This window comes from Nonomuraea sp. NPDC026600, assembly GCF_040638335.1.
Taxonomy (GTDB): domain Bacteria; phylum Actinomycetota; class Actinomycetes; order Streptosporangiales; family Streptosporangiaceae; genus Nonomuraea.
The window spans coordinates 167,009-221,949 of sequence record NZ_JBEZYD010000005.1; the positions used below are offsets into that span (position 1 = coordinate 167,009).

55 protein-coding genes and 3 tRNA genes (2 of these 58 running past the window's edge) are annotated in these 54,941 nt (G+C 70.3%); 37 read left to right on the forward strand and 21 right to left on the reverse strand.

The window, feature by feature from the left end; genetic code table 11:
- Window positions 1-219: the 5' portion of a hypothetical protein gene (locus tag AB0F17_RS13770; RefSeq protein ID WP_358021338.1), read on the reverse strand. Its footprint begins 213 nt before the window's first position; 219 of the gene's 432 nt are visible here — the first part of the coding sequence; its start codon is at window positions 217-219; the stop codon falls past the left edge of the window.
- Window positions 216-674 carry an Asp23/Gls24 family envelope stress response protein gene (locus tag AB0F17_RS13775; protein ID WP_358022337.1) on the reverse strand — a complete coding sequence of 153 codons (459 nt, stop codon included), beginning with the start codon at window positions 672-674 and terminating at the stop codon, window positions 216-218. The genes AB0F17_RS13770 and AB0F17_RS13775 overlap by 4 nt, the downstream gene beginning before the upstream one ends.
- 200 nt (window positions 675-874) lie before the next feature.
- Between AB0F17_RS13775 and AB0F17_RS13780 the strand changes: the two genes are divergently transcribed.
- Together AB0F17_RS13780 and gltX are read left to right on the forward strand one after the other, a co-directional pair.
- Complete coding sequence (locus tag AB0F17_RS13780; RefSeq protein ID WP_358021341.1) at window positions 875-1,651, forward strand: fumarylacetoacetate hydrolase family protein; 777 nt, start codon at window positions 875-877, stop codon at window positions 1,649-1,651.
- Complete coding sequence (gene gltX, locus AB0F17_RS13785) at window positions 1,644-3,017, forward strand: glutamate--tRNA ligase (RefSeq protein WP_358021344.1); 1,374 nt, start codon at window positions 1,644-1,646, stop codon at window positions 3,015-3,017. Before AB0F17_RS13780 ends, gltX begins: the two co-directional genes overlap by 8 nt.
- On the opposite strand, the gene AB0F17_RS13790 is transcribed toward gltX, so the two are convergent.
- Window positions 2,911-4,377 carry an MATE family efflux transporter gene (locus AB0F17_RS13790; protein ID WP_358021347.1) on the reverse strand — a complete coding sequence of 489 codons (1,467 nt, stop codon included), beginning with the start codon at window positions 4,375-4,377 and terminating at the stop codon, window positions 2,911-2,913. The genes gltX and AB0F17_RS13790 overlap by 107 nt on opposite strands.
- Before the next feature lie 57 nt (window positions 4,378-4,434).
- Between AB0F17_RS13790 and AB0F17_RS13795 the strand changes: the two genes are divergently transcribed.
- The gene (locus AB0F17_RS13795; protein ID WP_358021350.1) at window positions 4,435-5,001 is read left to right on the forward strand and encodes a PadR family transcriptional regulator; all 567 of its coding nucleotides are present in this window, start codon (window positions 4,435-4,437) and stop codon (window positions 4,999-5,001) included.
- Between the two features lie 173 nt (window positions 5,002-5,174).
- On the opposite strand, the gene AB0F17_RS13800 is transcribed toward AB0F17_RS13795, so the two are convergent.
- A complete protein-coding gene (locus tag AB0F17_RS13800) occupies window positions 5,175-7,142 on the reverse strand; it encodes a M3 family metallopeptidase (protein WP_358021352.1) in 1,968 nt (655 codons plus the stop codon).
- A 164-nt stretch (window positions 7,143-7,306) separates the two neighbouring features.
- Between AB0F17_RS13800 and AB0F17_RS13805 the strand changes: the two genes are divergently transcribed.
- The 4 genes from AB0F17_RS13805 to AB0F17_RS13820 all read left to right on the forward strand — a co-directional run bounded on the left by AB0F17_RS13805 (window position 7,307) and on the right by AB0F17_RS13820 (window position 8,244).
- Window positions 7,307-7,378: transfer RNA gene (locus AB0F17_RS13805), tRNA-Gln, on the forward strand.
- A gap of 40 nt (window positions 7,379-7,418) precedes the next feature.
- Entirely contained in the window at window positions 7,419-7,997 is a 579-nt protein-coding gene (locus AB0F17_RS13810) for a hypothetical protein (RefSeq protein WP_358021355.1), read from the forward strand.
- 80 nt (window positions 7,998-8,077) lie between these two features.
- Window positions 8,078-8,153 (forward strand) — tRNA-Glu (locus AB0F17_RS13815).
- An 18-nt stretch (window positions 8,154-8,171) separates the two neighbouring features.
- Window positions 8,172-8,244, forward strand: a tRNA-Glu gene (locus AB0F17_RS13820).
- Between the two features lie 133 nt (window positions 8,245-8,377).
- Here AB0F17_RS13820 and AB0F17_RS13825 read toward each other — a convergent pair.
- Window positions 8,378-10,096, reverse strand: a complete 1,719-nt coding sequence (locus AB0F17_RS13825; RefSeq protein WP_358021358.1) for a hypothetical protein — start codon at window positions 10,094-10,096, stop codon at window positions 8,378-8,380.
- Between the two features lie 58 nt (window positions 10,097-10,154).
- Entirely contained in the window at window positions 10,155-10,871 is a 717-nt protein-coding gene (locus AB0F17_RS13830) for an IclR family transcriptional regulator (RefSeq protein ID WP_225291990.1), read from the reverse strand.
- A 97-nt stretch (window positions 10,872-10,968) separates the two neighbouring features.
- Here AB0F17_RS13830 and leuC point away from each other — a divergent pair, with 97 nt between their 5' ends.
- The 4 genes from leuC to AB0F17_RS13850 all read left to right on the forward strand — a co-directional run bounded on the left by leuC (window position 10,969) and on the right by AB0F17_RS13850 (window position 13,573).
- Window positions 10,969-12,357: a 3-isopropylmalate dehydratase large subunit gene (gene leuC, locus AB0F17_RS13835; RefSeq protein ID WP_358021361.1), complete on the forward strand. Its 1,389-nt coding sequence runs from the start codon at window positions 10,969-10,971 to the stop codon at window positions 12,355-12,357.
- Window positions 12,358-12,369: 12 nt separating this feature from the next.
- Window positions 12,370-12,957: a 3-isopropylmalate dehydratase small subunit gene (gene leuD, locus AB0F17_RS13840; protein ID WP_358021364.1), complete on the forward strand. Its 588-nt coding sequence runs from the start codon at window positions 12,370-12,372 to the stop codon at window positions 12,955-12,957.
- Window positions 12,936-13,175: a hypothetical protein gene (locus AB0F17_RS13845; RefSeq protein WP_214636942.1), complete on the forward strand. Its 240-nt coding sequence runs from the start codon at window positions 12,936-12,938 to the stop codon at window positions 13,173-13,175. The genes leuD and AB0F17_RS13845 overlap by 22 nt, the downstream gene beginning before the upstream one ends.
- Window positions 13,176-13,273: 98 nt before the next feature.
- A complete protein-coding gene (locus AB0F17_RS13850; RefSeq protein WP_358021367.1) occupies window positions 13,274-13,573 on the forward strand; it encodes an HU family DNA-binding protein in 300 nt (99 codons plus the stop codon).
- A gap of 50 nt (window positions 13,574-13,623) precedes the next feature.
- On the opposite strand, the gene AB0F17_RS13855 is transcribed toward AB0F17_RS13850, so the two are convergent.
- Together AB0F17_RS13855 and cofC are read right to left on the reverse strand one after the other, a co-directional pair.
- On the reverse strand, window positions 13,624-13,827 hold the full coding sequence (locus tag AB0F17_RS13855; protein WP_358021370.1) for a hypothetical protein: 204 nt from the start codon (window positions 13,825-13,827) through the stop codon (window positions 13,624-13,626).
- Between the two features lie 41 nt (window positions 13,828-13,868).
- Window positions 13,869-14,504: a 2-phospho-L-lactate guanylyltransferase gene (gene cofC / locus AB0F17_RS13860; RefSeq protein ID WP_358021373.1), complete on the reverse strand. Its 636-nt coding sequence runs from the start codon at window positions 14,502-14,504 to the stop codon at window positions 13,869-13,871.
- 74 nt (window positions 14,505-14,578) lie between these two features.
- On the opposite strand from cofC, the gene AB0F17_RS13865 reads away from it, so the two are divergent.
- Genes AB0F17_RS13865 through AB0F17_RS13875 form a run of 3 tightly spaced genes read left to right on the forward strand, consistent with a single transcriptional unit; the run spans window position 14,579 to window position 17,457 of the window.
- Window positions 14,579-15,289: a lysophospholipid acyltransferase family protein gene (locus AB0F17_RS13865; protein WP_358021376.1), complete on the forward strand. Its 711-nt coding sequence runs from the start codon at window positions 14,579-14,581 to the stop codon at window positions 15,287-15,289.
- Window positions 15,290-15,293: 4 nt separating this feature from the next.
- Window positions 15,294-16,304, forward strand: a complete 1,011-nt coding sequence (locus AB0F17_RS13870; protein ID WP_358021379.1) for an NAD(P)H-dependent glycerol-3-phosphate dehydrogenase — start codon at window positions 15,294-15,296, stop codon at window positions 16,302-16,304.
- 58 nt (window positions 16,305-16,362) lie between these two features.
- Entirely contained in the window at window positions 16,363-17,457 is a 1,095-nt protein-coding gene (locus tag AB0F17_RS13875) for a D-alanine--D-alanine ligase family protein (protein WP_358021382.1), read from the forward strand.
- On the opposite strand, the gene AB0F17_RS13880 is transcribed toward AB0F17_RS13875, so the two are convergent.
- Both AB0F17_RS13880 and AB0F17_RS13885 read right to left on the reverse strand, forming a co-directional pair.
- Window positions 17,440-17,871 (reverse strand): DUF3515 domain-containing protein, encoded by a 432-nt coding sequence (locus AB0F17_RS13880; RefSeq protein WP_358021384.1) that lies wholly within the window; start codon window positions 17,869-17,871, stop codon window positions 17,440-17,442. The two genes, AB0F17_RS13875 and AB0F17_RS13880, sit on opposite strands and share 18 nt — an antisense overlap.
- 14 nt (window positions 17,872-17,885) lie before the next feature.
- Entirely contained in the window at window positions 17,886-18,119 is a 234-nt protein-coding gene (locus tag AB0F17_RS13885; RefSeq protein WP_358021386.1) for an Lrp/AsnC ligand binding domain-containing protein, read from the reverse strand.
- Window positions 18,120-18,166: 47 nt separating this feature from the next.
- On the opposite strand from AB0F17_RS13885, the gene AB0F17_RS13890 reads away from it, so the two are divergent.
- Entirely contained in the window at window positions 18,167-19,159 is a 993-nt protein-coding gene (locus AB0F17_RS13890; protein WP_358021389.1) for a thiamine-phosphate kinase, read from the forward strand.
- 345 nt (window positions 19,160-19,504) lie between these two features.
- Here AB0F17_RS13890 and AB0F17_RS13895 read toward each other — a convergent pair whose 3' ends face one another.
- Window positions 19,505-19,747, reverse strand: a complete 243-nt coding sequence (locus tag AB0F17_RS13895; RefSeq protein ID WP_358021392.1) for a hypothetical protein — start codon at window positions 19,745-19,747, stop codon at window positions 19,505-19,507.
- Between AB0F17_RS13895 and AB0F17_RS13900 the strand changes: the two genes are divergently transcribed.
- Together AB0F17_RS13900 and thiD are read left to right on the forward strand one after the other, a co-directional pair.
- Complete coding sequence (locus tag AB0F17_RS13900) at window positions 19,746-21,098, forward strand: hypothetical protein (protein ID WP_358021395.1); 1,353 nt, start codon at window positions 19,746-19,748, stop codon at window positions 21,096-21,098. The two genes, AB0F17_RS13895 and AB0F17_RS13900, sit on opposite strands and share 2 nt — an antisense overlap.
- Before the next feature lie 16 nt (window positions 21,099-21,114).
- Window positions 21,115-21,918, forward strand: coding sequence for a bifunctional hydroxymethylpyrimidine kinase/phosphomethylpyrimidine kinase (gene thiD, locus AB0F17_RS13905; protein WP_214636953.1), 804 nt, complete (start codon window positions 21,115-21,117; stop codon window positions 21,916-21,918).
- A gap of 88 nt (window positions 21,919-22,006) precedes the next feature.
- Here the strand turns inward: thiD and rpmB are convergent, their stop codons facing one another.
- Window positions 22,007-22,192, reverse strand: a complete 186-nt coding sequence (gene rpmB, locus AB0F17_RS13910; RefSeq protein ID WP_049556934.1) for a 50S ribosomal protein L28 — start codon at window positions 22,190-22,192, stop codon at window positions 22,007-22,009.
- Between the two features lie 202 nt (window positions 22,193-22,394).
- Here rpmB and AB0F17_RS13915 point away from each other — a divergent pair, with 202 nt between their 5' ends.
- The 13 genes from AB0F17_RS13915 to AB0F17_RS13975 all read left to right on the forward strand — a co-directional run bounded on the left by AB0F17_RS13915 (window position 22,395) and on the right by AB0F17_RS13975 (window position 38,138).
- The gene (locus AB0F17_RS13915) at window positions 22,395-23,939 is read left to right on the forward strand and encodes a DAK2 domain-containing protein (protein WP_358021398.1); all 1,545 of its coding nucleotides are present in this window, start codon (window positions 22,395-22,397) and stop codon (window positions 23,937-23,939) included.
- Between the two features lie 34 nt (window positions 23,940-23,973).
- Window positions 23,974-26,154: an ATP-dependent DNA helicase RecG gene (gene recG, locus AB0F17_RS13920; protein WP_358021401.1), complete on the forward strand. Its 2,181-nt coding sequence runs from the start codon at window positions 23,974-23,976 to the stop codon at window positions 26,152-26,154.
- 422 nt (window positions 26,155-26,576) lie between these two features.
- Window positions 26,577-27,143, forward strand: a complete 567-nt coding sequence (gene rsmD, locus AB0F17_RS13925) for a 16S rRNA (guanine(966)-N(2))-methyltransferase RsmD (protein ID WP_358021404.1) — start codon at window positions 26,577-26,579, stop codon at window positions 27,141-27,143.
- A gap of 15 nt (window positions 27,144-27,158) precedes the next feature.
- Complete coding sequence (gene coaD / locus AB0F17_RS13930; RefSeq protein ID WP_358021407.1) at window positions 27,159-27,635, forward strand: pantetheine-phosphate adenylyltransferase; 477 nt, start codon at window positions 27,159-27,161, stop codon at window positions 27,633-27,635.
- A gap of 151 nt (window positions 27,636-27,786) precedes the next feature.
- On the forward strand, window positions 27,787-28,257 hold the full coding sequence (locus AB0F17_RS13935; RefSeq protein WP_358021410.1) for a YceD family protein: 471 nt from the start codon (window positions 27,787-27,789) through the stop codon (window positions 28,255-28,257).
- Window position 28,258: 1 nt separating this feature from the next.
- Window positions 28,259-28,438 carry a 50S ribosomal protein L32 gene (rpmF, locus tag AB0F17_RS13940; protein WP_033409409.1) on the forward strand — a complete coding sequence of 60 codons (180 nt, stop codon included), beginning with the start codon at window positions 28,259-28,261 and terminating at the stop codon, window positions 28,436-28,438.
- Window positions 28,439-28,678: 240 nt separating this feature from the next.
- Window positions 28,679-29,398, forward strand: coding sequence for a ribonuclease III (gene rnc / locus AB0F17_RS13945; protein ID WP_358022340.1), 720 nt, complete (start codon window positions 28,679-28,681; stop codon window positions 29,396-29,398).
- On the forward strand, window positions 29,399-30,244 hold the full coding sequence (gene mutM / locus AB0F17_RS13950; RefSeq protein ID WP_358021413.1) for a bifunctional DNA-formamidopyrimidine glycosylase/DNA-(apurinic or apyrimidinic site) lyase: 846 nt from the start codon (window positions 29,399-29,401) through the stop codon (window positions 30,242-30,244). It begins immediately after the preceding gene.
- A gap of 119 nt (window positions 30,245-30,363) precedes the next feature.
- Window positions 30,364-30,633, forward strand: coding sequence for an acylphosphatase (locus tag AB0F17_RS13955; protein WP_358021416.1), 270 nt, complete (start codon window positions 30,364-30,366; stop codon window positions 30,631-30,633).
- A 191-nt stretch (window positions 30,634-30,824) separates the two neighbouring features.
- Complete coding sequence (locus AB0F17_RS13960; protein WP_214636962.1) at window positions 30,825-31,019, forward strand: hypothetical protein; 195 nt, start codon at window positions 30,825-30,827, stop codon at window positions 31,017-31,019.
- 180 nt (window positions 31,020-31,199) lie between these two features.
- Window positions 31,200-34,964 carry a chromosome segregation protein SMC gene (gene smc / locus AB0F17_RS13965; protein WP_358022343.1) on the forward strand — a complete coding sequence of 1,255 codons (3,765 nt, stop codon included), beginning with the start codon at window positions 31,200-31,202 and terminating at the stop codon, window positions 34,962-34,964.
- A gap of 79 nt (window positions 34,965-35,043) precedes the next feature.
- Window positions 35,044-36,228: a signal recognition particle-docking protein FtsY gene (gene ftsY / locus AB0F17_RS13970; protein WP_358021420.1), complete on the forward strand. Its 1,185-nt coding sequence runs from the start codon at window positions 35,044-35,046 to the stop codon at window positions 36,226-36,228.
- A gap of 236 nt (window positions 36,229-36,464) precedes the next feature.
- Window positions 36,465-38,138 (forward strand): tetratricopeptide repeat protein, encoded by a 1,674-nt coding sequence (locus tag AB0F17_RS13975; RefSeq protein ID WP_358021422.1) that lies wholly within the window; start codon window positions 36,465-36,467, stop codon window positions 38,136-38,138.
- Between the two features lie 14 nt (window positions 38,139-38,152).
- On the opposite strand, the gene AB0F17_RS13980 is transcribed toward AB0F17_RS13975, so the two are convergent.
- The 3 genes from AB0F17_RS13980 to AB0F17_RS13990 are packed head-to-tail and all read right to left on the reverse strand — an operon-like array spanning window position 38,153 to window position 41,009.
- Window positions 38,153-38,935, reverse strand: coding sequence for an ABC transporter ATP-binding protein (locus tag AB0F17_RS13980; RefSeq protein ID WP_358021425.1), 783 nt, complete (start codon window positions 38,933-38,935; stop codon window positions 38,153-38,155).
- Window positions 38,932-39,975 (reverse strand): iron chelate uptake ABC transporter family permease subunit, encoded by a 1,044-nt coding sequence (locus tag AB0F17_RS13985; RefSeq protein WP_358021428.1) that lies wholly within the window; start codon window positions 39,973-39,975, stop codon window positions 38,932-38,934. The genes AB0F17_RS13980 and AB0F17_RS13985 overlap by 4 nt, the downstream gene beginning before the upstream one ends.
- Complete coding sequence (locus AB0F17_RS13990; RefSeq protein ID WP_358021432.1) at window positions 39,975-41,009, reverse strand: iron ABC transporter permease; 1,035 nt, start codon at window positions 41,007-41,009, stop codon at window positions 39,975-39,977. The genes AB0F17_RS13985 and AB0F17_RS13990 overlap by 1 nt, the downstream gene beginning before the upstream one ends.
- Window positions 41,010-41,108: 99 nt before the next feature.
- Between AB0F17_RS13990 and AB0F17_RS13995 the strand changes: the two genes are divergently transcribed.
- Window positions 41,109-42,077: an iron-siderophore ABC transporter substrate-binding protein gene (locus tag AB0F17_RS13995; RefSeq protein WP_358021435.1), complete on the forward strand. Its 969-nt coding sequence runs from the start codon at window positions 41,109-41,111 to the stop codon at window positions 42,075-42,077.
- A gap of 4 nt (window positions 42,078-42,081) precedes the next feature.
- On the opposite strand, the gene AB0F17_RS14000 is transcribed toward AB0F17_RS13995, so the two are convergent.
- Window positions 42,082-43,158: a PLP-dependent cysteine synthase family protein gene (locus AB0F17_RS14000; protein ID WP_358021438.1), complete on the reverse strand. Its 1,077-nt coding sequence runs from the start codon at window positions 43,156-43,158 to the stop codon at window positions 42,082-42,084.
- Window positions 43,159-43,403: 245 nt separating this feature from the next.
- Here AB0F17_RS14000 and AB0F17_RS14005 point away from each other — a divergent pair, with 245 nt between their 5' ends.
- A complete protein-coding gene (locus AB0F17_RS14005; RefSeq protein WP_214636970.1) occupies window positions 43,404-43,988 on the forward strand; it encodes a sigma-70 family RNA polymerase sigma factor in 585 nt (194 codons plus the stop codon).
- On the opposite strand, the gene AB0F17_RS14010 is transcribed toward AB0F17_RS14005, so the two are convergent.
- On the reverse strand, window positions 43,973-44,929 hold the full coding sequence (locus tag AB0F17_RS14010) for a sensor histidine kinase (RefSeq protein WP_358021442.1): 957 nt from the start codon (window positions 44,927-44,929) through the stop codon (window positions 43,973-43,975). The two genes, AB0F17_RS14005 and AB0F17_RS14010, sit on opposite strands and share 16 nt — an antisense overlap.
- Before the next feature lie 115 nt (window positions 44,930-45,044).
- Entirely contained in the window at window positions 45,045-45,878 is an 834-nt protein-coding gene (locus tag AB0F17_RS14015) for a DMT family transporter (protein ID WP_358021445.1), read from the reverse strand.
- Between the two features lie 88 nt (window positions 45,879-45,966).
- Here AB0F17_RS14015 and AB0F17_RS14020 point away from each other — a divergent pair, with 88 nt between their 5' ends.
- The 5 genes from AB0F17_RS14020 to AB0F17_RS14040 all read left to right on the forward strand — a co-directional run bounded on the left by AB0F17_RS14020 (window position 45,967) and on the right by AB0F17_RS14040 (window position 49,981).
- Window positions 45,967-46,542: an XRE family transcriptional regulator gene (locus tag AB0F17_RS14020; RefSeq protein ID WP_358021448.1), complete on the forward strand. Its 576-nt coding sequence runs from the start codon at window positions 45,967-45,969 to the stop codon at window positions 46,540-46,542.
- Between the two features lie 90 nt (window positions 46,543-46,632).
- Window positions 46,633-46,968, forward strand: coding sequence for a hypothetical protein (locus tag AB0F17_RS14025; RefSeq protein WP_358021451.1), 336 nt, complete (start codon window positions 46,633-46,635; stop codon window positions 46,966-46,968).
- Between the two features lie 27 nt (window positions 46,969-46,995).
- Window positions 46,996-47,769 (forward strand): polysaccharide deacetylase family protein, encoded by a 774-nt coding sequence (locus AB0F17_RS14030; protein WP_358021454.1) that lies wholly within the window; start codon window positions 46,996-46,998, stop codon window positions 47,767-47,769.
- Between the two features lie 57 nt (window positions 47,770-47,826).
- The gene (locus AB0F17_RS14035) at window positions 47,827-48,477 is read left to right on the forward strand and encodes a DUF2461 domain-containing protein (protein WP_358021457.1); all 651 of its coding nucleotides are present in this window, start codon (window positions 47,827-47,829) and stop codon (window positions 48,475-48,477) included.
- Window positions 48,478-48,487: 10 nt separating this feature from the next.
- Window positions 48,488-49,981, forward strand: a complete 1,494-nt coding sequence (locus AB0F17_RS14040; protein ID WP_358021460.1) for a DUF2079 domain-containing protein — start codon at window positions 48,488-48,490, stop codon at window positions 49,979-49,981.
- Here AB0F17_RS14040 and AB0F17_RS14045 read toward each other — a convergent pair.
- The 3 genes from AB0F17_RS14045 to AB0F17_RS14055 form a co-directional block, all read right to left on the reverse strand.
- Window positions 49,944-52,478 (reverse strand): hypothetical protein, encoded by a 2,535-nt coding sequence (locus AB0F17_RS14045; protein WP_358021463.1) that lies wholly within the window; start codon window positions 52,476-52,478, stop codon window positions 49,944-49,946. The two genes, AB0F17_RS14040 and AB0F17_RS14045, sit on opposite strands and share 38 nt — an antisense overlap.
- A gap of 101 nt (window positions 52,479-52,579) precedes the next feature.
- Window positions 52,580-54,430: a translational GTPase TypA gene (typA, locus tag AB0F17_RS14050; RefSeq protein WP_358021466.1), complete on the reverse strand. Its 1,851-nt coding sequence runs from the start codon at window positions 54,428-54,430 to the stop codon at window positions 52,580-52,582.
- Between the two features lie 58 nt (window positions 54,431-54,488).
- On the reverse strand, window positions 54,489-54,941 hold the 3' portion of the coding sequence (locus tag AB0F17_RS14055) for a TetR/AcrR family transcriptional regulator (RefSeq protein WP_358021469.1). It continues 120 nt past the right edge of the window; the window shows 453 of its 573 coding nt (coding positions 121-573); its start codon lies off the right edge, out of view; it ends in the stop codon at window positions 54,489-54,491.

Consider the following 54,941-nt stretch of genomic DNA (forward strand, 5'->3'; position numbering starts at 1 on the left):
GGGCAGATAGGTCGCCACCGCGCCGAAGAGACCGCCTGACAGCCCGGCCACTCCCGCACAGGCGACGGCCCGCTCGCCGATCAGCCGGACCTCGGTCACCTGAGCGCCGGCCGCCTCATCGCCTATTACCGCCGCTTCGGTCCCCTGGGCTCCGGCCACCTGAGCACCGGTCGACTGAGGGTCGGTCGGCGGAGCGCCGCTCGCCCGGGCGCCGGTCATCGGACTCTGGGCTCCCGCTCCGTGCCACCCGTGTCGGCCGTGCCGCTCGTACCGCCGATCTCCCTCGCGGGTGTGTCCCGCATGGGGAGGTGGACGTCGTCGACCCTGATGTTCACCTCGGTGACCTCGAGCCCGCACATGCGCTCGATCGCGTTGATGACGTTCCTGCGCACGGCCGCGGCCAGTTCGGGGATCGCGATGCCGTACTCGGCGACCAGGTCGAGGTCCGCGGCGGCCTGCCGTTCGCCCACCTCTACCGAGACGCCCTGGGCGACACTCTTGTCACCGCCGACCATGCCGCGCATGGTGCCGAACGCCCTCGCGGCGCCGGCGCCCATGTCGTAGACGCCCGGCACCTCGCGTGCCGAGAGCCCGGCGATCTTCGCTACGACCACGTCGTCGATGGTGGTGGTGCCCTTGTCGCTCATCAGTGAGCCGGCCGGGCTGTCCTCCATCGTCCTGGCCCGCGGTACGGTGCCCTGCTGATTGACTACCGTGTCAGCCACGATCCGTCACCTCCCGACACTCGATGTGCTCTTAAAAGTCCCCGTAACCTCCAGTCAACTGACGATGCGTGGCAAAACGGACTTTAGGTGCTTTTGTGACCGATTTATTAGGCGGGCGGAGCGCGGGACGGCGGCGATAGCCTTGTCAGGTGCGTATAGCGAGGTTCTCCACAGGCGAAGGCGTGTCGTTCGGCGTGGTCGAGGGTGGCCCAGGTGAGGAGTTCGTGTCCGCGATCTCCGGCCACCCGTTCGGGGACGTTCAGTTCACCGGCGAGCGCTACCCGCTGTCCCAAGTCCGGCTGCTGGCCCCGATGCTGCCCAGCAAAGTGGTGGCCATCGGCAGAAACTACGCCGAGCACGCCCGCGAGCTGGGCAACGAGGTCCCCGACGAGCCGCTCATCTTCATCAAGCCGTCCACCTCCGTGATCGGCCACAGCGAGCCGATCGCCTACCCGACGACGCTGTCTCACCGCGTCGACTACGAAGGCGAGCTGGCCGTGGTGATCGGCAGGCTCTGCCGCGAGGTGCCGGTCGAGCGGGCCAAGGACGTCATCTTCGGCTACACCTGCGCCAACGACGTCACCGCCCGCGACCTGCAGAAGAAGGACGTCCAGTTCACCAGGGCCAAGGGCTTCGACACCTTCTGCCCGCTCGGGCCGTGGATCCAGACCGACCTCGACCCCTCCGACCTGGCGCTCACGACGACGGTCAACGGAGAAGTGCGGCAGAGCGGCCGCACCAACCAGCTCATCCACGACATCCCCGCGCTGGTCGCCTACGTCAGCGCGGTCATGACGCTGATCCCCGGCGACGTGATCCTCACCGGCACTCCGGCGGGCGTCGGCCCGGTCGAGGTCGGTGACGAGGTCAGCGTCGGCATCGAAGGCATCGGCACTCTGACGAACAAGGTGGTCTCCCGTGACTGATCTACGGGTGCGTTTCGCCCCGTCGCCTACCGGCATGTTCCACGTCGGCGGCGCCCGCACGGCGCTGTTCAACTGGGCGCTGGCCGAACAGTCCGGCGGCCGCTTCGTGCTACGCGTCGAGGACACCGACGCGACGCGCAACCGCCCCGAGTGGACCGAGGGCATCATCTCGGCGCTCGACTGGATCGGCATCAACGGCACCAACCCGGTGTTCGAGGGCCCCTACTTCCAGTCGGCCTACGAGCCGCAGCACCGCGAGGCCGTGGCCAAGCTGCTCGCCGACGGCAAGGCGTACTTCTGCGACTGCACCCGCGAGACGCTCGTCGCCCGCACCGGCTCCGAGCACAAGGGTTATGACGGTTTCTGCCGTGACCGGGGTCTGACCGAGGGCGCCGTCCGCTTCCGTACCTCCGACGAGGGTGTCACCGTCGTCGAGGACGTCATCAGGGGCCGGGTGGAGTTCCCCAACGACGCCCAGGAGGACTTCGTCATCGCCCGCACCGACGGCTCGCCGCTGTACGTGCTGGCCAACGCGGTCGACGACATCACCCAGCGCATCACCCACGTGGTACGCGGTGAGGAGCACCTGGGCAACGCGGCCAAGCAGCAGCTCCTGTGGCCCGCGCTCGGCGCCAACCCGCCGGTCTGGGCGCACCTGCCGGTGATCGTCAACGAGCAGCGCAAGAAGCTGTCCAAGCGCCGCGACAAGGTGGCGCTGGAGGACTACCGCGACGACGGCTACCTGGCCGAGGCCATGGTCAACTACCTCATGCTGCTCGGCTGGGGTCCCGGCGACGACCGCGAGATCATGCCGTGGGCGGAGATGGTGCCGCTGTTCAAGCTGGCGGACGTCAACTCCGCCAGCGCCTTCTTCGACGAGAAGAAGCTGCGGGCCTTCAACGGCGAGTACATCCGCGCCCTGCCCGTCGAGACGTTCGAGGAGCGCTGCTCGCCGTACCTCGAGGACGACTGGGACCGGGAGATGTTCAGCAAGGTCACAGGGCTGGCGCAGACCCGCATCGCCGTGCTGTCCGAGATCAGGCAGAACGTCGACTTCCTCTTCCTGGACGAGCCCGTGTTCGACGAGGCCTCCTGGGACAAGGGGATGAAGAACTCCCCGGTGGAGATCCTCAGCGGTTACCTGGAGCGCCTGGAGACCGTCAACTGGGATCCCGAGTCCCTCAAGGAGGCGCTGGAGCAGGTCGGCACCTCCCACAGCCTCAAGCTCGGCAAGGCCCAGGCGCCCGTGCGCGTCGCCGTCACGGGCCGGACGGTGGGTCTGCCGCTGTTCGAGTCGATCGAGGTGCTGGGCCGCGAGCGTACCGAGGAGCGAATCCGCGCCGCACTGACCCGACTCCAGGGCTGACCGCCTGGGCTCCAGAGGTGACGACCGAGGCTTTCGGGCCGGCCGCCGGAGCTCCAGAGGCGACCGCTGAGGCATCAGAAGCGACCGCCGGGGCTCCGGGACCGGCTGTCGCTCCGGCGCCGATCGCGAGGCCGAGGCTGATGGCCGCTCCGGCGGCCATCGACAGCCACACGCCCGTGACGCCGAGCCACGCGCTCAGCGCGTAGGCCAGGGGCAGTTGTACGGCGAATCCGGCCAGCGTGGCCGCCAGCAGGCGGCTGCCCCGGCCGGTCGCCTGGAGCACCCCGCCCACGGCGATCAGCCCGCCGAAGGGCACCAGGTAGAGCGGCATCCACCGCAGGAAGCTCACAGCGGGGCCGACGTCGGCGGCGAACAACCCGGCGACGGGCACGGCCACCACATTGAGCACGACCGCCACCACCGCTCCCGCGCCCAGGCCCATCCAGAGTGGCGAGCCGGTGGCCTCGAACCTGGCCACACCGATCATCGCCGCCTGGCGCAGGGCGTAGAAGACCATCACCCCGGCGAGCATGACCTTCTGCCCGCCGCCGTAACCCGCCAGCTCCGCCGTGCCGAACCCGGCCACGATCCCCACCAGCGCCATACCCACAAGAGCACGAGCCAGGAAATCTCCGGACATGGGAAGCCCGGTCCGCAAGACCTCCCCAGCGAGCAGGCCATCGCCTTCCCTGGCGAGTAGACCACCGCCTCCCGCCGCGAGTGGGTCGCCACCCTCTCCGCCGAGCCGGCCATCGCCTGAGTCGCGCGGTGTCAGTCGTACCAAGGTGCGGAGAGAGATCGCCAGTGTGACGGTCCGCGCGATCACCGTGGCCAGCGCGGCACCCTGGACGCCCAGGTCGAGGCCGTAGATGAACAGCGGGTCCAAGGTGACCACCAGCGCACTGCAGACGAGCGCGTTGCGCATGGGAACCCGTGTGTTGCCCAGGCCCTTGACGATGCCGTCCGCGATCGTCTGGGCGAAGTACACCGGCAGGCCGCCGAGCGAGACCAGCAGGAAACCGGCCGTCAGCTCGTAGTCTCCGGCGAAGAGCGCGGCCAGTGGCTCGCGGAGCAGCACTCCGGGCACCGCGATCGCGATCGCGAACACAGCCCACAGCAGCCAGCCGGTCCTGATCACGGGGGAGAGTGGCGCGCGGCCGTCGCGGCGGCCGATCAGCACGGTGACACCTGTCGGGACGGCCAGGAACAGGCCGTAGGCCAGGTATTCGACGGTGGTCGACACGGTGACCGCCGCGATGGCCGGCTCGCCCAGGCCGGCGACCCAGAGCAGGTCGATCACCCCGACCGCGACCACAGCGGTGAGCAGCTCGATGTAGACGGGGAGAGCGCGCCTGATCATCTTTTATGCCTCGCTTCGTTATACATCGAATAGAGGTATAGCGTTACGATGCATCCCATGGCAAGTGGCGGTGACCTGAGTCTCACCATCTTGGGGTTTCTGCACGAGCGGCCGATGCACGGCTACGAGCTCAAAGCGCGTCTCGCCGCGCTGAGCGGGCACCTGCGGCCGGTGAGTGACGGCGCCCTCTACCCGGCCATCGCCAGGCTGGAGGGCAAGGGGCTGGTCGAGCGGCACGAGGAGGCGGGGGCGGCGGCGGCACGCCGGCAGGTGCTGACGATCACTTCGGCGGGGCGTGAGGAGTTGCTGCGGCGGTTGTGTGAGCCGGCCGATCTGGAGATCAGCGACCAGGCGAGGTTCTTCGCGCTGCTGACGTTCCTGTCGGCGCTACCCGACCCCGCCGACCAGGCCGTCGTGCTGCGTCGCCGGCTGGCCTTCCTGGAGGCGCCGGCGAGCTTCTTCTACGAGGGCGGGCGGCCGGTGCGGGCGCGCGACGAGCCCGACCCCTACCGGCGCGGCATGCTGGTGATCGCCCGCGCCGCGAGCCGTGCCGAGCAGGACTGGCTCAGGCAGCGCCTCGACGAACTGCCGGCCCCCAGGGACACGACACCGCCACGCCCCTGAGCGGCGCCCTGCCGCGACTGACCCGCACGCCTCTTGAACCCCGCACGCCCCTTGAACTCGCACACCCCTTGAACCCGCACACCCCCTGACCCGCACGCCCCTGCCCGGCGCCCCTGAGTCGCGCGCCAGGCGAAGAGCGCCGGCCAAGGGGCGCCGGCCAAGGGCAGTGGGTGTCAGAGCAGGCCGCGGCGCTCCAGGAGCGGCCGGATGCTCGGCTCGCGACCGCGGAAGTTGCGGAACGCGGTCAGCGCGTCGAGGCTCCCGCCCTTGGACAGCAGCTCGCGGCGGAAGTGGTCGCCGTTCGCCCGCTCCAGCCCGCCGTTCTCCTTGAACCACTCGACGCTCTCGGCGTCGAGCACCTCGCTCCAGATGTAGGAGTAGTAGCCGGCGCTGTAGCCCCCGGCGAAGATGTGCGCGAAGTAGTTGGTCCGGTAGCGCGGCCGGACCGTCGGGAGGGCGATCCCGGCCGTCTCCAGGGCCGCGGACTCGAACACCTCGGCGTCGGCCACCGCCTCACCCGCGGCCAGCTTGTGCCAGGTCCAGTCGAGGAGTGTCGCGGCCAGGTATTCGACGGTCATGAAGCCCTGGTTGAACTTCTCCGCGGCCTTCATCTTCTCCACCAGCTCGGCGGGCATCGGCTCGCCCGTCTCGTGGTGCTTGGCGTAGTTGGCCAGGATCTCCGGCCAGGTCGCCCACATCTCGTTGACCTGGGACGGGTACTCGACGAAGTCACGCGGCACGCTGGTGCCCGACACACGGGGGAAGCGCACCTCGGAGAACAACCCGTGCAGCGCGTGCCCGAACTCGTGGAAGGCCGTGTTGACCTCGTCGTACGTCAGCAGCGTCGGCCCGGCGGCCGGCTTGGTGATGTTGAGGTTGTTCATCACGACCGGCTTCTCGCCGAACAGGCCCGACTGGTCGACCAGGTTGTTCATCCACGCGCCGCCACGCTTGTTGGAGCGGGCGTACGGGTCGAGCAGGAACAGGCCGAGCGGGCCGCCGTCCTCGTTGAACACCTCGTAGACGCGTACGTCCTCGTGGTAGCCCTTCAGATCGAGCCGCTCGGTGAACGTGACGCCGTAGAGCCGGGTCGCCGCGTGGAGCACGCCGTCCCGGTAGACGCGCCACAGCTCGAAGTAGGGCCGCATCGCCCCGGCGTCGAAGTCGTAGCGGGCCTGGCGCACCTTCTCCGAGTAGTAGGACCAGTCCCACGGCTCGATCGCGAACCCGGCCTGCTCGGCGAGCGCCTCCGCCTCCTTCTTGGCATTGCGTACGGCCGGCCCGACGAGCTGCCCCAGCATGGCCTCGACCGCCTCCACGGTCTTGGCCGTCTGGTCGGCGACCGTGTAGGCGGCGTGGCTGGGGAAGCCCAGCAGCGCGGCCCGCTCGGCCCGCAGCGTCGCCGTCCTGATCGCCAGCTCGAAGTTGCGCGGCGCCCGCTCCACGCTCAGCGTGTAGAGCCTGCGGCGCACGTCACGGTCGGTGAGCTGGGCCAGCCCCGGCTGGTTGGTGTAGTTGAGCAGCGGAAGGACGTAGCGCCCGTCCTTCCGCAACGACTGGATCGTGGCCTCGTCGAAGCCGTCGAGGTCCTTGGCGTCGTCGACGACCAGCGCGGACTCGCTCAGCGCCCTCAGCAGGTTCTGGGCGAACTCGGTGGACAGCCGGGACAGGTCCTCGTTGAGCCGCCTGAGCTCGCTCTGCTCGGCCTCCGACAGGTCGGCGCCGGCCCTGATGAAGTCCTCGCGGTATTTCTCCAGCAGCCACGACTCCTCGGGGTCGTCGGTGGCCACCCGCTTGATGCGGGCCCAGAGCGCGCGGTTGAGCCGGATGGCGTCACTGTGCTTGGCCAGCGCGGGCGAGATCTGCTTCTCCAGCTCCAGGACGCCCTCGGTGGAGTTGGAGGAGACGATGCTGAAGAAGGCCGTGGACACGCGCTCCAGGATGCGCCCGGAACGCTCCAGTGCGGCGATCGTGTTGTCGAAGGTGGGCGGCTCGCTACTGTCCGCGATCGCCTCCACCTCGGCCAGCCCCTCCGCCATCCCGCGCTCGAACGCCGGGAGGTAGTGCTCCTCGCGGATCTCCTCGAAGGGCGGCAGTTGGTACGGCAGGTTGCTGGGGGCGAAGAAGGGGTTCTCTGGCAACGCTTGGGCTCCTCCACGTGGCGCTTTGTCCCCCTCAGCTTGGCACGGCCGGGCCTCTCCTGCCCCCCGGAGGAAGGCGGTTCGGCAATCGTTTTGGTCTTGCACCCCAAGCTGGGCTATTCTTTCGGACGTCGCCTTAACGCGCCCCACGGGGTTCGGGCCGGTGGGGTATGGTGTAATTGGCAGCACGACTGATTCTGGTTCAGTTAGTCTAGGTTCGAGTCCTGGTACCCCAGCGTTCAACGGATGTCTCGCAGAGACATCCGTTTTTTGCTTATGGATGAGTTCCGGATCCGGCGAGGGTTGTTCCCCGCCTTCGTGGCCCCGCTCCTGATGCCCCTCGTGCTCTTCTTCCCGGTATGCCTGCTGCTCGGCGCCATCCTGACGGGCAGCTCGGTCGCCGGAGTGCTGATCGGCCTCCTCGGTGTCGGCGCGCTCGTCGGCGTGCTGGCGGTCAAGCACCACCGGATGGTGGCGGGCACCGTCGTGCGTTTCTCCCCGCAGGGCGTGGAGCTGGAGGACACCTACGGCTTCCGCCTCCGGCTGGAATGGGCGCGGATGGACCGCATTGACGTCGTGGAGAGCCGCATGGCCAGTCCCCGCACGATCGGGCGCCTCGGCGGCGTCCGGGTGCGTGCCGGCGCTCTGCGGTCCGCCGGGCTGATCGGCTGGGGCACCCGAGAGGTGCCTCCGCGTGTGCCCCGCTGGATGCGGGCGCAGCTCGCCGGGGTGCCCGTCGATCCGCGGACCGGCCTCCAGCGGCTCGGCATCCCGCTCGGCGCCATCGACCCGCTCTGGGAGCGTGGCCCGATGGGCGACTGGGTCCGCCGCCAAAGGCCCGATCTGCTGGCCTGATAGTGGTTTGGAGGTGCTCCGAGGGTGCGGTAGAGTTACCTGCGTTGCCGGGGGAACCTGGCACCATCGCTTGTGGACAGGGTCCCGTCGTCTAGTGGCCCAGGACGCCGCCCTCTCAAGGCGGTAGCGCCGGTTCGAATCCGGTCGGGACTACCACTGTCACAAGCTCACGAAGGTCCCGTCGTCTAGTGGCCCAGGACGCCGCCCTCTCAAGGCGGTAGCGCCGGTTCGAATCCGGTCGGGACTACATTTGTTCACCGCTCTCGGTCGCGCATCGCGCCGAGGGCTTTTTTTGTTGGCCCGGCTCGGGGGACAGAACTCCGTCGAACACGCGGATGGCGCCGCTCCAGTAGCTGGAGCGGCGCCATCCGGATGGCTGCCTAGGAGTTGGAGCGGGCCTTGAACAGCGCCCGCCGCGCCGCCTTGGCGACCTGCTTGTCGGGGTGGACCTGCGAGATCAGGTCGAGCAGCTCTTCGACGTGCGCGTGCGGGATCTTCCAGATCACTTCGAGCAGGTTGTTGAGCAGCTCGGGCCCGATGTCCCGCAGGCTGCCGATGAACTCCGACCGGCCCAGCCCGGCCGAGATCGTCCACATGTCGAGGATCAGCCAGTGGGTGTCGTCCTGCGTCGGCTCCGGCGCGTCCTCCACCTCGAGCTGGCTCAGGTGCGTGGCCGCGTACGGGCGTAGCGACGACTGCTTCAGCGCTTCCTGCCAGGCCGGGATGGCCGCCTCGCCGAGTGTGCCGACCACGCTGGCCGCCTGCACCCGGATGAGCGCGTCGGACTCGTCCTGGGCGGCGGCCTCCAGCAGCTCCTCGGCCGCCTTGCCCGGCTCGCGCAGCCGCATCCAGTCGGCGAACTCGGCGTCGGCCTCCTCCTCCGGCAGCTCGGCGCTGAGCGCGAGCAGCTCGTGGGCGCTCATCGAGTCGATGGCCGGGCGCGCGTCGACCTCGATGTCGGAGTCGTCGACCAGGTGGACGATGCCCTCGGTGCCGAGCGGCGTGAGGCTGGCCGTCCGGCCGTCGACCTCCACCATGCCGTAGCCGGCCAGCCAGGCGATCGCCCCGGCGAGCGGGTCGCCCGCCGCCTCCCAGGCGTCGGAGCCCAGCTCGTCGAGCTCGGCGGCGGCCTCGGACAGCTCCTGGCCGAGCTCGTCGAGGTCGCGGGAACCGCCCCCGAGGAGCAGCCTGACCAGCACGCCCCGCGTGAGGCCCGCCAGGGCCATGGTGAGGTCCTCGTCGGGCAGCTCGGGGTCGCCGTAGTCGACGGAGTGCAGACCGAGCATCCAGGCGTCGAGCACGTCCTCGTCGTCGTCGAACGGCCACTCGGACGTGTCGTCCTGGACGCCCACGGTGTTGGCGTCACCCGGCTCCAGGAACTCCAGGTCGACGGCGAGGTTCCAGACGTTCCACAGTTGCGGGACGTCCTCGGCGAGCGAGCCGTCGGTCTCCGGCCTGGGCAGCCCGACGGCCGCCAGCGCCTCGGCCACCTCGTCGTCGGAGAGCAGGGTGTCTTCCCCCACCCGGCGTCCCGAACCCACCCACAGCGCCAGGTCGCGGGCCTGGGCGACCAGCGGCACGGCGCGTGCGGCCGTGGCCAGTTCGGAGTCGGGGCGCAGCCTGATCGTGTCGAGGTCGGCCAGAGCGTCGGCGAACGGCTCGAAGTCGCCCAGGTCGCCGATCTCCTCCTCCTCGTCGTCGTCACCTTCGGCGTCGTCGTCCAGGAGGTCCTCCATCAGCTCGACGAAGTCGTCCTCGACGTCGTCGAGCTCGGCCTGCAGGTCGGAGAGGGAGTCCGAACCCTCGGTGAGCCGTCCGGTCTGGGAGAGGAACGTCAGGTACGCGTCGACGGCGGGGAGCATCCCGTCGGCGGCGGCGTCGGGGTCCTCCACGACCTTGGGCATGCGGTCGAGCAGCAGGTTGCGCAGGTCGGCACGCTTCCACGTGCCGAGATCCTGGGAGAAGGCGAGGCGGTGCCAAAGCGCCGCTGGCCCCACGAGCTCGGGGTCGCTCTCGGGCGCGTTGGCTTGCGCCCAGATGATGAACTCTTCGAGCAGGGGTCGCAGCTCAGTGGCGGCTACCTCGATGCGATCTGTCACGCACTCAGGCTAGTGCGCCCGCGAGGCACTCGGCTCCCCAAATAAGCGCTTTTGCTGATCATGACGTGCGGCGCATGGCCTCAGTGATGCGCTCAGCCGCTGCCATCACGGGCACGGCGTGCAGCCGGCCTGGGGCTCTCGTCAGCCGTTCGATGGGTCCCGAAACCGAGACCGCCGCGATGACCTTGCCGCCGCTGCCCCTTATCGGCGCGGAAACGCTGGCCACTCCTTGCTCGCGCTCGCCGACGCTGTGCGCCCAGCCCCTGCGCCGCACCGACGCCAGCGTGGCCGCGGTGAACTTGGCCCCGCGCAGCCCCCGGTGCAGGCGGTCGGGCTCCTCCCACGCCAGCAGGATCTGGGCGGCGGAACCCGCCGTCATCGGCAACGCCGAGCCCACGGGCACGGTGTCGCGCAACCCGCTGGACCGTTCGGCCGCGGCCACGCAGACCCGCTCGTCACCCTGACGCCGGTAGAGCTGCGCGCTCTCGCCGGTCAGGTCGCGCAGTTGCATTAACACGGGCGCGGCCACCGCGAGCAACCGGTCCTCGCCCGCCGCGGTGGACAACTCCGAAAGCCGCGGGCCGAGCACGAACCTGCCCTGCGTGTCACGGGTCACGATGCGGTGATGCTCGAGTGCGACGGCGAGCCGGTGGGCCGTGGGTCTGGCCAGGCCGGTGGCCTGGACCAGCTGAGCCAGCGAAGCGGGACCCGCTTCGAGGGCATTGAGTACCAGAACGGCCTTGTCCAGTACGCCGACTCCGCTAGAGTTGTCCATACACCGATACTGCCGTCTCGACATATGAGAAGGCAAGTCGGAGGACTCTCCCGCGAGGGAGCGCGATGGTGAGCATCGCATCAACCAGGAGGAGATCATGGCCCGCACATTGGCGGAGAAGGTCTGGGAGCAGCATGTCGTGCGCCGCGCCGACGGCGAACCCGACCTCCTCTACATCGACCTGCACCTCATTCACGAGGTGACCAGCCCGCAGGCGTTCGACGGTCTCCGTCTCGCCGGCCGGCCCGTGCGCAGGCCTGAGCTCACCATCGCCACCGAAGACCACAACGTGCCGACCGTGCTCGGCCCGATCTCCGACCCGGTGTCCAAGACCCAGGTCGAGACGCTGCGCAAGAACGCCGCCGAGTTCGGCATCCGGCTCTACCCCATGGGCGACGCTGGCCAGGGCGTGGTCCACATCATCGGCCCGCAGTTCGGCCTGACCCAGCCGGGCATGACGATCGTCTGCGGTGACTCCCACACCTCCACGCACGGCGCGTTCGGCGGCATCGCGTTCGGCATCGGCACCTCCGAGGTCGAGCACGTGCTGGCCACCCAGACGCTGCCGGCCTACCGGCCGAAGACGATGGCCATCGAGGTCACGGGCGAGCTGCCCGTCGGCGTCACGGCCAAGGACCTGATCCTGGCCATCATCGCCAAGATCGGCACCGGCGGCGGCCAGGGTTACATCGTCGAATACCGCGGCGAGGCCATCCGCGAGCTCTCCATGGAGGGCCGCATGACGGTCTGCAACATGTCGATCGAGGCCGGCGCCCGCGCGGGCCTGATCGCGCCCGACGAGACCACGTTCGCCTACCTCAAGGGCCGCCGGCACGCGCCGACCGGCGAGGCGTGGGACCAGGCCGTCGAATACTGGAAGTCGCTGCGCACCGACGACGACGCCGTGTTCGACCAGGTGGTCGAGATCGACGCCACGACGCTCACGCCGTATGTCACCTGGGGCACGAACCCGGGCCAGGGCCTGCCGCTGAACGCGTCCGTGCCCGATCCCCAGGACTTCGCCGACCCGACCGCGCGGTCGTCGGCCGAGCGGGCACTGGAATACATGGGCCTCACGGCGGGCACGCCGCTGCGCGAGATCGAGGTCGACACGGTCTTCGTCGGCTCGTGCACCAACGGCCGCATCGAGGACCTGCGCGCTGCCGCCGAGATCCTGCGCGGCCGCCAGGTCACCACCCGCACGCTGATCGTGCCCGGTTCGATGATGGTCAAGGCCCAGGCCGAGCAGGAGGGCCTGCACGAGGTGTTCAAGGCCGCCGGCGCCGAGTGGCGCGAGGCGGGCTGCTCGATGTGCCTCGGCATGAACCCCGACACGCTCCAGCCGGGCGAGCGCAGCGCCTCCACCTCCAACCGCAACTTCGAGGGCCGTCAGGGCAAGGGTGGCCGCACCCATCTGGTGTCGCCGCAGGTCGCCGCCGCGACCGCCGTCACCGGCCATCTGACCGCCCCCGCCGACCTCGTTTAGGAGAGCCTTCCGATGGACGCCTTCACCACCCACACCGGTACGGCGGTGCCGCTGCGCCGCAGCAACGTCGACACCGACCAGATCATCCCGGCCGTCTGGCTCAAGCAGGTCAGCAGGACCGGGTTCGAGAGGGGCCTGTTCGCCGCCTGGCGCGAGGACCCGACGTTCGTGCTCAACGACCCGTCCTATACCGGCGGCTCGATCCTCGTCTCGGGTCCCGACTTCGGCACCGGCTCCTCGCGCGAGCACGCCGTGTGGGCGCTGCAGCAGTACGGCTTCCGCGCCGTGATCGCCGCCAGGTTCGGCGACATCTTCCGCAACAACTCCACCAAGATGGGCCTGCTCCCCGTCATCCTGCCGGGTGACAAGGTCGAGGCGCTGCAGGCGGCCGTCGAGGCGGAGCCGGGGCTGGAGGTGACCGTCGACCTCGCGGATCGCCAGGTCCGCTGGGCCGACGAGGCCGTCGGTTTCGAGATCGACGACTACACCCGCTGGCGCCTCATGGAGGGCCTCGACGACATCGGACTGACCCTGCGTCATGCCGAGGATGTGGCGGCGTACGAGAATGGTCGGCAGCCATGGCTGCCGACGACCGTCTAGAAGACGACGCACTGGCGCGGCGGCTGCGCGAAGCGCACCGCCGCGTCCGCATGCTGCCCGCCGCCGAAAAGGAACGGCTGGCCCGCCGTTACGTCGCGATCTGCGATCTGGCCAAGCGGGATCCGGAAAGGGCGGCGGCCCGCCTCGAGGCGTTTCTCGCCGCGCTCGACAGCGATTTCGACACGCCACGCGCACCCGAAAACACGCTCGGTGATTGAGTTCGCTCGCGATCCCGCCTACTTTCGAGCGCGTAAGGGGTTTCTACGTAGAACTCATGAGCTGGAACCCCGAGCCGTAACTGGGGGAGCAGAACTTTATGAACAAGCGAGAACTCGTCGATGCCATCGCAGAGCGGGTGGGCGACAGGAAAACGGCCACGGAGGCCGTGAACGCGATCATCGACGCCGTCCAGAAGGCGGTCGCCGGCGGGGACAAGGTCTCGATCACCGGCTTCGGTGCTTTCGAGATGGTCCACAAGCCGGCCAGGAGCGCTCGCAATCCGTCAACGGGTGCCGAAATCCGGGTCGCGGAGAGCTGGGGACCCAAGTTCCGTCCGGGCTCGGACTTCAAGGAACTGGTGAACGTCGGCGGCAAGAAGCTCGCGAAGAAGAAGTAGGCAAAGAGGCAGCCGGGCGCCCGGTCCCCTTCGTGGGGCCGGGCGTTTCCTTATGCGGGGAGCGGAAAGGTCGACAGCGTTATGTAGGTGATCTCGTCATCCGTCATCGCGAGGCGAACCCGCTGCCCTGAGCGCAGCAGCCGCAGCGGCCCCGCGTCGAAGGCGGGCGTGCCGAACTCCAGCACGGTCCCGTCATCGAGGAAGACCGAGCCGGAACGCGTCACCGGATCGAAACTGCGTACCGTCGCCTGCATGCCGACCAGCGTAAACGGTGGGGGTCCGCGCGGCGAGGGCGTCACGAAGGCGGCCACAGCTCGGCGACCACCGCCGCGGTGTGCCGCCCCAGCCCCAGGGCGATGGCGGCACGCAGGTCGTCGGGGGTGTCCACGTCGCGCCTGACCGAGTCGATGCCCTCCGGGCACAGCTCCTTGGCGCCGCCGGCCAGGTGCTTGGCCCGCGACTCCCCGCCGAAGCGCGGCGTGAACGGGCGGCCCGGTCGTACCCCGTAGAAGGTGGTGCCGACGTCGAGCGCGTCGGGCACGAAGGACTGGTCGAACTCGGCGGCGCAGGCTAGCGCGGTGGCCAGCTCAGGCGGGCGCAGGGCGGGCAGGTCGGCCTGCAGGGCGCCGACCGCGTCGCCGGGCGCGACCCGTACGGCGTGCGCCGCGCCCGTACGCAGGGCGGTGTTGAGGCCACGGTCCGGGTCGTGCACCACCTCGGCGCCCAGCGCGGTCAGCGGCCCGGCGGCGGCCGGGTCGGCGGTCACCACGATTACCCGGGCCACCAGCGGGCAGGAGAGCGCCGCCGCGACGGTGTCGCAGGCGACGGCGACGGCCAGCCGGGTGCGGTGGGGGCCCGTGGCGGCCGCCAGCCGCGTCTTGGCCGCGACCAGCGTTTTCACCGGAATGACCAGTGACCAGCGGATGCTCATAGGGTTAAGCATCGCGCCTCGACATCCCATGCGGCCAACCGGGAGACTTGGGGCGCAGACCGTAGGAGGAGATCATGAGCCGCCCCACGCGCCCATCGCGTTTCTGGGAGACCCTGGCCGTAGTGATCGTGAAACCACTGTCATGGCTCCTGATCAAGAAGGACTGGCGCAGGGGCGAGCGCGTCCCCCGCACCGGCGGCGTGATCATCGCGGCGAACCACCTCTCCTGGACCGACCCCGTCCTGCTGTCGCACTTCCTCTACAACAACGGTCGCTGGCCGGTCATCCTGGCCAAGTCCGTGCTGTTCAAGGTGCCGCTCCTCGGCCACGCCATCCGCTCCCTGCGGGCCATCCCCGTCGAGCGGGGCAGCAACGAGGCGGCCAAGTCGCTGCGCGAGTCGTCGGAGCGGTTGAAGGACGGCGCCGCGATCTTCTTCTATCCCGAGGGCACCTGCACCCGGGATCCCGACCTGTGGCCGATGGTCGGCAAGACGGGCGCGGCGCGACTGGCCCTGGCCAGTGGCGCGCCGGTGATCCCGGTGGCCCACTGGGGCGCGCAAGAGCTGCTGCCTTATGGGCACAAACGGCTCAGGCTGTTCCCGCGCAAGACGTTCCACGTGATGGTGGGCCCGCAGGTCGACCTGTCGGCCTACTCCGGCAAGCCGCCGGAGGCCGAGGTGTTGCGCGCGGCCACCCACGACATCATGATGGCGATCACCGCGCAGCTCGCCGAGCTGCGCGCAGAGAAGGCCCCTGAGGCCCCCTACGACCCCGCCGGGCGGTGACGGCATGACGAAGGTGGCCGTGTTCGGCACCGGTTCGTGGGGCACCACGTTCGCGATGATCCTGGCCGAGGCCGGCAACCGGACCGTGCTGTGGGGGCGGCGGCCTGGGCTGGTCGCGGCGATCGAGCGCAGCCACACCAACCTCGACTATCTGCCCGGCGTGGCGCTGCCCACCTCGCTGCGCGCGACGACCGACCCGGCCGAGGCGCTCGACGGCGCCGACTTCGTGGTGCTCGCCGTGCCGTCCCAGTCGCTGCGGCCCAACCTGGCCGCCTGGCGCGAGCACATCCCGCGTGACGCGGTCCTGGTCAGCCTGATGAAGGGCATCGAGCTCGGCACGACCAAGCGGATGAGCGAGGTCATCCGCGAGGTGGCGGGGGTGCCCGAGGACCGGGTCGCCGTCGTCTCGGGCCCCAACCTGGCCAAGGAGATCGCCCAGCGCCAGCCCGCCGCCACCGTCGTGGCCAGTGCGGACGAGGGCGTCGCCGCGCGGCTGCAGGACGTCTGTCACCTGCCGCCGTGGTTCCGCCCCTACACCAACACCGACGTGGTCGGTGTCGAGCTGGGCGGCGCGGTCAAGAACGTGATCGCGCTGGCCGTCGGTGTGGCCGCGGGCATGGGGATGGGCGACAACGTCGGCGCCATGCTGATGACCAGGGGACTGGCCGAGATCTCCCGGCTGGGCGCGGCGCTCGGGGCCGACCCGCACACGTTCGCCGGACTGGCCGGGATGGGCGACCTGGTGGCCACCTGCACCTCGCCGCTGTCGCGCAACCGCACGTTCGGCGAGAACCTGGGCCGCGGCATGACGCTCGCCGAGGTCATCGCCGCCACCAAGCAGACCGCCGAGGGCGTCAAGTCCTGCGAGTCCGTGCTCGAACTGGCCAGGAAGCACGACGTGGAGATGCCGATCACCGAGGTCGTGGTGGGCGTGGTCCATGACGGCATGTCGCCGAGCGAGGCCGGGATGCTGCTCATGTCCCGCTCGCCCAAGCCCGAGCGTTATGGCGTTTGAGGACGTGACCGCGCGCTTGACTCGCTGTCCTGGGTACGCGCCGGTAGATTCGGACCTCATGAGCAAGCCACGCGTCGCCGTCGTTTTCGGAGGTCGCAATTCCGAGCATGCCGTATCCCTCATGGGAGCCGGCAGCGTGCTGGAGGCGATCGACAGGAGCAAGTACGAGGTGATCCCCATCGGGATCGCCCAGGACGGCAGGTGGGTGCTGGCCGCGGCAGACCAGCGGTTCGCCATCGAGGCCGGCGAGCTGCCCGCCGTCGACACCACCGGCGCGGCCCTGGCGCTGCCGTCCGGCGGCAACTCTCTGGTGGCCTACGACCCGGGCAGCATCCCCGTCGAGCTGGGCGACGTCGACGTGGTCTTCCCCGTCATGCACGGCCCGTTCGCCGAGGACGGCACGATCCAGGGCCTGCTGGAGATGGCCGGGGTGCGCTACGTCGGCTCCGGCGTGCTGGCCAGTGCGGTGGGCATGGACAAGGCCCACATGAAGACGGTCATGGCCGCCGCCGGGCTGCCGATCGGGCGTTATGTGGTGGTGCGCGAGCGTGACTGGCGGCTCGACCGGGACCGGGTGCTGAAGGAGGCCGAGGGGCTCGGCTGGCCGGTGTTCGTCAAGCCGGCCAGGGCCGGGTCGTCCCAGGGCATCTCCAAGGCGCACGACCGGGCCTCGCTGGAGCGGGCCGTCGAGTTCGCCCGCGAGCACGACCCCAAGGTGCTCATCGAGGCCGCCATCGAGGGGCGCGAGATCGAGTGCGCGGTGCTCGAATCGCTCGGCGACGAGCCCGCGATCGCGTCGACGCCCGGCGAGGTCAGGGTCCAGGGCGGTCAGGAGTTCTTCGACTTCGAGGCCAAGTACTACCCCGACCAGATGTCGCTCACCGTGCCCGCCGACCTGCCGGAGGCGGTGGCCGAGGAGCTGCGGGCGATGGCCGTGCGCGCGTTCGAGGCGCTCGACTGTGAGGGGCTGTCGCGGGTCGACTTCTTCTACACGCCCGAGGGGGAGCTGATCTTCAACGAGATCAACACCATGCCCGGGTTCACCTCGTTGTCGGTGGCGCCGCAGCTGTGGGCCGCTTCGGGGCTGTCATACCCGGCGCTGGTCGACAGGCTCATCCAGCTCGCGCTGAACCGCTCACCCGGGTTGCGCTGACATCTTGCCGATCGGCCCCGACAGGTCCGCGAGGACCGAAGGGGCCACGTGTGTGCCCGCGATCGTGACCTCGACGTAGGCGGGGTCCGCGATCGCGGTGTACAGGGTCGGCCGGTCGGGGTCGGCGAACCAGCCCACACCGTCGATCTCCTGCAACGTGTCGGTCGGCGCCATCCGCGCGGGGCGCGGCACACCGCAGCGGAGCGCGATCTCCGCCTCCCCCCAGACCGCCACGTACGGCGACGCGGGCGTGGACTCACCGCGTGGGGCGCCGTCGAGCGTCTTGGGCAGCCGTCCGGCCAGGCTCACGCAGGCCGCCGCCGCCTCGGCCGGTGGCGTGGGCGGCTCCACTCGTACGGCACCGCCGCACCCGGCGAGGGTCAGCAGGGCGAGCAGGACAGTGGCGCGGCGCATGAAATAGATTTACCTCAGATGTGCACGATCGGGCACGTCAGAGTGCGGGTGATGCCCTCCACGGCCTGAATCTGGGCGACCACCAGCTTGCCCAGGTCGTCGACGTTGCCGGCCTCCGCGCGCACGATCACGTCGTAGGGGCCGGTGACGTCCTCAGCCTGCGTGACTCCCGGGATGCGGGAAATCTCGTGGGCCACGCTCGCGGCCTTGCCGACCTCGGTCTGAATAAGGATGTAGGCCTGCACCATTACGTCCTCCCGGGCGATTCGATCACGCCGAAGGGCCACCGTACCCTGTGCGCGTAAGGAGGTGCGTCATCACAGTCGGAGATCTCGGCGAATTCGGAGCGGTGTCTCGTATTTCCGGAAGATTGCCGCAAGGTGCGACGGTGCTGCTCGGTCCCGGCGACGACGCCGCAATGGTCAGCGCGCCCGACGGGCGCGTCGTGGTGTCTACAGATCTGCTACTCGAGGGTAGGCACTTTCGCCGCGATTGGTCCAGCGGGTACGACGTAGGGCGTAAAGCCGCAGCTCAGAATCTTGCCGACGTGGCTGCCATGGGGGCCGTGCCGACCTCCATCGTGGTCGGCCTGGGGATGCCCCCGGACCTGCCCGTCGAGTGGCTCGACGCGCTCGCCGACGGGTTCCGCGACGAGTGCGCGGTGGTGGGGGCGAGTGTCGTCGGCGGCGACATCGCGCGCAGCGAGCTGGTGGTCATCGCGGTGACCGCGCTCGGCGACCTGGGCGGCCGACCACCGGTGACCCGGTCTGGCGCGCGGCCGGGGCAGGTGGTGGCCGTGGCCGGCCGTCTCGGGTACGCGGCCGCGGGGCTGGCGCTGCTGGAGTCCGGGTGGGCGGCTTCGGAGGGGACACCCCTCCCCTCGGCGCAGGAGGCGCTCTGGGAGGCCGTGGGCGCGCATCGGCGCCCGTGCCCGCCCTACTCCGCGGGACCCGAGGCGGCGGAGCTGGGGGCCGGCGCGATGCTCGACGTGAGTGACGGGCTGCTCCAGGACCTCGGGCACATCGCGGCGGCCAGTGGCGTGCGCGTCGAGCTGGACCCGGCCGCGTTCGTCGTGGGGGAGCCGGTGGCGGCGGCGGCCAAGGAGCTGGGGGCCGATCCGCTGGACTGGATCCTCGGTGGGGGCGAGGATCACGCGCTCGCGGCGGTGTTCCCCGCCGAGGTGGCGCTCCCGCCTTCGTGGCGGATCGTGGGAGGCATCATCGCAGGTCAGGGCGTGGTCGTCCGAGGCCGTGAAACTGGTCATGCCGGATGGGATCACTTTGCGTGACATTCTGCCGCGATTTGTGTAAGGTTTGGCGGATTTGGGGTGTGACTACCGGGAATGCTGGGACAAAGCCGTAGTAAAGGTGTTATGAAGATTGGCGGCCACTGTAACCGGCAGAAAGGGCAGCCATATGGGCCGCCACGGCACAGGTGGATCCGACGACGAGGATGAATGGGGGAATGAGGACTCCGACGACATTCAGTTGGACCTCAGGTCTACCACCGACCCCGCCGCGAGGTGGGCCGCCGTCCCGGATCCGACCGCCAAGAGCGCCTTCTGGGGCCCGGACGAGCAAAGGGCCGAGCCACCAGGCTGGCCCTCGCCGCCGGACCAGGTGGAGGTAACAGGTCAGTGGGCGCCGATGCCGAAACGGGAAGGCGGACCGGCCCCGGCTGGACCGGTCCCGGTCGGACCGGCTCCCGGCGTACGGCCCGACCCGTTCGAGACGACGGGCGCGTTCGCGCCGCCGCCGCGGTCGAAGGCCGCGGGCAGGCCCCCGGAGTCGTCCGCCGAACCCTCGAGCGTGTTCACGCGCCAGGACGGCCCCGCAGGAGGCTTCACCCGGCCCGAGGGGGCTCCGAGCGCGTTCATGCGTCCTGAGGACTCCTTCACGCGGCCTGAAGGGGCGTTCCCGCGGCCCGTAGGGCCCCCTGGGGGGCCGGGCGCGTTCCCGGAAGGGCCTACCGAGACCACGGGGGCCTTCCTGCCGCCCGAAGGCGTGTTCAACCAGCCGCAGCAGCCCCCAGCGGGCGGCGCCGGTGGGTCCAACCGCCAGGAGGGGCCGTTCGAGACGACCGGCGCCTTCACGCGTCCGGAGTGGGACGATCCTGGCCGGCCACCGGGCCCCGCGTGGGAGCCCTCCTCGAACGAGACGCGTGACTTCAACGAGCCGTTCGGCGCCACCCAGGTCTTCGGCTCGAACGAGGCGTTCGGGCCGCCGCCGAACGAGCCGCCCGCGCCGGGCGACATCAAGGTGTACGGCGCGCCGACCATGGTCGACGCGCCCACGCCCGCCTGGGCGGACAGCGGTAATAACGCCGACAACAACTTCCTCGGCTCGGGCTGGTCGTCGGACGAGCCGCTCGACGAGCCCGAGCCGCGCCGGCGCCGTGGCCGCAAGAAGCAGGCCGCCGGCCCCGACGTGCTCGCCGCACCACCCAGTGGCGGGCGGGGCAAGGTGGCGCTGCTCTCGGTCGCCGCCGTGGCCGTCGTCCTGGGCGGCACCGTCGCCGGCGTCAAGTTCATGAGCTCCTCGGACGACCCGGCCAAGTGCGCAGGCACCACCTGCGCCGCCGTACAGGTCTCCAACCAGCCCGGCCCGAAGGTCACCGAGTCGGCCCCGGATGAGGAGCCCACGGAGGAGCCCTCCGACGAGCCGACCGAGGAGAAGACCAAGGCCGCCGACACCCCGAAGCCGTCGGCCACGGTCAACGTGCGCACGCCGCGCCGTAGCGCCTCACCGACACCGACGCCGACCAAGACGAAGACGAAGGAGCCGGTCAGGCCCACGAGGGAGCCGGTCGAGACGAGTCCCACGGAAAGCCCCACGGAGGAGCCGACCGACGAGTCCACGACGATCACCGACCCCGCCACGGGCGCCCCCGTGGATCCCCAGACCTCTGTCACGCCGCCCGCGGGCGGCCAGTCGGTGAGCCTGAACTTCGACGTGGTCAACCAGGGGCTCGTGGGCTACACCGCGCACCTGGACGTCGTCAACGCCTCCGCGGAGGCGCTGCCGTCGCTCACGGTCTCCCTGCCCATTCGCGGCCGGGTGCTGGAGGTGACGGGCGCCGGGTGGACCCAGGACGGCGATCAGCTGATCATCGATCTGTCCCAGTCGCTCGACACGGGCGGCTCCACCCAGCTGACGATCTCGGCCACGGGCCGCGGCGCCGCACCGGCGAACTGCGGCCTGGTCGGCGGGGAGTGCGCCGTCAACTAATCGGCCAGATGGTTGGATGGGCGATATGACCGTTACGACCCCTCCACGCGTGCTGACCGTCGCCGGATCCGACTCCGGCGGCGGCGCGGGCATCCAGGCCGACCTCAAGACCATGCTCGCTCTGGGCGTCCACGGCATGAGCGTCATCGCCGCGGTGACCGCCCAGAACTCGCTGGGCGTCCAGGGCTACTGGGAGCTGCCGCCCGAGGCCGTACGGGCGCAGCTCGACTCGGTGCTCGGCGACATCGGTGCGCAGTCGGTCAAGACCGGCATGCTGGCCTCGCCGGGACTGGTCGAGGTCGTGGCGGAGGTGCTCGGCTCGTACCCGGCGCCGGTGGTGGTCGATCCGGTGGGCGTCTCCAAGCACGGGGACCCGCTGCTGGCGCCCGAGGCCGTCGAGACGGTCAGGACGCGGCTGCTGCCGGTCGCCACCGTCGTCACGCCCAACCTGTGGGAGGTCGAGCAGCTCACCTCGGTCAAGGTCGAGGACGAGCACGGCCTGCGCCGCGCCGCGGACGCCATCCTGGAGCTGGGCCCCACCTGGGCCCTGATCAAGGGCGGCCACCTGCCCGGCGAGCCCGTGGACCTGCTCACGGACGGCACGAGCGAGTATCGCTTCTCCGCCCCGCGCCTGGACAACCGGCACACGCACGGCACGGGCTGCACGCTCGCCTCGGCGATCGCCGCCCGCCTCGCGCTGGGGGACGACGTGCCGACGGCGGTGGGGAAGGCGAAGGAGTATGTGACGGGCGCCATCGCCAGTGGCTTCCCGCTCGGCGACGGCATCGGCCCGGTCGACCACGCCTGGCGCTGGCGCTGAGTCCGCCCCCGCCGTGCTCGACACCGAACATGGCGAAAGCCCGCCGCTCGGAATCGAGCAGGCGGGCTTTGGCGAAAGTCGGAACCGGCTAGCGGGTGACCTTGCCGGCCTTGATGCACGAGGTGCACACGTTGAGCTTCTTCGGCGTGCCGCCGATGACCGCGCGGACCGTCTGAATGTTGGGGTTCCAACGACGACGGGTGCGGCGGTGCGAGTGGGACACGTTGTTGCCGAAGGTCGGCCCCTTGCGGCAGACATCGCAGACGGAAGCCACGGTATCGCTCCTTAAAACAGTCGATGTGTAGCCCTGTCCGCTTGATGCTTTCCGGGCGAAGGGCATGCCGGGACACCCGGCCAGCCAGACGAGAATATCCGATCCGCACCACTGGGCGCGAACCCAAGCACTAGACGGGCCCAAATGCGGCGATATTCTCCTCCATGAACGGTAGCGCATGCTGGGAGGTCGGAGCGCGCAGATGGAGGTTCTCGACCCGCCCGCCGTACGCCGCTGGGCCCGCCTGGCCACCGACGCGCTGGGCGGCGCCAGGGCGGAGATCGACGCGCTCAACGTGTTCCCGGTCGCGGACGGCGACACCGGCACCAACCTGCACCTGACCATGCTCTCCGCGGCCGAGGCGGTCGAGGCGCTGCCCGACGACGTGGACGCCGCGGTGATGTGGCAGACGCTCTCGTACGGCGCGCTGATCGGCGCCCGGGGCAACTCGGGGGTCATCGTCAGCCAGGCGCTGCGCGGGCTCGCGGAGGTGCTGAAGGACGGCTCAGACCTGCGCGCCGGGCTGCTGCGCGCGGCCATCCTGGCCAGGGAGGCCGTGGCCAGGCCGGTCGAGGGCACCGTGCTGAGCGTGCTGGAGGCCGCGGCGCGGGCCGTGCAGGAGGTGACCGGAGACCTCGCGGCGGTCGCGCGGCGGGCGGCCGGGGCGGCGCGCGCGGCGCTGCGGCGCACGCCCGAGCAGCTCGACGTGCTGGCCCGCAGCGGCGTCGTGGACGCGGGCGGCGCCGGGCTGGCGATCATCCTGGAGTCGCTCGAACGGGTGATCACCGACTCCCGCAGCGACCGCTACGACGTGCCCGCGCCGACCGCGCGGATCTCGCCGATGACCGAGGTGGGCGCCGGCTACGAGGTGATGTACCTGCTCGACGCCGGCGACGAGGCGGTGGCCAAACTGCGCGAGGAGCTCGACGCGATGGGCGACTCGCTCGTGGTGGTCGGCGGCGGGGGCCTGTGGAACGTCCACGTCCATGTCGGCGAGGCCGGTCCCGCGGTCGAGGCGGCGCTGCGCGCGGGCCGGCCGTACCGGATCAGGATCACCTACCTGGCCGAGCGTACGCACCGAGCCAGCGCGGGCAGGGGAGTGGTGTCGGTCGCGGCGGGCGACGGGATCGCGGCGCTGTTCGAGGAGTGCGGCGCGGTGGTGGTGCGCCGGGACCCCGGTACGCGGCCCACGCTGCCCGCGATGCTGGCCGCCATCCGGGAGGCGGGCAGCGAGGTGGCGGTGCTGCCGAACGACGAGGGCGCCCGGGCGGTGGCGACCGCGGCGGCCGAGATCGCCCGCGAGGACGGCGTCGTGGTCAGCGTGCTGCCCACCAGGGCGACCGTGCAGGGCCTGGCCGCGCTGGCCGTACACGATCCGCTGCGCCGCTTCGACGACGACGTGGTGGCCATGACCGACGCGGCCGGGCACACGCGCCACGGCCACCTGGTGGTGGCCGACCGCGAGGCGGTCACCAGCGCGGGCGTGTGCCGCCCCGGCGACGTGCTCGGGCTGATCGACGGCGACGTGTCGGTGATCGGCGCGACGCTGGAGGACGTGGCCACGCTCGTCGTGGACCGGATGGTGGCGGGCGGCGGCGAACTGGTCACCCTGGTCACGGGCGCCGACGCGCCGGTACGGCTGGCCGGACACGTCGAAGCGCACCTCGGGGCCATCAGGCCCGACGTGGACCTGGTCGTCTACGACGGAGAACAGGGCGGTTACCCGCTGCTCATCGGTGTCGAATGATTCCTGTCGGCCGCAGGCGGTAGAACATAGTCCCGTGAGCCGTTTCGACGAGCCCCTGACGAAAGCGCTCGACCCCAAGACCGCCAAGCTGCTGCACAGCGTGCTCGGCCTGGAGACGGTCGGCGACCTGCTGCGCCACTACCCACGCCGCTACGCCGAGCGCGGGGAGCTGACCTCGCTCGACGCGCTGGAGGTCGACGAGCACGTCACCGTGGTGGGCGAGGTCACCAGGCTGATGCGCAAGCCCATGCGCAACCGCGGCGGCACCTGGCTGGAGGCCGAGGTCGTCGACGGCGGGCGCAACAAGATCTACCTGGCCTTCTTCGGCAAGGGCTCGCACGTGGCCGAGTCGCGGCTCAAGCCCGGGCGGCGCGGCATGTTCGCCGGGAAGGTGGGCCTGTTCGGGTCCAGGACCAGCCCGCGCTGGCAGCTCTCGCATCCGGAGTTCGAGCTGTTCGAGGAGGGTGAGGCGAGCGCGGAGGACTTCGCGGCGGCGCCCGTCCCGATCTATCCGGCGGGCAAGGACCTGACGCCGTGGGCGATCAGGCGGGCGATCGGCGTGGTCCTCGACACGCTCGGGCCCCTCGACGATCCGCTGCCCGCCTCGCTGCGGGCCCGTCGCGGGCTGGAGGAGCTGGGCGAGGCGCTGGTGGCCATCCACCGGCCGAAGGACTTCGCCGACATGCGGCGGGCGCGCGAGCGGCTGAAGTTCGACGAGGCGTTCGTCCTGCAAGCCGTGCTGCTGCAGCGCAGGCAGGCGGCGACCGCGTGGCCCGCCAAGCCGCGCCCCCGGCGCGCCGGCGGCCTGCTGGCCGACTTCGACGGGCGGCTGCCGTTCACGCTGACCGAGGGGCAGGCGCTCGTCGGCGAGGAGATCGCCGCCGACCTGGCGCTGGAGCACCCCATGCACCGGCTGCTGCAGGGCGAGGTGGGCGCGGGCAAGACCGTGGTCGCGCTGCGCGCGATGCTGCAGGTGGTCGACGCGGACGGCCAGGCCGTGCTGCTGGCGCCCACCGAGGTGCTGGCCCAGCAGCACCACCGCTCGATCAGCGGCATGCTGGGCGACCTCGCGCAGGGCGGCATGTTCGGCGGCACGGCGGTCACCCTGCTCACCGGCTCCATGGGCGCCGCCGCGCGCAGGTCCGCGCTGCTCGACGCCGCGTCCGGCACCGCGGGCATCGTCGTGGGCACGCACGCCCTGCTCCAGGAGCACGTCCAGTTCGCCGACCTGGGGCTGGTCGTGGTCGACGAGCAGCACCGGTTCGGCGTGGAGCAGCGTGACGCGCTGCGCGAGAAGGCCGGCGGCGGCCGTCCGCACGTGCTGGTCATGACCGCCACCCCGATCCCGCGTACGGTCGCCATGACGGTCTTCGGCGACCTGGAGGTCTCGACGCTGTCGCAACTGCCCTCGGGGCGGGCGCCCATCACCACCCACGTCGTGCCCGCCGCCGAGAAGCCGCACTTCCTGGAGCGCACCTGGGAGCGGGTCCGCGAGGAGGTGGCACTCGGCAGGCAGGCCTACATCGTCTGCCCCCGCATCGGCGATCTGGAGGGCGACGAGGGGGACCTGGAGGCGCCGCCGGCGTCCGACGAGGAGCGGCGCCCGCCGCTGGCCGTCCTCGACGTGGCCGAGCTGCTCTCCGAGGGGCCCTTCCACGATCTCCGGCTGGGCGTCCTGCACGGCAAGCTCCCACCGGAGGAGAAGGACGCGATCATGCGCGCCTTCACCCGCGGCGAGCTCGACGTCCTCGTCGCCACCACGGTCATCGAGGTCGGCGTGGACGTGCCCAACGCCTCAGTAATGATCATCATGGACGCCGACCGCTTCGGCGTCTCCCAGCTCCACCAACTCCGGGGCAGAGTGGGCCGCGGCGGCCTCCCCGGCCTCTGCCTCCTGATCTCCGACTTCCCCGAGGGCACCCCCGCCCGAGCCCGCCTGTCAGCCGTGGCGGCCACCCTGGACGGCTTCGAGCTGTCCCGCGTAGACCTCGAACAACGCAGAGAGGGCGACGTCCTAGGAGCCGCCCAATCAGGCAAACGCTCGTCCTTGAAGCTGCTCCAGCTCCTCCGCGACGAAGACGTCATAGAAACGGCAAGAGAAGACGCTTGGTCTCTCCTGACAGACGACCCGGGCCTGACCTCAAACGACGCCCTGCGCGCGGAGATAGACCGCCTACTGGCAGACGAAAAAGCGGAGTACCTGGAGAAGACCTGATGCGTACGGCGCCGCGGAGAAGCCACGGAATCTGAGCAAGAATCGCACGTAACGGTGCCCGGCCATGTGCAGGCTCAGTGGCCGTTTTCCTGGAGGCCCTCAGCCACGTATGGCGGGTGGCGGCCAACCCGGCCGTGCCGTAACAAAGAAAAAAGCCCTTGATCTTGATGTTGAGATCCCAGCCGCGGGGACGGCCTCCCCCCGAATGCCGTCCCCGGCTGGGCCCACCCTCGGGTCAGGTGCCGAGGGAACCGGCGTGCGGAAGGGCTCACGATCACGCCGGTCGGCCTTCAACTGGGTCACCTTGAAGGCCGCAGGACCCATCATGCGAGACCCTCCGCGCGTTGGGAATCACCCTTGCGTACTCGAGGCCGACACTTGTCCACTCTTGACCTGCGTGGACATGCGGAACAATGGTCCGCATGACTCGGATCATCGCGGGGAGCGCGGGTGGCAGGCGGTTGGCCGTGCCGCCGGGGCGCGGGACGAGACCGACCAGTGACAGGGCGCGAGAAGGGATCTTCTTGACCCTCGACTCCCTGCACGGGCTGGAAGGGGCCCGGGTGATCGACCTGTACGCGGGTTCGGGGGCCGTCGGGCTGGAGGCGCTGTCGCGGGGGGCGGACTGCGCGGTGCTCGTGGAGTCCGACCCGAGGGCCGTCCGGACGATCAAGGCGAACGTCGAGGCGCTGGCGCTGGACGGGGCCCGGGTGGTGGCCGACAAGGTGGAGCGGTTCCTGGCGAAACCCGAGGACGGCGGATACGGGATAGTTTTCGCGGATCCGCCCTATGCCGTCACTGACAGTGAGGTCACGCGTGTGCTGGAGTCCCTGCGCGACAACGGCTGGTTGGCCGATGGGGCTTTCGTGGCGTTCGAGCGGGAAAGCAGGGGAAAAGCCCTCATGTGGCCTGAAGGCTACGTTGAGGAGAGGGTCCGTCGCTACGGCGAAGCGTCCGTTTGGTACGGTCGCGCCGCCGGGAACCCGTAGACCTGGGGAGGCGTTTTGCGCCGCGTTGTCTGCCCGGGGTCGTTCGACCCCATCACCAACGGCCACCTCGACATCATCGGCCGGGCTGCCCGGCTGTACGACGAGGTGACCGTGGCAGTGCTCATCAACCTCGAGAAGAGCGGCCTGTTCACGGTCGACGAGCGGATCGAGGTCCTGCACACCGTGACCAAGGAGTACTCGAACGTCAAGGTGCGGAAGTTCCACGGCCTGCTCGTGGACTTCTGCAAGCAGAACGACATCCCCGCGATCGTCAAGGGGATCAGGGTGGTCAGCGACTTCGACTACGAACTGCAGATGGCCCAGCTCAACTATCGGTTGTCCGGGGTCGAGACGCTGTTCATGCCGACGAATCCCGAATACTCCTTCCTGTCCTCCAGCCGGGTCAAGGAGATCGCCCGATACGGTGGTGACGTGTCCGGATTGGTGCCTGACCTGGTCCACAAGCTCCTCATCGAGCGGCTCAGGAGCTGACGCCAACCTGGTATCCTTTCATTTCGGCCTTGTACGACGGCGATAATTTCGCCATGCCTAGCGAGAGCAGATGACTCAGCACCTCAACCCCCGCTCCCCTTGGGTGATCTCCACTCACGACCTGGGTAGGCGACCGGGTTCGATGAAGCGGATGACCCTGTCCCTCCCGGCACCGGTGGATCTCGGCGTCAACATGATCGGTGTCCCCAAGGACGCCGAAGTCGAGCTGGATCTCCGGCTCGAAGCAGTGATGGAAGGCGTGCTCGTCTCGGGCACGGTGCACGCCCCGCTCGCCGGGGAGTGCGGGCGGTGCCTGGACCCGGTCACCTCGGAGATCGAGGTCGACCTGCAGGAGCTGTTCTTCTACTCCGACGAGGACGCCTCGGAGGAGGATTCACTGCTCGACGGCGAGCTGCTCGACCTCGAGCCGACGTTCCGCGACGCGGCGGTGCTCGCACTGCCGCTGAGTCCCGTCTGCGGCGAAGACTGCGCGGGCCTCTGCACGGAATGCGGGGTCAAGCTGGCCGAGGCCGGCGACGGCCACCGGCACGAGAAGATCGACGCCCGATGGGCGTCGTTGCAAGGTCTGGTTACCGAGAACGATAACGATCAGGAGAAGTGACGTGGCCGTCCCGAAGCGAAAGATGTCGCGGAGCAACACCCGCGCCCGTCGCTCCCAGTGGAAGACGACTGCTGTCGCCCTGGTGAGCTGCCCGCAGTGCCGTTCGCCGAAGCAGCCGCACATCGCGTGCCCGACCTGCGGCACCTACAACCGCCGTCAGGTGATCGAGCCGTCCGCCTGATCGCACCGCCTGGTGAGCGGACCGTTACCGCTCAAAGGGTTGACGCACTGCCGACCGGGTGCCATGGTGCCCCGGTCGGCGTTACCGTCTGATGCGTGCGGTGGCGGTTCGCCCGCGGCCGTGGTGGACGCCGGGGTCTAGTCCCCCCGACGCCCACCACGTTTTCGGGCATCTTCCGCAGCCGTTGCGCCTTGTGAAGATGTCCGAGGAGGAAGTCACGTGGGCGCAGGTCCTAAGCCGGTGGCCGTCGAGGTCGCCAGAGAAGAGCTGGAGCGGGTGCTGCTGGTCGGCCTCGGTGCCGACATCCTGGAGCGGGCGCTGACCCACCGCTCCTACGCGTACGAGAACGGCGGCCTGCCCACCAACGAGCGCCTGGAGTTCCTCGGCGACTCGGTGCTCGGCCTCGTCGTGACCGACACCCTCTACCGCAACCACCCCGACCTGCCCGAAGGGCAGCTGGCCAAGCTGCGGGCCGCGGTGGTCAACATGCGTGCCCTGGCCGATGTGGCCCGCACGCTCGGCCTGGGCCGGTTCCTGCGGCTCGGCAGGGGCGAGGAGGGCACGGGCGGCCGCGACAAGTCGTCGATCCTGGCCGACACGCTGGAGGCGCTGATCGGCGCCGTCTACGTCGACAAGGGCCTCGACGAGGCGTTCCGGGCCGTGCACCTGCTGTTCGATCCGCTGATCGTCCGTTCGGCGTCACTGGGCGCCGGCCTCGACTGGAAGACCTCGCTGCAGGAGCTCACCGCCTCCGAGACGCTCGGCGTGCCCGAATACCACGTCGAGGAGAGCGGCCCCGACCACGCCAAGTCCTTCACCGCCGAGGTGCGCGTGGGCGGCGAGTCCTACGGCTCGGGCAACGGACGCAGCAAGAAGGAGGCCGAGCAGCAGGCGGCCGAGGCGGCGTGGACCCGCATCAGGGCCCGCCGCGAGCAGCGCGAGAGCCAGCCGGCGGGCTAGGTGCCAGAGCTTCCGGAGGTCGAGGTCGTCCGCCGCGGCCTCGCCGAATGGGTGTCCGGCCGGGAGATCGCCTCGGCCGAGGTGCTCCATCCCCGCGCCACCAGACGCCACCTGCCGGGCGCGGAGGAGTTCTCCGCGCGCCTGAGAGAGCGCACGGTGCTCTCGGCGGAGCGTCGCGGCAAATACCTGTGGCTGCCGCTCTCGGGCGACGAGGAGGCGCTCCTGGCCCATCTGGGCATGAGCGGCCAGTTGCTCATCGTGCCGCCCGACTCGCCGCTGGAGAAGCATCTGCGAGTGCGGCTCAGCTTCACCGACGGCGGCTCCGATCTCCGCTTCGTGGACCAGCGAACGTTCGGCCACGTCATGCTGACCCCTCTGGTCGAGGGCATTCCCGCGCCCATCGCGCACATCGCCCCCGATCCGTTCGAGGAGTCGTTCGACGCCGACGCGTTCGCGACGAACCTCCGCAAGAAGAAGACCGAGATCAAACGGGCCCTGCTCGACCAGTCATTGATCAGCGGCGTCGGCAACATCTACGCCGACGAGGCCCTGTGGCTGGCGAAACTCCACTGGGCACGACCCACCCAGGCCCTCACGCGCCCCAAGATCGCCGAGCTCCTGGCCGCCGTCCGCCAGGTCATGGGCGCCGCCCTCCTGCAGGGCGGGACGTCCTTCGACAGCCTCTACGTCAACGTCAACGGGGAGAGCGGCTACTTCGAGCGCTCCCTGGAGGTCTACGGCAGACGTGACCAGCCCTGCTCCCGCTGCGGCACCCCGATCAGGCGCGACCCGTTCATGAACCGCTCGTCCTACAGCTGCCCGACCTGCCAGCGAAAGCCCCGCTGAGCGAGCCCGGAGGACACGCCCGGCCCCCTGTCTGGAGAATGGGGGTACGGCGCCCGGCCCGCCGCGCCGCGAGCCCCGTGCGGCGGTCACGGAGCCGCAAAGGAAAAAGGGGAGATCCCATGGTGAGGCTGACGGTGTGGGTGAGGGGGAGGGTGCAGGGCGTGGGCTTCCGATGGTGGACGCGCGCGCGAGCGCTGGAGCTCGGACTCACGGGGTGGGCGAGGAACACTCCCGACGGCCGGGTGGAAGTCGTGATGGAAGGCCCTGAAGAGGCCTGCGTCAAGCTCCTAGGGCTGCTCAGAGGTTGCGACACGCCGGGCAGAGTTGATGGAGTGGTGGAACGTTGGAGTGAAGCCCGAGGTAGTTTGGGTGGGTTTGTAGAGCGGTGAGGGGTTTCGTTTAACCGCCCAAATAGGGTATAGTTGTATGTCGGGAGTGCCCGGGGGATGGTCTACGCGGTTCGTTCGACTTGACCGCCCTCACTGCCGGTGCGACTCTTGTTAGGTACCACGCGCACCCCTCCCGCGGAATAAGAAGTGCGCGAACCAGTCTGGTCACTCAGCGTGGAGGACCCTTTACCATGGCGAAGGCTCTACTCGGCCACGTCGGCGGTCCTGACCCTCGAATGGTCTCGGAGATGCGCCGTCTGCAACAGCGTATCCGGGATTTGGAGGCAGAACTCATCCGACTCCAGGCCACGAATGACGCTCTTGCGGCGCAAACCCGCGACGAGGCGTTCAGCCGTATGCAAGAGCGCGAGCCGGCACTTACCTAAAGGTGCCGGAGCGCACGACCCAGGGACGTCTCGAAGAGGCGTCCCTTGTTATTTTGCGAATATTCGGCGAACTTTGTCCCTCCTTTGTCCAACCGGCGCGGCCCGACTGCACACGCCCTCGCGGGGCAGTGAAGGCCAGTAGGCTTTTCCAGGTCGGTTCACGGAGAAGGGGGCGTGGTCTTGTATCTGAAGACCCTCACCCTGCGCGGCTTCAAGTCGTTCGCCTCCGCGACCGCCCTGCGCTTCGAGCCCGGCATCACCTGCGTCGTGGGCCCCAACGGCTCCGGCAAGTCCAACGTCGTCGACGCCCTGGCCTGGGTCATGGGCGAGCACAGCGCCAAGTCGCTGCGCGGCGGCAAGATGGAGGACGTCATCTTCGCCGGCACCTCCTCCAGGCCGCCGCTCGGCCGGGCCGAGGTGGCGCTGACCATCGACAACTCCGACGGTGCGCTGCCGATCGACTACACCGAGGTCACGATCAGCCGCCTGATGTTCAGGTCGGGCCAGAGCGAATACGCCATCAACGGCGACACCTGCCGCCTGCTCGACATCCAGGAGCTGCTGTCCGACTCGGGCATCGGCCGCGAGATGCATGTCATCGTCGGCCAGGGCCAGCTCGACGCCGTGCTGCACGCGGGCCCCGAAGACCGGCGCGCGTTCATCGAAGAGGCCGCGGGCGTGCTCAAGCACCGCAAGCGCAAGGAGAAGGCCCTCCGCAAGCTCGACGCGATGCAGGCCAACCTCACCCGCGTCCAGGACCTCGCCACCGAGCTGCGCCGCCAGCTCAAGCCGCTCGGCCGCCAGGCGGAGATCGCCCGCAAGGCCGCCGTCATCCAGGCGGACCTGCGTGACGCCCGGCTGCGCCTGCTGGCCGACGACGTGTGCGTCCTGCGCGTGACCCTGCAGCGCGAGGCGGCCGACGAGGCGGCGATCCTGGCCCGGCGCACCAAGGTGGAGTCCGAGCTGGCCGAGGGCCAGCAGCGCGAGGCCGCCCTGGAGACGGCCGAGGCCGAGGCCCAGCCCCGGCTGACCGCCGCCCAGGAGACCTACTTCCGGCTCTCCTCCCTGCGCGAACGCATCACCGGCCTCGAACAACTGGCCGCCGAGCGGCACCGGCACGCGCTCGACGCGGCCGCCATCGAGCGGCGCGGGCGCGATCCGGAGGAGCTCGAACGCGAGGCGGCCGAGGCCCGCGAGCACGAGCTGATCCTCCAGGCCGAGCTGGAGCACGCCCAGGACCTGCTGGAAGAGGCGGTCCAGCGGCGCGCCGAGGCCGAGGCCGAGCTGAGCGCCGAGGAGCAGCGGCTCGCCATGGCCTCCCGGGCCGCCGCCGACCGGCGCGAGGGCCTGGCCAAACTGCGCGGCCAGGTCGATTCCGTACGCAGCCGGGCGCGCGCCGCCGAAGACGAGATCGGCCGCCTCACGCGCGCCGTGACCGAGGCCGCCGGGCGGGAGCGCCAGGCCCGTGAAGACCTGGAGTCGCGGCGGCTGGAGGAGCCCGCCGTCGATCCCGCGCTGGCCGCGGAGCTGGCCGCCGCCCAGGCGCTGGTCGACGAGGCCAAGGCGGCGGCCGACGAGGCCCGCGCCGCCGTCGAGCAGGCCAAGTCCGCGCTCGACGCGCCGCGAACCGCCCTCCAGGCCGCCAGATCGGGCATCTCCACGGCTCGCGCCACCGACCAGAAGGCCCAGCAGACGGTGGCCGCCCTCCGGGCCCGCTGCGAGGCCCTTGAGCTCGGCCTGGCCAAGGGCGACGGCGGTGCGGCCCTCCTGGAGACCGACCTGGCCGGGGTGCTCGGCCCCCTGGCGGCATCGATGCAGGTCACCCCGGGCGCCGAGCCGGCCGTAGCGGCCGTCCTCGGGCCGATCGCCGACGCCATCGCCGTCAAGACGGTGGACACGGCAATCGGCGCGCTGGAGCTGCTCCGCGTCAAGGAGGCGGGCCAGGCGACGCTCCTGGTGGCGCACACCCATGGCCAGCCCGCGCTGGCGCGGCTCGATGGGCAGGCCGCAGCGGCGCGTCTCGACGGGCAGGCCGCAGTGGTGAGTCCCGATGGGCGGACCGCGGATCGGGTCCTGGGGGCGGCGCCGCAGGGAAGTCGGTGGGTCGCCGCGCTGGTGACGGTGCCCGCGCATCTCAGGGCCGCCCTGGACCACGTCCTGGCCGGCGTCGTCGTCGTGGACGACCTCGGTGCCGCCCGCGCGATCGTGGACCGCCATCCCGAGCTGCGCGCCGTGACCAGGGGCGGCGACCTCGTCGGCGCTCATCTGGCCAGCGGCGGCTCCGAGGGCGGCACCTCCGTGCTGCAGGTGCGGGCGGCGCTCGACGACGCCATCGCGGACCTGGAGGAGGCCGAGGGCAGGGCCGAGGAGACCGCCGCCGCCCTCGACGAGGCCGCCGCCGCCGAGCAGGCCGCGCAGCTGGCCCTGGAGTCGGCCCAGACCCACGTCAACGAGGCGCAGTCCGCCGCGGGCACCGCCCAGACCGGGGTCAACACCGCCCAGAGCACGCTCGACCAGGTCAGGGCCAGGCAGCGCGAGGCCGACCAGCGCAACGCCGCGGCGGCCAAGCGGCTGGCCCAGCTCGAAGCAGCCGCCGACGCGGCCCGCGACGAGGCCCAGCGCCTCGCCAAGAACGTCACGACGGCCGAGGAGTCCCGCGCCGAGGGCCTGGAGGAGCTGGCCGAGCTGGAGATCCGGCTGGCCGAGGCCGAGTACGCGCGGGAGCTGGAGACCGAGCCGACCACCGAGCTCCGCGACGACCTGGCCGGCACCTGCCAGGTCGCCAGGCAGCGCGAGATGGAGACCCGCCTGCAGGTCCGCACCGCCGAAGAGCGGGTCAAGGGCATCGAGGGCCGGGCCGACGGCCTGATCAGGGCCGCCCAGCGCGAGCGCCACGAACGCGCCGAGGCCGCCGCCCAGCGAGCCAGGCGCCGCCGGCAGGCGACGGTGGCCGAGGCCGTGAGCAAGGGCGCCAAGCAGGTGCTCAGGGCCCTGGGGGCGTCCATCCAGGTCGCCGCCCGCGAACGCGACGAGGCCGACCTGGCCCGCGTCGCGATCGACGCCGAGCTCAAGCAGGTGCGCCTGCACGTACGCGAGCTCGGCCAGGAGCTCGACAGGCTGGTCAACCGGGTCCACGGCAGCGAGGTCGCCCGCACCGAGCAGCGCCTGCGCCTCGAACAGCTCCAGCAGCGCGCCCTGGAGGAGTTCGGCGTCGAGCCGGAGTCACTGATCTCCGAGTACGGCCCGGAGGCCCCGGTCCCCGGCGACCCGCCCATCCCCTACGTACGCGAGGAGCAGGAGAAGCGGGCCAAGATCGCCGAGAGACAGATGAACCAGCTCGGCAAGGTCAACCCGCTCGCGCTGGAGGAGTTCGCGGCGCTGGAGGAGCGGCACGCCTTCCTCAACTCGCAGCTCGAAGACCTCAAGAAGACCCGGCGCGACCTGATGCTGGTGGTCAAGGAGGTCGACGACCGGGTGGAGCAGATGTTCACCTCGGCTTACGAGGACGTGGCGCGGGAGTTCGAGCAGATCTTCACCCGGGTGTTCCCCGGCGGCGACGGCCGTCTGGTGCTGACCGAGCCCACCGACATGCTGACCACCGGCATCGAGGTCGAGGCCAGGCCGCCCGGCAAGAAGGTCAAGCGGCTGTCGCTGCTGTCGGGCGGTGAGCGGTCGCTGACCGCGGTGGCGTTCCTGATCTCCATCTTCAAGGCGCGGCCCTCCCCGTTCTACGTGATGGACGAGGTCGAAGCGGCCCTCGACGACACCAACACGCAGCGCCTGCTGAGGCTTTTCGAAGAGCTGCGGCAGAGTTCGCAGCTGATCGTCATCACCCACAACAAGCGGACGATGGAGATCGCCGACGCCCTCTACGGCGTGTCGATGCGCGGCGACGGCGTCACTCAGGTGGTCAGCCAGCGGCTCCGGGAGCGCGAGTCCGCCTGACCCCGTCCCCGGCCCCATGGGCCCCGACCGCGCGGCGCGGGTCATCAGCATGCCGGTCGATCTGGAAAACTGACCTGTTGTGGATGGTTATCTCGGCGTCATAGTGATCGTGGTCGTCGTCGCCCTGTTGGCGGCCGGCGGCCTTTTCCTGCTCCTCAGGCCGGGTGGCAAGGCCGCGCCCCCGGTCGAGCCGCCCCAGACGCCCACGCTCCCCGAGCAGCGTCCGGCGCCCAGCGTGGAGGAGGGTGAGGGGGCGACCACCACGCTCCCGCCTCCGGCGCCAGCTGTTGTCGTCACGCCCGAGATCGTGCCAGAGATCGAGGTGCCGCCGCCGTCCGCCGGCCGGATGGTGCGGCTGCGGTCCCGGCTGGCCCGCTCGCAGAGCGCGCTCGGGCGCGGCCTGCTGGAGCTGCTGTCCCGTGACCGCCTCGACGACGACGTCTGGGACGAGATCGAGGAGAGCCTGATCACCGCCGACGTCGGCGTGGCGCCGACGCGCGCCATGGTCGAGGAGCTGCGCACGAAGGTCAAGGTCCTCGGCAGCCGTACCCCGGCGGAGGTGCGCGAGCTGCTCAGGGAGCAACTGCTCGCCCAGATCAACCCCGACCTGGACCGTACGCTGCACGTCCAGAAGCACGGCGAGCGGCCCGCCGTCGTGCTCGTCGTGGGCGTCAACGGCACCGGCAAGACCACCACCACGGGCAAGCTGGCCCGCTCGCTGGTCGGTGACGGGAAGAAGGTCGTGCTCGGCGCGGCGGACACCTTCCGGGCCGCGGCCGCCGACCAGCTCCAGACCTGGGGCGACCGGGTCGGCGCCGACGTCGTGCGCGGGCCCGAGGGCGGCGATCCCGCCTCGGTCGCCTTCGACGCCACGGCCAGGGGCATCGAGGAGAAGGTCGACGTCGTCATCATCGACACCGCCGGCCGCCTGCACACCAAGACCGGCCTCATGGACGAGCTGGGCAAGGTCAAGCGGGTCATCGAGAAGAAGGCCACGGTTGACGAGGTGCTCCTCGTCCTCGACGCCACCACCGGCCAGAACGGGATGCGGCAGGCCCAGGTGTTCGCCGAGGTCGTCAACATCACCGGCATCGCGCTGACCAAGCTCGACGGCACGGCCAAGGGCGGCATCGTCATCTCGGTCCAGCGTGAGCTGGGGGTTCCGGTCAAGCTGGCGGGCCTCGGAGAGGGGCCCGACGACCTGGCGCCGTTCGATCCGGAGGTCTTCGTCGACGCGATTCTCGGCGACGAAAACGGCAAATGAAATGGAAATGCGGCTTACCAGGGAATGGGTTGTTGTTTGACCAAGGTCGTGTTGATATTGAGCGGTCCTCAGCTATAGATCGAAATGAGCACCCATGAAGAAGGTAGTCGTCCACAGACCCGGGACCGTCAAACTGACCGGCGCAGCGACGCCGAAGCACGCCGCCTGATCTGTCATCGGGCTGGGCCGGTGTCTGGGTGGAGACTCCGGCCTCGGCGGGTGATCCGGGGACGACTTTGACAGAGATCACACTTGACGCCGATCGCCGGCGCAACGGTCCCTACACGCTCGCGGCCGATCTCCTCGGCCTCCTGATCCCGGAGGCGGCGCCGGAGCTGGTCGCCGCGCACGACATCGAGATCCTGGCCGCGGCTCCCGGCCTGCGTGCCTCGGTCCCGGCCGGCCGTGTCTCGCCGATGGACCGGTTGCCGCAGGACGAGCGCATCCTGGTGCCGGGCCGGCTGCGTACGCTCCGGCTGGCCAACGGGCTCGCCGAGTTCGTCCGTGATCACCTGAGAGCCCGTGGTCCGCTGGCCGTGCGGGTGACGAACGCCCATGAGGCGGACCCGACGGACACCGAGCTGGTGGCCGTCCTACGTCGCCGGGTGCCCGCCGAACTGCTCACAATCGCCCTTGAGGGCCCCGCGTTCGTGGTGCCGGGCCCGAGCGGGGTGCCCGTACGGGACGTGGATCTCGACCGTTACCGCGACGAGGGGTTCCATCACGCCATGGCCGAGGCCGGTGCGGCGCTGCTGCCCACGCTGGCGGAGGACGGCGAGGAGTGGTGGCGGCTGCTGCACCGCACGACCACCGCGCTGGCCGCCCTCGACCGGGAGGAGGAGGCACGCGCCCTGCTCGACCGCGCCAGGCGGGTGAGCGCTCACCCGAAACACCGCGCCACCGCCGCCTACGCCACCGCGATGCTGCTGGTCAGGCACCACGACCCGGGCGAACGCGACCCGGAGGAGGCGATGGCCTGGATCAACGAGGCGGTCGCCCTGACCTCGCTGCTGCCCGACCGCCGCGAGCGCGCCTTCCACCTGGGGTTCGACCTCAACGGCAAGGCGCTCATCGAGGTACGCAGGGGCAACACCGAGGTCGCGCTGCGGCTCGTCCAGCAGGCCGTCGAGCTGGCCGAGCGTGACCTGGAGCCCGGCAGGCACCCGGTGCACAAGGCTGTCCTGCGCGCCAACCGCGCCCAGCTGACCGCCCTGATGGGCGATGCCGAAGGCGCGCTGGCCGACCTCGGCGCGGTCATCGCGGCCGACCCCGGATACGCCGACCCCTACCTCGACCGGGGCAATCTGCTGCACCGGCTCGGCCGCCTGGAGGAGGCGCTGGCCGACTACGAGACGGCCATGCGGGTGGGGCCGCCCTTCCCCGAGCCGTACTACAACCGTTCGGAGATCCGCTACGCCCGGGGAGACCTCGCGGGCGCGCTGGCCGACCTCGACCACGCGATCGAGCTCGATCCCGGCTTCACCGACGCCTACGTCAACAGGGCCGGGCTGCTCGTGGCGCTGGACGAGCTGGACAGGGCCAGGGCCGACGCCGAGCGCGACCTGGACAACCCGTACCTGCTGTGTGTGCTCGGCCAGGTCGAGGCCGCGCAGGGGAAACGGGTGAAGGCCCGCAAGGCGTATGACTCGGCGCTGCGCCGCGACCCCCGGCTGGCGGCGGTCTGGGCCGGGCGCGGGGCGCTGGCGTTCGAGGAGGGCGACCACGAGACGTCCATCGCCGACCTCACCCGGGCGATCGAGCTGGAGGAGAGCGCGGAGGCCCTGTTCAACCGGTCGCTCGCCCTGCGCATGGCCGGGCGTTCGGAGCGCGCGCGGGCGGACCTGCGGCGGGCGCGCGAGCTGGCGCCGGACGATGAGGAGGTACGCCGGGCGCTGGCCGAACTCGGCTGAACCTGGAGAAACCGTCAGCGGTGTGTGCCGATGGGGATGACGAGCGGGGTGCCCGCCACCGGGTCGGCGATGATCTTGGCGTCCAGCTCGAACACCTCCCGCATCAGCTCCTCCGTCAGCACCTCGTGGGGGTCGCCGGCGGCCACCACCCGGCCGTCCCGCATGGCCACCAGCCGGTCGGCGTAGCGGGCCGCCAGGTTGAGGTCGTGCAGCACCATGACGATGGTCCGGCTCGCCTCCCGGTGCAGGTGCCGTACCAGCTCCAGGACCTCCACCTGGTGCGCGAGGTCCAGGAACGTGGTCGGCTCGTCGAGCAGCAGCAGGTCGGTGCCCTGGGCCAGCGCCATGGAGATCCAGGCCCGCTGCCGCTGACCGCCCGAGAGCTCGTCCAGGGGACGTTCCGCCAGGTCCGCCAGGCCGGTCATGGCCAGTGCCTCGCCCACGGCCGCCTCGTCGTCCGACGACCACTGCCGGTACCACGTCTGGTGCGGGTGCCTGCCCCTGGCGACCAGGTCGGCGACCGTCAGGCCCTCCGGCGCGATGGGCGCCTGCGGCAGCACGCCGAGGATCTTGGCCACCTCGCGGGTGGGGATCCGGTCGATGCGCTTGCCGTCGAGCAGTACCTCGCCGCCCTGCGGCCGGAGCAGGCGGCCGAGGGCGCGCAGCAGGGTGGACTTGCCGCAGCCGTTCGGGCCGATGATCGTGGTGACCGTGCCCGCCTCGATGCCGAGGTCGAGGCCGTCCACGATGGTGCGATCTCCGTACCCGAGCTTGACGTCGACGGCCTGGAGCCTCATTTGCGCGCCTTCCAGATCAAGTGAATGAGGTACGGGGCGCCGAGGACCGCGGTCACGACGCCGACGGGGAGTTCGATGGGGGAGAAGACGGTGCGGGCGATCAGGTCGGCGACGGCGGTCAGCACGGCGCCTGTCATCGCCGACGACAGCAGCGGCGGCTGGCCGGAGCGGGTGAGCCGGAGCGCGATCTGCGGCGCGGCCAGCGCGACGAACGCGATCGGGCCCGCCGAGGCCGTCGCGACGGCGGCGAGGAGCACCGCGGCGAGGATCATCAGCGCCCGCGCCGGGTTCATCCGCACGCCGAGCGCGGTGACCGTGTCGTCGCCGAAGCGCAGCGCGTCGAGCGAGCGGGTGCCGAGCAGCGTGAGCGGCACGAGTACGGCCAGCGCGAGCGCCACGGGCACCACGTGCTCCCAGCCCCGGCCGTTGAGCGAGCCGCTGATCCAGACCATGGCCCTGCCGGTGTCGTTCACGTCGCCGACGGTCAGCAGCCAGTACTTGACGTTGGTGAACACGGCGGCCACGCCGATGCCGACCAGGACCAGCCGGTAGCCGTCGAGCCCGCGCCGCCAGGCCAGCGCGTACACGATCGCGGCGCCCCCCAGGCCACCGAGCAGGGCCAGGGCGGGGATGCCGAGGGTCGCGAGCAGCCCGCTGGTCCCGCCGTAGGCGCTGCCGCTGGCCACCACGCCGGCCACGACCGTGACGGAGGCGCCGGTGGTGACGCCGAGGATCTCGGGGCTGGCCAGCGGGTTGCGCGCGATGGACTGGATGATCGCGCCGGACAGCGCCAGCGCCGCGCCCACCAGGGCGCCGGTCAGCGCGCGCGGCAGGCGGAGCTCCATGATCACGAAGTGGTTGGCGCTGTTGACGTCGAACGTGCCGCCCAGCACCTCGGCCACGCTCATCCGGATGTCGCCGATGCGCATGTTCAGGGCCATGAGCAGGCCGAGGAGCACCAGACCGCCGAGGGTCACGGCGACGCCGCGCAGCCGTACCTGCCAGGACAGGCCCGCCACCCGCAGCGGGAACGTCGTCATCACAGCCGCACCGGCTTCCTGCGGCGGACCAGGACGACGAAGAAGGGGGCGCCGAGCAGCGCGAGCACCACACCGACCTCCAGCTCGCCCGGCGGGGCGACGACGCGGCCGATCACGTCGGCGAGCAGCAGCAGCGCCGCGCCGATCAGCCCGGAGTAGGGCAGCAGCCACCGATGGTCGGTGCCGGACAGCGGGCGGGCCAGGTGCGGCACGATCAGCCCGACGAACGCGAGCGACCCGCAGGCGGCGACCGAGGCGCCGGAGAGCAGGGTGACGGCGGCGACGCCGACGGTCCGGGTGAGCGCGATGTTCTGGCCCAGGCTGCGGGCGACGTCCTCGCCGAGGGACAGGGCGTTCAGCCCTGGGGCGTTGACCATCGCCAGCAGCAGGCCGGCCAGGATGAACGGCAGCACCTGCCAGACCACGTCGGAGCCGCGGGCGGCGATGGAGCCGGCCTGCCAGAACCTGAACACGTCCATCGCCTGCTCGTCCAGGAGCACGATGGCCGAGGTCAGCGCGTACAGGAAGGCGCTCACGGCGGTGCCCGCCAGGGCGAGCGTGACCGGCGTCGGGCCGCCGCGCCCGCCGACCATGCCGAGCGCGAACACGCCGACGCTGGCGATCAGGGCACCGGCCAGGCCGAACCAGATGTAGGCCAGCAGGCTGGAGGTGCCCAGCAGGATGATCGAGGCCACCATCGCGAACGCCGCGCCCTGCGTGACGCCGAGCAGTCCGGGGTCGGCGAGCGGGTTGCGGGTGTGGCCCTGCATGAGCGCGCCCGCGACGCCCAGTGCCAGCCCGGCCAGGACGCCGAGCACGGTCCTGGGGACGCGCAGCGAGCGGATGACGATGTCGTTCTCGGTGCCGCTCGGGGCGGTCAGCGCGTGCCAGGCGTCGGCCGGTGGCACGGACTTGGCGCCGATCGTGATGCTCAGCACCATGCCGATCAGGACGGCTCCGAGCAGGACCAGGAGTAAGGAGAGCCGCCGATGCTGAACGCCGTGCGGGCGCGGCGCCACAGCGGTAGCGGTCACGCGTCTCCTCCTCAAGCATTGCCCGACCTTGGTGAAGTATGTCAGGTTAGGCAGGGCTAACCTAATTTAGGGTTGCCTAAGATTTGCGAAAGGGATCAGATGAGACCGTTGCGTGCACTGATGGGGGCCGTCCTCGTGGCGGCGCTCGCCGCCTGTGGTTCGACGCCCGCCGCGCAGAAGCTGACGGAACCGTTTCGGATCATCAAGCACGCGATGGGCGAGACCACGATCCCGGCCCAGCCCAAGCGGGTGGTGGCCCTGGACCAGAGCTTCGTCGACGCGGTGCTGACGCTGCGCACGCCGGTGGTCGGCTACACCACCTACCGGTCCATCGACACGAAGCTCCCGGATTATCTGGGCTCCGTCGCCGCCGAGTACGGCAAGGAGGCCACCCCGGTCGGCACCCTGGAGCAGCCCAGCCTGGAGAAGATCATGGCGCTCAAGCCCGATCTCATCGTCTCGGCCAAGGTCCGCCACGAGGCCCTCTACGACAAGCTGTCCAAGATCGCCCCGACCGTCTTCAGCGAGACCACCGGCGCCATCTGGAAGGACAACGTCCGGCTCATGGGGCAGGCCCTGGGCAAGGAGCAGCTCGCCGACACCACGGTCAAGTCGTACGAGGAGCGGGCCGCGAAGATCGGCGCCGAGATCAAGGCGAAGGACGGGAAGCTGCCGACCATCTCCGTCGTCAGGTTCGCCGGTGAGCCGACGACCCGGCTGTACGTCGAGACGTCCTATTCGGGCATTGTGCTGAAGGACATCGGCTTCCCGCGCCCGGAGGGCCAGCCCACACCCACCAAGCAGGGCTCGATCGCGGTGGACGTGAGCCAGGAGCGCATCGGCGACCTGGACGCGGACCAGATTTTTGTGGCGACATATGCGGACCCGTCGGCTGAGGCGTCCAAGGAGAAGTTCGTCGGCAACCCGCTGTGGGGAAAGCTCAAGGGAGAAAAGCGCGAGGTCAGTGACGTGACCTGGATGACCGCGGTCGGCATCCAGGGCGCCCACGCGATCCTCGACGACGTGGCGAAGTTCTTCGCCGTCGATTCCGCCAGGACCGTCTCCTGAGAGATCAGCCCGCCGACAGGAACGTCCGCAGGTCTTCCAGGTGCGGGGCGAGGTCCAGGCCCTGGGCGGCCAGCCAGTCCTGGTCGCAGTAGGTGCCCCGGTAGCGCTCGCCCCCGTCGCAGATCAGGGTGACGATGCTGCCCTGGGCGCCGGCCGCGCGCATTTCGCGGATCAGGTCCACGCAGGCGGCCACGTTCGTGCCGGTGGAGCCGCCCACGTCGCGGCCCGTCACCTCGCGGACCCAGTGCATGGCGGCGATCGACCGGGCATCCGGTACGGCGATCATGCGGTCGATGACCATCGGCTGGAACGAGGGTTCCACCCTCGGCCGGCCGATGCCCTCGATGCGGGAGCCCCGGGCGGTGACGGACGTGTCACCCGACACCCAGCTCGGGTAGAAGGCGGAGCCCTCCGGGTCGGCCACCGCGAGGCGCGTGGGGTGGCGGCGGTAGCGGATGTAGCGGCCGATCGTCGAGGAGGTGCCGCCCGTGCCCGCGCCCACCACGATCCAGGTAGGCTCAGGGTGAGGTTCCATGGCCATCTGGGCATAGATGGACTCGGCGATGTTGTTGTTGCCCCGCCAGTCCGTGGCCCGCTCGGCGTAGGTGAACTGGTCCATGAAGTGGCCGTTCGTCTCGGCCGCCAGGCGACGGGACTCGTCATAGATGGTGCCCGGGTCGTCGACCAGGTGACACTTGCCGCCGTAGAACTCGATCAGCGCGATCTTCTCCGGTGAGGTGGAGACGGGCATCACCGCGATGAAGGACAGCCCGAGGAGCCGGGCGAAATAGGCCTCGCTGACCGCGGTCGAGCCGCTCGACGCCTCGACGATCGTGGTGGCCGGGCCGATCCAGCCGTTGGCCAGGCCGTACAGGAAAAGAGATCGGGCGAGCCGGTGTTTGAGTGAACCGGTGGGGTGTACTGACTCGTCTTTCAAGTAGAGGTTTACGCCCCAGTGCGGGGGAAGCGGAAAGACATGGAGGTGCGTATCGCAACTCCGGTTGGCGTCGGCTTCGACCCTGCGGATGGCCTCCGTCACCCAGAGTCGTGCCTCCATGTCATGACGGTCCACAGAGTCCATCTCCATACGCTATCCCATGTGACTCTGACCACATTAATCGTGAAATTGGGGGTATAGTGTTATGCTAATGAGACTGGTCCGGCCGTGGACGTGATGACGCACGCCGCGAGCACGTGGGCCGTTCACCTCCCTGACCTGGCGGAACCGTTAACGCAGCCCTTACGTGGGGTTTGCGAAACTGTTACCAAGGTCAGCGGCTTGGCCGAGACGGGGGATACAGCGCAAGGGGGAATGATTTGATCACCATGACCGATGAGCAGCGACAAGACTGGTTCGAACGCGATGTCGTGCCCGTGACGTCGCAGCTGTTCGCCTCCGCCATGCGTCTGACCCGTAACTCCGCCGACGCAGAGGACCTGGTCCAGGAGACCGTGGCCAAGGCGTATACCTCGTACCACCAGTTCCGCGAGGGCACCAACCTCAAGGCTTGGCTCCACCGGATCCTCACCAACAACTTCATCAACGACTATCGCAAGAAGCAGCGCTCGCCGAAGCTGGCGGCCGCCGAGGAGATCGAGGACTGGCAGCTGCACGCCGCCGAGTCCCACAGCTCGACCGGCCTGAAGTCGGCCGAGACCGAGGCGATCGAACGGCTGCCCGACAACGTCGTGATGAACGCGCTGCGCTCCCTGCCGGAGGACTTCCGCGTCGCCGTCTACCTGGCCGACGTCGAGGGGTTCGCCTACAAGGAGATCGCCGAGCGCATGGGCACGCCGATCGGCACGGTCATGTCCCGGTTGCACCGGGGCCGCCGTCAGCTGCGCGGCATGCTCGAGGGCTACGCCCGCGAAGAGGGCGCGGTACGCGTCCCGGCTCAGAGCGCTGCATAGCCGTCCAACCCCATATGGAGCCGCACGCGGAGTGTTCCGTCCTCAGCCCGTAGGTCGACGAAGTCGCAGAGCTGACGGCTGATCCAGAGCCCGTATCCTCGAGAGGATTCGGGCTCTGGTGGTATGTAGCCCGGCAAGGGGTCATCCAGCGCGCCGCCCGGGTCGGCGATCTCGCAGACCATCTCCCCTCCGCTCACCCACATCCTGATCAGGCCGTGGCCGGCGCCGTGCTCGACGCTGTTCGCGGCGATCTCGGAGACGCTGAGCACCAGGGAGCCGATGAGGTTCACGTCCATCCCCGCGGCGCTGGCGTAGTCGCGGACCGTGTGCCTGAGCCCCTTGATCCCCTGCGCGGTGAAGCTCACCGTCGCCACCTGGCCGCTCGGCGCGGGCAGCGGCGCCAGGTCGCCGTTCAGCACCAGCTCGTGCGGGCGGACGAAGCCCGTGCTGACCCTCTCGCCGCCGGCCTCGAGCAGCAGGGGATGGTTCACCGGCTGATACTCCAGCGCCGCCGCCGGGACCGTCCGCGGGTCGTAGAGGCACAGGACGACGGCACCGGCGTCCTCCAGGGCGGCGTTCAGCACCGACTCGTAGCGGATCCACTCGCGGATCTCGCGCTCGCCGCGGTCCCGCCAGGTGGTCTCGCCGACGACGAGCGTGCGCCGCCCCCGGGTGTACTCGTGGTAGGCGGCCAGCGTGCGGTGCGGGTGGATGTACCAGGTGCGGGAGTCCCTGCGGTCGATCTGCCCGGCCTCGTCGCCGAGCGCCTCTTCGAGCAGCCGGAGCTTCCCGGCCGAGGTCACCACGAGCACCCGCCTGTCGTCGGCGAGCGCCGCGCGCACGCGGGGCACGATCAGTGAGAGAAAGGCGTCATCCGAGTCGTAGGGCACCGCGACGTGCTTGAACGGCTCGGGGGCTGGAGGTGCCCGATCGGGGCGCACGGCCGAAACGTAACAAGCGCGTGCAATCTACGCAACGGCTGCGAGCGCCGCCGCGCCCGGCGGCGGAATCGGCGCGCCAAGCGACGGCGCCGAACGACCGCGCCAAACAACCGCGTCAGGCGACAGCGACGAGCGCCACAGCGCCGAGTGCGCACGCGACGCCCGCCACCTGGATCGCGTGCAGCCGCTCGCCGAGCACCTGCCTGGCCAGCAGCAGCGTGCTCGCCGGGTAGAGGGACACCAGCACCGCCACCAGGCTCAGCAGGCCCTCCTGCTTGGCCAGCAGGTACAGCACGTTGGCCAGCATGTCGAGCACGCCCGCCGCGACGATGATGTGCAGCGACCCGCCGCCCGGCTTCAGCGTGCGCCGCGTCGCCACCGCGAGGAGCACCACCAGCGCCACCGAGGACAGCCGGGCTCCCACCAGAGGCCACAGCCCGCCCTCGTCGGGAGCCAGGGCGAGCATGATGAAGAACCCGCCGAACCCGGCCCCCGCGGCCAGGGCGGTGAGCACCGAGCCCATCGAGCCGCTCTTCCCGGCGGAGCCGCCCTGGCTCACCAGGAGCACGGAGCCGAGGGCCAGTACCACCCCGACCAGCGCCACGGGCTCGGGACGCTCGCCGGCCGTCAGGCCGTACAGGACGGGGAGCGCCGCCGACGTGACCGCGGTCGTGGGCGCCACCACCGACATGACGCCGGTGGCGAGCGCCCGGTAGAAGAGCACCAGCCCGGTTACGCCCGCCACGCCCGCGCCCAGCCCCCAGAGCATCGCCCCCTCACTGAGCCGGCCGGGAAGCATGGGCAGCACGACGAGGATCACGGCCAGGCCGGCGAGCTGCGACAGCGCCACGACCGAGAGCACGCGCGATCGCCGGGTGGCCAGGCCGCCGAAGAAGTCGGCCGTGCCATAGACCATCGCGCAGGCCGTCGCGAGGATCACCGCAGTCATGTTCTACCGTCCAGTTCATCAGATTGCACTATTAGTACATCCTATTGGGTGCAACATAGTGCAAATCACATTCACTAGACTGCACCGCATGGAGGATCCGGAGACGATCACGCAGGCCATCGCGAACAACGTGCGCGCCCAGCGCGCGCACCGCGGGCTCACGCTCGACGCGCTGGCCGCCAGGTCGGGAGTGAGCAGGGGCATGCTGGTCCAGGTCGAGCAGAGCCGGACCAACCCCAGTGTGTCCACTCTCACCCGGATCGCCTCCGCGCTGGGCGTGACCGTGGCCCGGCTGGTGGAGGTCTCCGACGTGCCGGTGGTGCGGATCGTCGAGAAGGCGGACGTGGTCACCTTCGACCAGGGCGAGGTGCAGGCGAAGCTGCTCGTCGGGGCCGACGCGCCGATGATCCTCGAACTGTGGGACTGGCGGCTGGGGCCCGGCCAGCACCACGACGGCGACGCCCATCCGCCGGGCACCCGCGAGATGCTGACCGTCCTGGCGGGCGAGCTGACGCTCACGGTGTACGGCAGGAGCTACGTGGTCAAGACCGACGCCGCCGTGCTCTTCACCGCGGACAGACCCCACCGCTACGCCAACCAGGGGCCCGAGGAGCTTCGGCTGGTCATGGTCGTGGCCGAGCCCAGGGAGGCGCCCGACCAATAACGCCGAACGCCCTCCGGATCACCTTCTGGAGTTTCATGATTACTCCATGTCCTTGACGGCTGAGGCCGGATGGTGGGTACATCCCGGTGTGTGCGACGAAACGTCAGCTGGGGGTGGCGCGTGACCGAGGGGCGCACTGCGACGGAGAAGCTCCACGCGGAGCTACACGGTCTCGGCGTCACCAGCGCCTACGAGGTAGGCGACGACGCCACCGTCTCGGTGTGGATCGGCCTGGTCGTGCATTACAAGGACGGGTTTTACCGCTGGCAGGAAGGAGCGGTGCGACGTCGGCATTTGGGTACGGATCCGGTTGGTTGCGCTATACGAGTGGCGCGTCGCTACACCGAACTCCAGGCGGATATCCCACTGTGGTGGGATGACCTGGCCAAGGAGTTGCGGGGGAACCCGGCGCAGGGATATCCGTAACCCCGCCGGACGTTCTCGGAGGGCGGCATGCGGGCGTGGGCTCTGTCGCTGGCACTGCTGATCATGGTGGGATGCGGCACCCAACCGGTGATCCACCCCCAGTTGGCCCGCCCCCAGGCGCCCATCGACCCCAAAACGCTGGCCAAGCGGCTCGAGGCCATGCAGCCCGGCTGGCCGGCCGCCCGCAGGATCGACTGCGGGCACCAGAAGTGCGTCGCGCTCACCTTCGACGACGGGCCAGGCCCCTACACCGGCAAGCTGCTGGACCTGCTGCGCGCCCGGAACGTCAGGGCCACGTTCTTCGTCCTGGGGGAGATGGTCGCCGCCGACCGGGGCGGCCACCTGGTGCGCCGCATCGTGACCGAGGGGCACGAGCTGGGCAACCATTCGTGGAGCCATCCCCCGCTCACCGGATTGCCGGACCAGGGGCTGCGCTTCCAGCTGAGGCACACGAACGAGCTGGTGGAGCGGGTGACCGGGGTCCGGATGCGGGTGATGCGCCCGCCGTACGGGGAGACGAACCACCGGGTGGCCGCCGAAGCGGGTCGCGAGGGGCTGGCGCAGATCCTGTGGAGCATCGACACCCTGGACTGGCGCGACCCGGTGCCCGCCATCGTGGCCAGGCGCGCGAGCAAGGCGACGGCGGGGGCGATCGTGCTGATGCACGACGTCCACCGGACCACCGTCCAGGCCGTCCCGACCCTGCTGGACGCGCTGGAGAAGAAGGGCTGCACGCTGGTGACCATCTCGGAGCTGTACGGCAGGACTCCCGTACCGGGCCGGACGTACATGGGCCGATGAAGCCGCCCCGGTCGAGCGGCGCGTCAACCGTCGCCCGGCCGTGGCACTCTTGAGGGCATGGGGTTCACCGGTTTTCCCGACGAGGCTTTCCTGTTCTACGAGGGCCTTGAGGCGGACAACAGCAAGACGTACTTCACCCGGCACAAGCACCTCTACGAGGAGGCGGTGCGGGCGCCGATGCTCGCCCTCACCGGCGAGCTGGCCGCCGAGTTCGGGGAGGCCCAGCTGTTCCGCCCCTACCGCGACGTCCGCTTCGCCAAGGACAAGTCGCCCTACAAGACCCACCAGGGCGCCTTCGTGGATCTCACGCCCGGCATCGGCCTCTACCTCCAGCTCGGCGCCGACGGCGTCTACGCGGCCGGCGGCATCTACACCCAGGCGTCCGACCAGGTGGCCCGCTACCGCGCCGCGGCCGACGAGGACCTCACGGGCAAGCCGCTGGCGGACATGGTGACCGCCCTCCAGGCCGAAGGCTTCGTCATCGGCGGCGACCGGCTCAAGACCCGGCCCCGTGGCATTCCGGAGGACCATCCGCGCCTCGACCTGCTGCGCCACAGGTCCCTCTACGCGGGCCGCCAGTGGGAGCCCGAGCCGTGGGTGCACACCGCCGAGGTCCTCGACCGGGTCCGCGACACCTGGCGCGCCTTCGGGCCCCTGGTGGACTGGCTCTGCGCCCACGTACGGGCCAGCGAGCAGCCCCGCCGCTGACCGCCCGACCATGGGAAGCGAACAGGCCGTGACGACCGTCACGGCGCCGGGCACCCCCGAGCCTGGCGGCCGGACGCGCCGCGACCGCGTCACGCTGGCGGCGATCACCGCCACGGCGGCCGCCCTCTACACCACCCTCTCCCTGACCAGGCTGGCGAACTTCAAGGCCGGCGCCTACGACCTGGTGATCTTCGACCAGGCCGTCCGCTCCTATGCGCAGTTCCGCCTGCCCATAGCCATCGTCAAGGGCGTCCACAACGGCTTCGGCCCCGGCTTCTCCACCCTCGGCGATCACTGGTCGCCCATCCTGGCCCTCCTGGCCCCTCTGTACTGGCTGTTCGACGGCCCGAAGACGCTCCTGGTCGCCCAGGCGGTGCTGCTGGCCGCGGCGGCGATCCCGCTGTGGGTGTTCACGCGGCGGGCCCTCGGGCCGGGCGCCGCGCACCTCGTCGCAGTGGCCTACACGCTCTCGTGGCCCGTGGTGGAGACCGTGGCGTTCGACTTCCACGAGGCGGCGTTCGCGCCCCTGCTCACCGCCGTGCTGCTCGAACGCCGTCAGGCGGGCAGGCGCGGCGCCGTGGTACTGGCCGCCCTGGCGCTGCTGTGCGTCAAGGAGGACATGGGACTGCTGGTGGCGGGGTTCGGGACGGTCCTGCTCGCCCAGCGCGGCTGGCGCCTTCTGGGCGGCGCGTTCGTGGTGGGCGGGGCGGCCTACACGTGGCTGGCCTCGCAGGTGCTCATCCCGCTGTTCGGGGGACGGTCGGACTACTACTGGGCGTACGGCGCGCTCGGGCCGGACATGGGGGGCGTCGCGCGCACCGCCCTGACCGATCCGCTGGCCGTGCTGGCCCAGCTCGGCAGCCCGCCGGTCAAGCTCGTCACGCTGGCCCTGCTGCTCGGCGTCACGCTGATGGCGGCGCCGCTCTCGCCGCTGCTGATCATGGCGGTGCCGCTGCTCGCCGAGAGGATGCTGGCCAGCTCGTTCCCCAACTGGTGGGTGCCCGGCTACCACTACAACGCCTTCATCGTGGTGGTGGTCTTCGCGGCCGGCGTCGACGGTGTCCAGCGGCTGCGCTCCCGCGGCGGGGACCGGCTGCCCCGGGTCTGGGCCTTGGGGGTGGTCGGCGTCGCCCTGGCCTCCGTGCCGTTCTTCTCCCTGGCCGACCTCGCCGACCTCGACTCCTACCGGCACGACGCCCGCGAGCGGGCCGCGGCCGCCGCCGTCGCCGTGGTGCCCGACGGGGCGCTCGTGGAGGCGGCCAACAACCTGGCGCCGGCCCTGTCCGGGCGGAGCAGGGTGCTGCTGTGGGACCGTACGCACCGCGGGGCCCCGTGGGTCGTGGCCGACGTGGGGCGGCGGATCTTCCCGTTCACGAACGTGACAGAACAGCGGGACCGCGTCCGGGTCCTGGTCGGCAGTGGCTACCAGGTGCGCTTCTCCCAGGACGGCTACGTGGTCCTGGCGGCTACGGGCCGGACGACGACGACACCTGGTCTCCCTTGAGGATGCGGTCCACGGTCTGGCCCGCCGCCGACGTCGCCGCCGTGGTGCCCGCCGCGATGACGACGGCCAGCAGCGGCGTGGCCAGGCTGCGTACGCTGCGGATGTTGCGCACCCGCGCCCACGGCTCCCCGGCCAGATGCATGATGCGCCATTCCCAGTACAACCCGAGCCCGATGCAGACCAGCGCCACCTCGCCCACCACGATGGCCATGACCTGCACCTTGTCCGCCACCCCGACGTCCGGCTCGAACAGCGTCGGCAGGTACGCCGACAGCTCCGTGACCAACGCCGCCGCCATCAGGTGGAGCGCCTTGGTCATCGGCTGGGTGCCCCGGATGCGCGGATAGAAGTACCCGAACAGGAAGCCGAAGGCGGGCAGGGTGAGCAGGTAACGGGAGTCGAACACGAAGCTGCTCAGGTCGGCCCCCGACGGCCAGCCGTACACGAGCACGAAAGGCGTGCTGAGCAGCAGGCTGATCACGAACGCGTACACCCCGTTGTGCCAGGGCGTGCAGCCGGCGGCGGTGGCGAGGGCCGTCTCGGGGTGCCGCCCGTGCTCGTGCAGCGCGGCTTCCAGCTCGAGCCGCCGCGTGTCGAACTCGGTCATCGACAGCTCGCCGGAGCCCAGCTTGCCCCGGCCGATGCGATAGAGCTCCTGCTCGGAGATGAGCAGCAGCCGCTTGTGCAGGGCGGCCCTGACCAGTTGCCGGTGCTCCTCGGTGGAGGTGGGCTCGACGACGGCCGGGTGGGGGCGTACGAGCAGCCAGCGGGCCGTCACCCAGGCGGCGATCGAGGTGATCGTCAGCTGGGGCAGCGCCACGTTGACGTCGGTGAGCGTGGTGCTCCCGCGAGGGGTGAGGTAGAGCACCATCAGGCAGACGATCACTGTGGCGTTCGTCGCCGGGTGGTCGAGCGCGGCCAGCGAGCCACCGAGCCGCCTGAGCCGGAGCACCAGCAGCGCGAACGCCAGCAGCAACAACCCGAGCACCCCGCGGACGAGCGGGTCGAGCGGCAGGATGCCGATCTTCGGCAGGTTCGACACGTCCGTCGCGGTGGGGGGCAGGTTCCACGACCCGGCGTCCAGCCACTCCGTCGGCCACCCCTGCACCAGCAGGCTCACGAGCAGGGCGCCCACGACCGCCGTGCGGGTCCACATCTTGGTGGCCACCGCGATGGCGGAGATCGGGATCATCGCCCAGCCGAGGGCCAGCACCAGCCGGATGCTGTCCGGCGGGTACACCCCGGTCAGCAGCGCCCGGCCCCACAGCGCCAGCGCCAGCAGGCCGATCGCCGCCTCGGCCGCCAGCACCGCCAGCCGTACGATCACCACGCGGACCCCCAGGTCCACGCTGAACACCACCGCCGCCGCCGCGGCCGCCACGGCCGCGACCACGGAGCCGACCAGCAGCGTCTGGCCGGGCAACTGCTGATGCAGCCACGACCAGGACAGCATGCCGATGCCGACCAGGCAGCCGAGCCCGGTCACGACGAGCATGTCGCGGGTGGTCCACGGCGGGCTGGTCGGCAGGGCCCGGCTCGCGTGCCGCGCCGTGAGCGCCGGCACCGCGAGGAACAGGGCCACGTACGCCACGGGCCGCCAGCTCGGGGCCAGGAGGGGGAGCAGCACCAGGGGCGCGATCAGGGCGAGCCCCATGACGAGCTCGCGGTTGCGCTGCCGGTTCCACCAGGCCATGCCGAGCGAGCGCACCAGGAAGGCGACCAGCGCGAGCGCGGTGAGCACGCCGAGCCCGGCCGTCCACGAGAAGTCGTTCTCCTCCATCGCGTCCGGGAACCCGTAGGAGTCCTGGGCCAGCGTCGCGCGCACCAGATACGACCCGACGGTGAACTGCAGGAGCTCCTGCTCCTCCCGGTCGGGCTTGATGCTTTCGGACTGGAGCACGGTCCACTCGCCCGGCAGCAGGCTGATCGTGCGCTGCTCCACGAGGAGCGGCTTGGCGCTGGGCGCGTTGAAGTCGAGCGTCATCAGCGCGCCGGGCGCGAACTGGCGCAGCAACGTCACCCGGAACTCGGCCGTCGTCAGCCCGTCCTTCGTGGTGAGGAGCGGCGCCGGCCGTGTGGTCGGGGCCAGTGCGGCGCCGCTCACCTTGATCGCCCCGAACCCCTTGTCGGTGAACCGCCGGATCCCCTCGGGGAAGCTGCCGCCCTGCCGCAGCGCCTCGACCAGCTTGTCGGCCTCGTTCATGCGCAGCCGGTGCACGATGGTCACTTTCACCTGGCGCTGCCGCTCGTCGAGCCGGCCCTCGGGCACGGCGCGTAGATCACTCGCCCCGGCCCCGGTCACCCGGACCTCGGTCGTGGCCTGCCGTTCGTGATCTACGCGCGGATCGTTCTGGACCAACTCCCACGGATCGGGCACAGCGGCGTCCGCGGCCCGCGCGGCCTGCGGCACGGGCCTGGCCGCCACCGTGCACCAGACAATCGCTCCCGCCGAGACCATCGCCAGCCCGAACGCGATGAACATCCGGAGCTTCCCCACAGTGTGGATGATTCACTCGCGGAGGGAGTTGTTCCATCCAGTCCGGTCACGGTGTGGTCACACCTGACTTTCAACCCTGAATCGCAGTCAGGGCCGAAGGATCAGGCGCGCTTGGCGCGAGCGGCGGAGCGGCCACGCGAGGAGGCGTCGAGGACCACCTTGCGGATGCGTACGTGGTCCGGGGTGATCTCCACGCACTCGTCCTCGCGGATGAACTCCAGGGCCTGCTCCAGGGACAGGTTGCGCGGCGGGATCACCTTCTCGGTCTCCTCGCTCGTGGAGGAGCGCATGTTGCTGAGCTTCTTCTCCTTGGTGATGTTGACGTCCATGTCGTCGGACCGGGAGTTCTCGCCGACGATCATGCCCTCGTAGACCTCGGTGGTCGCTGACACGAACAGCGTGCCCCGCTCCTGCAGGTTGAGCATGGCGAAGGCGGTCACGGGACCGGAGCGGTCGGCCACCAGGGAGCCGTTGTTGCGGGTGCGCAGCTCGCCGAACCACGGCTCGTAGGAGTCGAAGACGTGGTGCACCAGGCCGGTGCCGCGCGTCTCGGTGAGGAACTCGGTGCGGAAGCCGATCAGGCCGCGCGCCGGCACCACGAACTCCATCCGGATCCAGCCGGTGCCGTGGTTGGTCATGTGCTCCATGCGGCCCTTGCGGACGGCGAGGAGTTGCGTGATCGCGCCCAGGTATTCCTCCGGGCAGTCGACCGTGAGGCGCTCGACCGGCTCGTGCACCTTGCCGTCGATGAGCTTGGTGACCACCTGCGGCTTGCCGACGGTCAGCTCGTAGCCCTCGCGGCGCATCTGCTCGACCAGGATGGCCAGCGCCAGCTCACCGCGGCCCTGCACCTCCCAGGAGTCGGGCCGTTCGGTGGGGAGCACGCGCAGCGACACGTTGCCGACGAGCTCCTTCTCCAGGCGGTCCTTGACCATGCGGGCGGTGACCTTCGTGCCCTTGACCCGGCCGACCAGCGGCGAGGTGTTGGTGCCGATGGTCATCGAGATGGCGGGCTCGTCGACCGTGATGAGGGGCAGCGGACGCGGGTCCTCGGGGTCGGCCAGCGTCTCGCCGATCATGATCTCGGGGATGCCGGCGATCGCGATGATGTCGCCGGGACCCGCCTCCTCGGCCGGCTTGCGCTCCAGGGCCTCGGTCATGAGCAGCTCGGTGATCTTGACCCGCTGGATCGTGCCGTCGGTACGGCACCAGGCCACCTGCTGGCCCTTGCGCAGCACGCCCTGGTGGATCCGGCAGAGCGCGATGCGACCCAGGTAGGAGGAGGCGTCGAGGTTGGTGACGTGGGCCTGCAGCGGGGCGTTGGGGTCGTAGGTGGGCGCCGGGATCGTCGACTTGATGATGTCGAAGAGCGGCTCCAGGTCCTCGGCGTCGGGCATGCCGCCGTCCTCGGGACGGTTCATGGAGGCGCGCCCCGCCTTGGCCGAGGCGTAGATGATCGGGAAGTCGATCTGCTCCTCGGTCGCGTCGAGGTCCATGAAGAGCTCGTAGACCTCGTCCACGACCTCCTTGATGCGCGCGTCGGGCCGGTCGACCTTGTTGATGCAGAGGATGACCGGCATCTTGGCGCCGAACGCCTTACGCAGCACGAAGCGGGTCTGCGGCAGCGGCCCCTCCGACGCGTCGACCAGCAGCACGACACCGTCGACCATCGACAGACCGCGCTCCACCTCGCCGCCGAAGTCGGCGTGGCCCGGAGTGTCGATGATGTTGATGGTCATGCCGCCGTGACTTACGGCGGTGTTCTTCGCGAGAATGGTGATGCCCTTCTCGCGCTCGAGGTCGTTGGAGTCCATGACACGGTCGTCGACGTCCTGGTTGGCGCGGAACGCCCCGGACTGCCAGAGCATGGCGTCGACCAGTGTGGTCTTGCCATGGTCGACGTGCGCGATGATCGCGATGTTCCGCAGGTCGTCGCGGCTGTTCAAAGGCATGATGACGTCTCGCTCTGTGATCGTGGGGGCGACCGCGCGAAGTCGCGGCGTTATAAGTCTAGTTGATCCCCTCTGATGGCAGGAGCGGGACGAGGTGATGCCTGGCGTAAGCGCGGGTTTCGTCGTCGCTGTCCAGAGGTATCGCGCTGTCCGGAGTGAGCACGAACGACAGCGCGATGCGGATGAACATCTCGGCCACCGCCTCCGCGTCCGGGGTGTCGAGGTGGGCGGCGAGATACTCCCTGGCGACCGCGAGATAGCCGCCCGCCTCCAGCGTCAGGTGCGGCAGGATCGTCTCGGGCTCGGTCACCAGCAGCCGGCTCAGCAACGGATGCCCGCGCACCAGGCGCAGCGTGACCGCGAACCCCTCCGTCACCCGGTCGGCCATGGTCGGCAGCGGCCCGACCGCCTGCTCGAAGGCGCGCAGGAACCGGTGGAGCTCGCGCAGGATCACGCCCTGGATGAGGTCGCTCTTGCGGGAGAAGCGCCGGTAGACGGTGATCCGCGACAG

Excerpts from the sequence above, each read along its gene's own strand:
- AB0F17_RS14020 (WP_358021448.1), top strand. The coding sequence starts at position 45,967 with ATGGAGGATCCGGAGACGATCACGCAGGCCATCGCGAACAACGTGCGC.
- AB0F17_RS14000 (WP_358021438.1), bottom strand. The coding sequence starts at position 43,158 with ATGGACTCTGTGGACCGTCATGACATGGAGGCACGACTCTGGGTGACG.
- AB0F17_RS13955 (WP_358021416.1), top strand. The coding sequence starts at position 30,364 with ATGGTGAGGCTGACGGTGTGGGTGAGGGGGAGGGTGCAGGGCGTGGGC.
- AB0F17_RS14005 (WP_214636970.1), top strand. The coding sequence starts at position 43,404 with ATGACCGATGAGCAGCGACAAGACTGGTTCGAACGCGATGTCGTGCCC.
- AB0F17_RS13880 (WP_358021384.1), bottom strand. The coding sequence starts at position 17,871 with ATGCGCCGCGCCACTGTCCTGCTCGCCCTGCTGACCCTCGCCGGGTGC.
- typA (WP_358021466.1), bottom strand. The coding sequence starts at position 54,430 with ATGCCTTTGAACAGCCGCGACGACCTGCGGAACATCGCGATCATCGCG.
- AB0F17_RS13895 (WP_358021392.1), bottom strand. The coding sequence starts at position 19,747 with ATGAACGCGCTCGGAGCCCCCTCGGGCCGGGTGAAGCCTCCTGCGGGG.
- AB0F17_RS13935 (WP_358021410.1), top strand. The coding sequence starts at position 27,787 with ATGACCCTGTCCCTCCCGGCACCGGTGGATCTCGGCGTCAACATGATC.
- AB0F17_RS13900 (WP_358021395.1), top strand. The coding sequence starts at position 19,746 with ATGCGTCCTGAGGACTCCTTCACGCGGCCTGAAGGGGCGTTCCCGCGG.
- AB0F17_RS13960 (WP_214636962.1), top strand. The coding sequence starts at position 30,825 with ATGGCGAAGGCTCTACTCGGCCACGTCGGCGGTCCTGACCCTCGAATG.
- AB0F17_RS13830 (WP_225291990.1), bottom strand. The coding sequence starts at position 10,871 with ATGGACAACTCTAGCGGAGTCGGCGTACTGGACAAGGCCGTTCTGGTA.
- AB0F17_RS13915 (WP_358021398.1), top strand. The coding sequence starts at position 22,395 with ATGGAGGTTCTCGACCCGCCCGCCGTACGCCGCTGGGCCCGCCTGGCC.
- AB0F17_RS13810 (WP_358021355.1), top strand. The coding sequence starts at position 7,419 with ATGGATGAGTTCCGGATCCGGCGAGGGTTGTTCCCCGCCTTCGTGGCC.
- AB0F17_RS13795 (WP_358021350.1), top strand. The coding sequence starts at position 4,435 with ATGGCAAGTGGCGGTGACCTGAGTCTCACCATCTTGGGGTTTCTGCAC.
- AB0F17_RS13885 (WP_358021386.1), bottom strand. The coding sequence starts at position 18,119 with ATGGTGCAGGCCTACATCCTTATTCAGACCGAGGTCGGCAAGGCCGCG.
- AB0F17_RS14030 (WP_358021454.1), top strand. The coding sequence starts at position 46,996 with ATGCGGGCGTGGGCTCTGTCGCTGGCACTGCTGATCATGGTGGGATGC.
- AB0F17_RS13775 (WP_358022337.1), bottom strand. The coding sequence starts at position 674 with ATGGAGGACAGCCCGGCCGGCTCACTGATGAGCGACAAGGGCACCACC.
- AB0F17_RS13980 (WP_358021425.1), bottom strand. The coding sequence starts at position 38,935 with ATGAGGCTCCAGGCCGTCGACGTCAAGCTCGGGTACGGAGATCGCACC.
- AB0F17_RS13865 (WP_358021376.1), top strand. The coding sequence starts at position 14,579 with ATGAGCCGCCCCACGCGCCCATCGCGTTTCTGGGAGACCCTGGCCGTA.
- AB0F17_RS14040 (WP_358021460.1), top strand. The coding sequence starts at position 48,488 with ATGGGAAGCGAACAGGCCGTGACGACCGTCACGGCGCCGGGCACCCCC.
- AB0F17_RS13855 (WP_358021370.1), bottom strand. The coding sequence starts at position 13,827 with ATGCAGGCGACGGTACGCAGTTTCGATCCGGTGACGCGTTCCGGCTCG.
- AB0F17_RS13875 (WP_358021382.1), top strand. The coding sequence starts at position 16,363 with ATGAGCAAGCCACGCGTCGCCGTCGTTTTCGGAGGTCGCAATTCCGAG.
- cofC (WP_358021373.1), bottom strand. The coding sequence starts at position 14,504 with ATGAGCATCCGCTGGTCACTGGTCATTCCGGTGAAAACGCTGGTCGCG.
- AB0F17_RS13870 (WP_358021379.1), top strand. The coding sequence starts at position 15,294 with ATGACGAAGGTGGCCGTGTTCGGCACCGGTTCGTGGGGCACCACGTTC.
- thiD (WP_214636953.1), top strand. The coding sequence starts at position 21,115 with ATGGGCGATATGACCGTTACGACCCCTCCACGCGTGCTGACCGTCGCC.
- leuD (WP_358021364.1), top strand. The coding sequence starts at position 12,370 with ATGGACGCCTTCACCACCCACACCGGTACGGCGGTGCCGCTGCGCCGC.
- AB0F17_RS13985 (WP_358021428.1), bottom strand. The coding sequence starts at position 39,975 with ATGACGACGTTCCCGCTGCGGGTGGCGGGCCTGTCCTGGCAGGTACGG.
- AB0F17_RS13995 (WP_358021435.1), top strand. The coding sequence starts at position 41,109 with ATGAGACCGTTGCGTGCACTGATGGGGGCCGTCCTCGTGGCGGCGCTC.
- AB0F17_RS14015 (WP_358021445.1), bottom strand. The coding sequence starts at position 45,878 with ATGACTGCGGTGATCCTCGCGACGGCCTGCGCGATGGTCTATGGCACG.
- AB0F17_RS13850 (WP_358021367.1), top strand. The coding sequence starts at position 13,274 with ATGAACAAGCGAGAACTCGTCGATGCCATCGCAGAGCGGGTGGGCGAC.
- AB0F17_RS13845 (WP_214636942.1), top strand. The coding sequence starts at position 12,936 with ATGGCTGCCGACGACCGTCTAGAAGACGACGCACTGGCGCGGCGGCTG.
- AB0F17_RS14035 (WP_358021457.1), top strand. The coding sequence starts at position 47,827 with ATGGGGTTCACCGGTTTTCCCGACGAGGCTTTCCTGTTCTACGAGGGC.
- leuC (WP_358021361.1), top strand. The coding sequence starts at position 10,969 with ATGGCCCGCACATTGGCGGAGAAGGTCTGGGAGCAGCATGTCGTGCGC.
- AB0F17_RS13790 (WP_358021347.1), bottom strand. The coding sequence starts at position 4,377 with ATGATCAGGCGCGCTCTCCCCGTCTACATCGAGCTGCTCACCGCTGTG.
- rsmD (WP_358021404.1), top strand. The coding sequence starts at position 26,577 with ATGACTCGGATCATCGCGGGGAGCGCGGGTGGCAGGCGGTTGGCCGTG.